Raw genomic sequence first — 50,419 nt, 5'->3', positions numbered from 1 at the left:
ACCCCACCACCCCGACATTCAAAACCAAGGAAATCCTGCCAACTACTTGACGCGGGACACTGCGGGAGAGGCCCACTCGTCTCATCTCAGCCCGGCACCCATGTCAAGAACCTCATGACCCACAACAGCTAGTCGTCGACGTCGCGCCCCCAATCCCGTCAAGCTGACGACTGTCCGGGCTGCCGAAGAGTCGAGGAAGAAGTGCGTCTGACGGTATGCCAGTACTCCTGAGGTCACGCGCATCGAACAGCCAACACTTACTCGTGCCCCCTCGCATCAATTGAGCTCGAAGCTTCATAGTGGTCCCTTCTCATCTGGCGGATTTGCCGCCAATTCCATTGTGACCCTTCTCTCATGTAACTTCAATGTATACTTCTTGCATTAACGTTAAGTGTCGGTTAATGTTGGATTTGACGGACTCCCGGGCTTACAGGACTTCTGCCCCCTCAGCTTCACTGGAGCCACTCTGATGGCTTAGGCTGACTCAACGATGTGTAGCACTACTTAAAGGAGTTTGCTTGCTTGACGTGAGGCGATTGGCCGTGCTGGTCCAGGTGGTCGAGAGCGGTTCAGTATCTGCAGCCGCTGATGAGTTGAAGCTGACCCCGTCGGCGGTGTCCCAGCAGCTGAAGAGACTCGAAGCGGAAGTCCGCCAACCGCTCTTGCGGAGAAGACCAAGAGGTGTGTCACCAACCGATGCAGGACAAGTGCTCGTGCAACATGCGAAGAAGATCATGCAGCAACTTGAGGCGGCCGCGGCAGATCTGGATGCACTTGCAGAGGGACAACGCGGACAGCTCGTCATCGGAGCCTTCCCCACTCTCGCGGCGTCCTTCCTTCCCGTTGCATTGGAACGCTTCATGGCCGACTATCCGCACATCCAGGTAGTCGTCCACAGTGCTCGCTTCGACGAACTACTGGATGAGCTTCTTCGTGGACGAGTTGATTTGTGCTTCCTCTGGGACAGCACGGATCGACCGTTCGAAACTGACGGGGTACGGATTCAAGAACTCTTCACGGAGCCCTTCGTCCTCTTGGTATCGAATTCACATCCGCTTGCGCTTACCTGCGAAGTTTCTATGCAGGACCTAAAGGACGATCAGTGGATTGTGCGAGCAGATGCTCACCCGGCTGTCGAACAGCTGGATCGTGCAGCCACCAAAGCAGGTTTTCGTCCATCTATCGCGTTCTTTGCCAATGACTATCAGGAGGCACAGGCGATGGTTAGTGTTGGCATGGGAGTTGCGCTGGTGCCGAAGAGCGGAGTCGCTCTCAAGCATCCTGGAGTGACCGAATTGTCGCTGGGCACCCAAGCGCCACAGCGTCGTATTCTGCTCGCACAGCGAGAGGAACGAAGTTATTCATCAGCCGAGACTGCGTTCGTCTCCTCTATATGGGCGGCACTAGCTACATCGAGGGGCAGAGCAAGTTAATCGAGCTGATTCTCGGAACAAGGGTCTTGGTACGATGACGGGCCCTCACCTTCCGTGCGGAAGGTGAGGGCCCGTCATCGTGGCCCTCCCCCGGCTCACCGCCGGGGGCGACCGATCACGCCGAGGCGATCGCGGTCAGGCGATCACTTCGAGGCGATCTGGCGCAGCACGTACTGCAGGATGCCGCCGTTGCGGTAGTAGTCGGCCTCACCGGGGGTGTCGATGCGGACGACCGCGTCGAACTCGGTGACCTTGCCGTCCTCGCCCTCGGCGGTGACCTTCACGGTCTTCGGGGTCTTGCCCTCGTTCAGCTCGGTGACGCCGGTGATCGAGAAGACCTCGGTGCCCGTCAGGCCCAGCGAGTCGGCGTTCTCGCCCTCCGGAAACTGCAGCGGCAGCACACCCATGCCGATGAGGTTCGAACGGTGGATGCGCTCGAAGGACTCGGTGATCACGGCCTTGACGCCCAGGAGCGCGGTGCCCTTGGCCGCCCAGTCACGGGACGAGCCCGAGCCGTACTCCTTGCCGCCCAGCACCACCAGAGGGGTGCCCTGCTCGGCGTAGTTCTGCGCGGCGTCGTACACGTAGGCCTGCGGGGCGCCGTCCTGGGTGAAGTCGCGGGTGAAGCCGCCCTCCACGCCGTCCAGCAGCTGGTTCTTGATGCGGATGTTCGCGAAGGTGCCGCGGATCATCACCTCGTGGTTGCCACGACGCGAACCGTAGGAGTTGAAGTCCTTGCGCTCCACACCGTTCTCCAGCAGGTACTTGCCGGCCGGGGTGTCGGACTTGAAGGAGCCCGCCGGGGAGATGTGGTCGGTGGTGACCGAGTCGCCGAGCTTGAGCAGGACGCGGGCGCCCTCGATGTCCGTGACCGGATCCGGCTCCATGCCCATGCCCTCGAAGTACGGGGGCTTGCGCACATAGGTGGAGTCGGCGTCCCACTCGAAGGTGTTGCCGGACGGGGTCTCCAGGGACTGCCAGCGCTCGTCGCCGTCGAAGATCGTGGAGTACTTGTCCACGAACATCTGGGTGTCGATGGACTCGTCGATGATCTTCTCGACCTCGGCCGGGTCCGGCCAGATGTCCTTCAGGTAGACGTCGTTGCCCTCCGAGTCCTGGCCCAACGCCTCGTTCTCGAAGTCGAAGTCCATGGAGCCTGCCAGCGCGTAGGCGACCACCAGCGGCGGGGAGGCCAGGTAGTTCATCTTCACGTCCGGGTTGATGCGGCCCTCGAAGTTGCGGTTGCCGGAGAGCACCGCGGTCACGGAGAGGTCGTTGTCCTGGATCGCCTGGGAGATCTCGGACTCCAGCGGACCGGAGTTGCCGATGCAGGTGGTGCAGCCGTAGCCGACGATGTTGAAGCCCAGCTGGTCCAGGGACTCGTTGAGGCCGGACTTCTCGTAGTAGTCGGTGACGACCTTGGAGCCCGGGGCCACGGAGGTCTTCACCCACGGCTTGGAGGTCAGGCCCTTGGCGACCGCGTTGCGCGCCAGCACGCCCGCGGCCATCATGACCGACGGGTTGGAGGTGTTGGTGCAGGAGGTGATCGAGGCGATGGTCACGGCGCCGTGGTCCAGCCCGAACTCGCGGCCGTCCTCCATCGTCACGTTCACGGCCTTGGAGGGACGGCCGAGGCCCTCCTCGTCGCCCGAGGCGTAGTTCGCCAGGTCCTTGCGGAACTGGTCCTTGGAGGAGGTCAGCTCGATGCGGTCCTGCGGACGCTTCGGGCCGGAGATGGACGGGACCACGGTCGACAGGTCCAGCTCCAGGTACTCGGAGTACTCGACCTCCTTCGACGGGTCGTGCCACATGCCCTGCTCCTTGGCATACGCCTCCACGAGGGCGATGGACTCCTCAGAGCGGCCGGTGAGGCGCAGGTAGTCCAGGGTGACGTCGTCGATCGGGAAGATCGCGGCGGTGGAGCCGAACTCCGGGGACATGTTGCCGATGGTGGCGCGGTTGGCCAGCGGCACGGAGCCGACGCCCTCGCCGTAGAACTCGACGAACTTGCCCACCGCACCGTGCTCGCGGAGCATCTCGGTGATGGTCAGGACCACGTCGGTCGCCGTGGCGCCGGCCGGGATCTCACCGGTCAGCTTGAAGCCGACGACGCGCGGGATCAGCATGGAGACCGGCTGGCCGAGCATGGCGGCCTCGGCCTCGATGCCGCCGACGCCCCAGCCCAGCACGCCCAGGCCGTTGACCATGGTGGTGTGGGAGTCGGTGCCGACGCAGGTGTCCGGGTAGGCGCGCAGCACGCCGTCGACCTCACGGGTCATGACGGTGCGGGCCAGGTTCTCGATGTTGACCTGGTGGACGATGCCCATGCCCGGGGGGACGACCTTGAAGTCGTCGAAGGCGGTCTGGCCCCAGCGGAGGAACTTGTAGCGCTCCCCGTTGCGCTGGTACTCGACCTCCATGTTGCGCTCGATCGCCTGGTCGTTGCCGAAGAAGTCGATCTGCACGGAGTGGTCGATGACCAGCTCGGCCGGGGACAGCGGGTTCACGCGGGTCGGGTCACCGCCGAGGTCCTTGATGGCCTCGCGCATGGTGGCCAGGTCCACGACGCAGGGCACGCCGGTGAAGTCCTGCATGATCACACGGGCCGGGGTGAACTGGATCTCGGTGTCCGGCTGGGCCGAGGCGTCCCAGTTCGCCAGGGCCTGGATCTGCTCCTTGGTCACGTTCGCACCGTCCTCGGTGCGCAGCAGGTTCTCGAGGAGGACCTTGAGGGAGTAGGGCAGCTTGTCCGCGCCCTCGACCTTGTTGAGGCGGAAGATCTCGTACTCGGCGCCGTTGACGTCGAGGACGCCCTTCGAGCCGAAGCTGTCGACAGTCGTCACGGGAGGACTCCTTTTCCTGCCCGGCCTGTGCGCCGGGCGCTCGTCCAGTTGTGGGTCTCACATGAGCGGTGCGTCGCGGCGGCGATCCGTGAGCCGATCGGCGCCGAGATGTGGTGCACCGCACTCGCCTCCACCCTACCCTGAAGGCAGGGGGGAGAGAGGCTGTGTTGCCTGATCTCTCGAAGATCAGACGGCCGGCGCGGTCCGCGTCAGGACCGTCACCGACTCCAGGTGGTGGGTGTCCGGGTAGAGGTCGATCACGCGGGCCCGGGTGACCTCGTAGCCGCCGCGGGCCAGCCAGGCCAGGTCCCGGGCCAGTGAGGCCGGGTCGCAGGACACGTAGACGACGGTCTCCGGGGCGAGCGCGATGATGCGCTCGACCGCACGTCGGCCGGCCCCGGCACGCGGCGGGTCCAGCACGACGGTGTCCAGGGTGCGGCCGGCGAGGCCACCGTCCTGCTCCTCGGCGTCCGGGTCGGCGAGCAGGTTGCCGAGCACGCGGTCGGTGGGACCGTTGAGCACGGTGGCCTGCGGGAGGTCGTGGAGGTTGCGCAGGGCGTCCCGGGAGGCATGGGGGGCGACCTCGACGGACAGGATGTGGCCGCCCGGCCCCACGGCCTCGGCGAGGAAGGCGGTGAACAGGCCCACGCCGGCGTAGAGGTCGGCGACCACCTGTCCCGGCTGCGGGGCGGCATCCTCCATGACGGCGTCCACCAGCGTGGTGGCCGCGTCCTTGTGGACCTGCCAGAACCCGTCACCGGAGACGCGGAAGGTGCGGGTCACGCCGTGGGCGGCGGCGACGGTCTCCTCGACCCAGGTGCGCCCGGTGATGCGCTCGACCTTCGCGGGAGCATTGCGGCGCTTGGCCGGCAGCAGGAAGCCGGTGGACAGCTCTCCGTGGGCGTTGGCGGCCTGGCGGATCCGGGTGCGCAGCCGTCCGAGGCCGACCTCGTCGGAGCGGGTCTGGGCGGTGGGGGTGACGAGCACGAGCGGACGGCCGCCGTCAGCCGGGGTCGTCACGTCCACGCGCTCGGCGCCGGAGAAGTCCCAGTCCCAGAGGGCGAGGGCGTCCAGCGCCGGCACGCCGAGGGGCATGTTGCGGACCGCCACGAGGGTGCCGGAGCGGTGCGCGTGCATGGCGATGCGGCCGTTCGGCGTCACGGCGAAGGCGTTGCGCGTGCGCCAGCGCTGGCCGGTGGGCTCGTCCTCGCCGGCGAACATGACCTCCGGCTCGACCGTGATGCCGGCGATGCGGGCCAGGGTGTCCCGGTAGACCTGGGCCTTGAGCCGGCGCTGGTGCGGAACCACGATGTGGCCGAACTCTGCGCCGCCGACCGGAAGGCGTCCGGAGGCATGGGCGCGCAGCATGTCCGCCAGCTTCCACTGGTGGATGCGACGGAACTCCGAGGGACGGATGATCTCCACGGCGTCCCCGCGCCAGAAGCGGGCGCCCTCCTCACTCTCCGTGAGGGCCACGCGGACGCGTTCGCCCGGGATCGCATGGCGCACGAAGACGACGCGCCCCTCGTGACGGGCCACGCAGTGGCCTCCGTGGGCGACAGCGCCGACCTCGAGCTCGATGAGCCGGTCCACGTCGACGCAGTCGTGTGGGGTGTCGGTGACCGCCATGGATTCTCCTTCCGGAGCCGCACGCCGGACCTTGCGCCGACGCTGTTGTGGTCCTATCTTTGCACGCCCGGAAGGGGCCGGTGGACCCGGGGACGCGCGGCGGCGCGCACCACTGCTCCCCGTGTCACCGAACCGTCAACGGCTGTTCGCCCCCAGGTCACCGGCCCGCAGGCCGTCCTGCACCTGCCAGGGCACCAAGGCGATCATGACACCCGGCTCGCGCTGCAGGCGGCTCCGCAGCCGGGAGGCGGCCCTGTTGTGCAGGAGGGTGCGCCAGCCCGGCCGCACCACGTACTCGGGCAGGTAGACCATCGTGAGCCCGCGGCTGCGTCGGCCGGAGAGCCTGCGCAGGTGGCGCACGAGCGGGGTCACCCCGTCGCGATAGGGGGACCCGACCACGGTCAGCGGCACCGGCACGGCGGCCCTCTCCCACTCCGCCAGCAGAGCGGCGGTCTGTTCCCTCTCGATGTCCACGACGACGGCCTCCAGGCTCCCGGGGCGGCTCGCCCGGGCGTAGGCCAGGGCGCGCAGGGTCGGCCGGTTCAGCGACGTCACCACCACGGTGGCGTGGACCCGCGACGGCAGCGCCCGTGCGTCGTCGTCCTCGGCGGGGGCCAGCTCTGCGGCGACGGCCCCGTAATGGGCGTGGATCCGCCCCATGAGCAGCGCGCCCAGGAGGATCGCCGGCAGCGCGACCCAGGCGCCGCTGGCGAAACGGGTCACGAAGACGACCAGGCCGGCCAGGACGGTGACGCCGAGCGCGGCCGCCGTCAGCACCAGGCGCAGCCGGACGAGGGCGCGCCCGCGGCTGCCCGGGGTGTGCGCCAGACGGCGACGCCAGAGCCGCAGCATGCCGGCCAGCGCGAGGCTGAACGCCAGGAAGACTCCGATGACGTAGACCTGCACCAGGTAGGCCGTGTTGGCCTCGAAGACCAGCAGGAGCACCGCCGCGCCGATGCCTAGGCAGATCACCGACCAGCTCTGGACGAGACGGTCGCCGCGGGACTTGAAGTGGCGCGGCAGGTAGCCGCCCTCGGCCAGGCGCGCGGTGAGCGCGGGGAACGAGGCGAAGGCGGCGCGGGCGGCGATCAGCAGCAGCACGGCCACGGAGGCGACCACGAGCGTCGTCCACGGGGCCTGCCCGCCGAAGACCGCCGCGGCGATCTGCGCCACCACGGGAGGCGGAGTCAGCTCGTCGGGCACCGGGTTGCCGCCCGGGGTGCGGAGCAGGTCGTGGTCGAGGGCGACGACGACCCCCGTGCGCTGCGCCAGGTGCATGACGCCCAGGGTGAGGGCGGCCATCGTCCCGGCCATGCAGAGCAGGATCCAGCGCACCCCGGGCACCGACGGCCGGCGGACCTGCTCGACGGCGCCGACCGGGGCCTCCACGCCCGTCAGCAGGGCGGACCCCGCGGCGAAGGCGCGCAGGGCGAGCAGCCCGACGCCCAGGGCCGTGGCCGGTGCTGCGACCGTGTCCACCACGGTGTAGCCGGCGGACTGGGCCCGGGCGAGGCCGCCGGTCAGATCCTGGACCACACCGACGGCGATCGTCGCAGTCAGCAGCACCACGAAGACGCTCACCAGCACGGCCGTCATCCTGCGGCCGCGTCCCGCTCCACGCAGGCACACGAGGACCAGCAGGAGCAGGGCCGCCAGCGCCACGGGGAGGCGGTGCCCGCGGAACACGGGGAACAGGGCGACCGCGTACTGCGCGAACGCGGCGAGGGACACGGCCACCGTGAACACGAGGTCCACCAGCAGCGCCGAGCTCGCCACGACGCCCGAGCGCGGGCCGAGGTTGGTCCGGGCCATCTCGTAGATGCCGCCGCGCGGCACTGCGACGACCGCGGCGCGGAAGGCGAGGACGATCAGCAGCATGATCGCGACCACCGCGATGCCCACGACCGGCCCCAGCGTCAGCCCCGCCGCGCCGGCGGTCACGAGCGTGAGGATCACCTCGTCCGGCGCATAGGCCAGTGAGGAGAACGCGTTCGAGGAGTGCACGGGCAATGCCGTGGTGCGCGGCAGAACAGTGCGCTGCCCCGGCCCGGAGGCCACGGGGCGGCCGACCAGCAGTCGGCGCAGAGAGGACAGGACCGTCGTCACGTCGGACACAGTACCCGCGTCGCGGGCGTCGGTCCTCTCCGGGTGGGATGATGGCGATCGGCGGCCAGCGTGGCCGCAGGAGGAGGCACTCACCGTGGCGCATTTCGTCATCCTGGGCTGCGGGCGCGTCGGCGTCGCCCTGGCCCGCACGCTCGAGGACGCCGGCCACTCGGTGGCCGTGGTGGACCGCGACCGGCACCGCTTCGAGGCGCTCGGCGAGGACTTCTCCGGTACCACCGTCGCCGGCGTCGGCTTCGACCAGGACATCCTCTGCCGGGCCGGGATCGAGCAGGCCGTCGGCATGGCCGCGGTCTCCGCGGACGACAGCACCAACGTCATCGCCGCCCGGGTGGCCCGCGAGCACTACGGCGTGCGCCATGCCGTGGCCCGGATCTACGACCCGGAGCGGGCGACCGTGTACCAGCGCCTCGGCGTCTCCACCGTGGCCGCCGTGCAGTGGACCACCGACCGCATCCTCTCCCGCCTGCTGCCGGCCGGCACCGGGCGCTCCGAGCACCGCGACGCCTCCGGCGAGCTGCTGATCGGCGAGCTCACCTGCGCCGCGTCCTGGTACGGCCGATCCGTGGGCGAGCTCGAGGAGGTCACCGAGGCCCGGGTGGCGTACCTGACCCGCTTCGGCGAGGGCGTCGTACCCTCCGCGGAGACGCTGCTGCAGGAGGGGGACGTCGTGCACCTGGTGCACCCGGTGGACCGCCGTGACGAGGTCGAGGCCCTCGTGGCCGGGGCACCGGAGAAGGAGGAGTCATGAGGGTGGTCATCGTCGGGGCCGGCGCGGTCGGCACGTCCATCGCACGGGAGCTGTGCGCCCGCCGGCACGAGGTGTGCGTGATCGAGCACCGTCACGAGATCGCCGAGCGCGCCGACCTGTGCTCCGCCGCCGTCCTGGTCGGCGACGCCGCGGACCTGTCCGTGCTGCGCCGCGCCGAGCTGGACCGGACGGACGTGCTCGTGTGCGCCACGGGCGACGACCGGGCGAACCTCGTGGTGTCCCTGCTCGGCCGCAGCGAGTTCGGCGTCGGCCGGACCGTGGCCCGCGTCAACAACCCGCGCAACCACTGGCTGTTCGGCGAGGCATGGGGCGTGGACGTGGCGGTCTCCACCCCGTCGATCATGACGGCGCTCGTGGAGGAGGCGGTGGAGACCGGCGACCTCGTCCGGCTGCTGGACATCGGCTCCGGCGAGGCGGCGCTGTCCGAGTACACCGTGCCCCGGGATCACTGGACCGCCGGAAGGCGCATCGGCTCCATCAGCTGGCCGGACGAGGCCCCGCTCGTGGCGGTCGTGCGCGACGGCCGCCCGCGGACGCCGCAGGCTGACGAGGTGCTGCAGGCCGGGGACGAGGTGTTCTTCCTGAGCTCGACGGACTCGGAGGCGACGCTGCGTGACCTGCTCGTGGACCCGGTGGACGGACGGTCCTGACCGACGCCGTCGCGCACCGGCTCGGGGGACGGCGCCCCGCCTCAGGCCGCCGCAGTCCTCCGCGGCGCGGACACGGACCAGGCCAGCCAGAGCCCGAGGGCATAGAACGGCAGGCCCATCACCAGACGCGCCACGCCGAGCGCCGTCGTGGCCTCGGCGAGGTACAGCGGCAGCTGCACCGCCAGACGGGTGAGCATGACGGCCACCATGATCCACGTGGCCACCGCGTAGGCGCGGCGGCGGGCACGGTCGTGGCGCCAGTCCACCCCCTCCCCGCGCACCATGCCGAAGATCAGGCCCACCACGGGCCAGCCGACAAGGATCGAGACCACGAACCCCAGCGAGTAGAGACCGTTCGTCACGAAGCCCCAGACGTAGAAGTCGCGGGCCTGCCCGGTGGTGAGGGCCATGACCACACAGAGCACCACCACGGCGAGGCCAGCGACGGCCTGCACGGGAGACTGCCGCTGGACCAGGCGCACCGCGCCCATCACCACGGCCACGCCCACCGCGGCAACGCCGGAGGGCCACACCGCCTGGGTCACCATGAAGGCGACCATGAACACGAAGGTCGGCAGCGAGGCCTCCACGATGCCGCGCCAGCCGCCCACACTCGCCAACGGGTCCAGTCGGCCCTTCTCGTCCAGCCGTGCGGACCCGCCCCACGAGCGCATCAGCGCGGAGGGCGCGTCCGGGGACACGGGCGCGTCCGCCTCAGCGGCGTCGCGGCCCCGCGCCGGGGCGGGCCGGTGCTGTCCGGGTGCGCCGCCGTCGTCGGGACGCCCGGAGGGACGGGGGTGCTCGTCGGGCTGGGTCACGGACGCTCCTGTCGGCGACCCGGTGCGGGAACCAGGTCGTAGGCGGGGTTGTGGACGGTGGGGACGCCGTCGGCGGTGGTCAGCGTTCCGCGCACGCGCAGCCACTGCCCGGGCAGCACCTGGGGCACACGGCGGCGCCCATGCCACAGCAGCACGACGGTGTCCTCGGCAGACTCCTGCCCCGGCTCGGGCAGGGCCTCCGCGAGCTCGGCGCGGAAGACGGCGTCCGCGTCAGCCGCCGGGACCGTGACGGTCGCGACCACGCCGACGCGCTCGACCGTCTCGGCCATGTCAGCGGACCTCGGTGATCTCGGGACCGCGCTCGGGCAGCTGCGGGGCCTCGGCCGGGGCACGCTCGCCGGTGACGTCGGCGGACTCGCCGCCCGGGCGACGACGACGCACCGGCCGCGCGTTGACCGGCGGGCGCAGCGGGAGCAGCTCGCGCGGCGGGACGGGCTCCTCACCGCGGACGACCACGAGGTCGGCGAAGACGCCCTCGATCTCCTCGGCGTCCTCCGGGTGCAGGGCGGCCTCACCCTGGATCACGCCGCGCACGAACCAGCGGGGCCCGTCCACGCCGATGAAGCGGGCCACGTTCCAGCCCGGCGAGCCGTCCGGCATGGAGGCGGGCACACGGCTCATGACCTCGGTGCCGAAGCGGCCCTGCCGCTCGTCCGCCACGGCACCGGGGGTGGTGCCCAGAGCGTCGAGGATCTCGGCCCGCAGGTCGTCCCACAGGCCCGACCGGCGCGGGGCGGCGAAGGCCTGCAGCTGCACGGCGGACGTACCGGCGGTGACGGTCACGGCGATCACGCGCTGGGTCTTGTCCTCCAAGTCCAGGCGTAGCTTCATGCCCTGGCGGGCCTTGATGCGCAGGGAGCCGAGGTCGATGTAGCCCTTGGCGTCCGGACGGTCGGCCACGTCGAACGGGCCGGTCGTGTCGTCGCCGGCAGGCATCAGGCCGGCCGCGATGCGGTCCCGGTCCTCCATCAGCTCCTCGGGCAGGGTGACCTGCTCATGGCGTACGTTGCGGTTGCGTCCGAAGATCATGCGTTCCTCCTTGCGGGCGTCCGGCTCAGCGGTCGTTCTGCGGGGCTGCGGCGGCGTCCGGTCCGGCGGCCGGGGTGAAGCCTCCGGTCGATCCGAATCCGGCGGCGCCGCGGGCGGAGTCCTCGAGCCGCTCGACCCGCACGAAGTCGGCCTGCACCACCGGCTGGACCACCAGCTGGGCGATGCGGTCACCGCGCTGCAGGCGGACCGGCGAGGACGGGTCCATGTTGACCAGCGGCACCTTGATCTCGCCACGGTAGCCGGCGTCGATGGTGCCGGGGGCGTTCACGACGCTCAGGCCCTGGCGCACGGCCAGGCCCGAGCGCGGATGCACGAAGGCGGCGTAACCGGCGGGCAGGGCGATCGCCACGCCTGTCGGGACCAGCGCGCGCTCCCCGGGGGCGAGCTCCACGTCCACGGAGGTGCGGAGGTCGGCGCCGGCGTCGCCCTCGACGGCGTAGGCGGGCGGCTCGAGCCCATCGTCCAGCAGCTGCAGCGGCACAGGGATGCGGTGGATGTCACTCACAGCGGCCCACTCTACCCGAGCGACCGCGCGCCGGGCCGGGCGGAGGAGGGTGCGTGTGGGAAGCTGGAGCACATGCGTGAGAACCAGCAGACCGCCCCCGCCGCCGAGGCCGAGACCGTCCTGTTCGAGGAGCGCCTGACGCCGTCCGTGGGCGTGTGGGTCGTGGCCGTCATGCTGGCCGCGCTCTCGGTGCTGGTGTTCGCGCCGATCAACCTGACCACCGGCATCGTGGCGGCAGTCCTGTTCTTCATCGTGGAGGCGATCGTCCTGGTCACGTCCACTCCGCGGATCGTGGTGACGGGCACGGACCTGCAGGTCGGCAAGGCCCGCATCGAGCGCTCCTACCTCGGCGAGGTCACCGGCTTCCTGGGCGACGACGCCCGTCAGCAGCGCGGCGCCCGTCTGCACGGCCTCGCCTACACGGTCATCCGCGGGTGGATCTCCCCCGTGGTCCGCATCCAGCTCACCGACGAACGCGACCGCACCCCGTACTGGCTGACCAGCACCCGCCGTCCGCAGGAGCTCGTCGCGGCCCTCGGCGGCACCATGCACACCGCCGCGGCGGAGGACCTGGAGCACGACGGGCACCGCTGAGTCGCAGCGCCGCGCATGGGACCAAGGGTCTGCGCACGACCCGCCCCTGACACGCCAGAACGCCCCGGACATCCGACCGGATGCCCGGGGCGTTCTGCGTGGTCTGCTGCCGGCGGGTGCGCCCGGCGGATCAGCCTTCGCAGTCGGTGCAGAAGATGAGGCCGCCTTTCTCGCGCGCGGCCTGCGAGCGGTGGCGGACCAGGAAGCAGGAGGCGCAGGTGAACTCGTCGGACTGCGCGGGCAGCACCCGGACCATCAGCTCTTCGCCGGAGAGGTCGGCGCCGGGCAGCTCGAAGCCCTCCGCGGCCTCGGTCTCATCCTCGTCGACGACGGCGGACTGGGTGTCCGTGCGACGGGACTTCAGCTCCTCGATGGAGTCCTCGGTGCCGTCGTCGTCGTTCTTCCGGGGGGCGTCGTAGTCGGTGGCCATGGGGGATCTCACGCTCCGCTCAGGTCTGGACCGGCGGGACGGGCCGCACCGCCGGTGAAGAAAGGGGGACGGACCGCTGGTCACTGTGGGGCTTCGTCACCCCGACGAGGGGCTGACCACACGGCGCCGTTGCGCGTAGATTGTGCACGATCGTTGCCTCGGTGCCAAATGAGAGCCGGCCGCATCCGTGTTCCGTTCGTCACAGCGTGGACGTGTTCTAGGATCGGACGACGGACGCGCGCAGGCGCGCCCGGTCCTGACGGCACCCGTCCGGGCCCGGGCCGACGCCGCCGCACCGGTGAGCACGGAGACGACCCGAAGGAAGGCACTGGCGCCCATGGCCGAGATGCGACCGGCTGGACTGACCGAGGACGGCACCGCCCTGCGGCTGACCGACCAGGACGGCGGCGAGCACACCCTCCCCCTGACCGACGAGGTGCGCTCTCTGGTGACCGCCGACTCCGGCGGCGGCACCGCCGACTCCCCCGCCGCCACGGCGTCCCGGGAGAAGGACGACGACGACCACCCCACCTCCGCCGGGGACGTCGCCTCCGCCTCCGACGGTCGGCAGGACGACGCCGGCGCCGTCGGCCGGCCCCGCCCGGGCTCCTCGACCCGCCCCGGCGCCGACGCCGCAGACGAGGTCCCGGCCGCCCAGGTGTCCCCCCGCGAGATCCAGGCCCGCATCCGCGCCGGCGCCACCGCCGAGGAGGTCGCCGAGGCCACCGGCGCCTCCCTGGCCCGTGTCCGCGTCTTCGAGTACCCGGTCCTGGCCGAGCGCGCGTGGATCGCACAGCAGGTCCAGCAGCTCGAGGTGTGGGTCGGCGGCCCGGACCTCTACTCCTCCACGGTCGAGGACGGCGGCCCGAGCACCCTGGGCGAGCTCGTCTCCCATCGGCTGCAGGAGCTCGGCCTGGACGCGGACGCCGTGACCTGGGACGCCTGGCGCGAGGGCCCGGGCCCATGGACCGTGGTCGCGGACTTCAGCCTGGAAGGGCTGCGCTCCAAGCCGACGCAGGAGCAGCCGCCGGCCCGGTTCGCGTTCCGTCAGGGCGCCAAGCAGGTGGACCACGTGAACCGCTGGGCCCAGCTGCTGGCCGACGCCGAGACCTGGAACATCCCCTCCGGCCGGTCGAAGGACGACGAGACCCCGTTCGACGTCGAGGCGGGGGACGTCCCCGAGCGCCCGGCCGCCGAGCCGACCGCCCTGCACCCGGACACCGCCCCGGACCCGGACGAGGAGCTGCTCGACATCCTCCGGGCCCGCCGCGGCCAGCGCCTCGGCGCAGACGAGGAGTCCGACGACGCCCTCGCCCTGATGCTCACGCGGGAGGAGACTCCGAACCCGCAGCCGCCGGCGAAGCCGACCCTGGCGGCCGCAGACGACACCGGCGCCGGCTCCGCCGTCTCGGCCGACCGGACCGAGTACCTGTGGGACGACGAGGACGCCGGCGACGACAGCCCGCTGGCCTCCGTGCACGCCTTCCGCTCCGCGGACCCCGCACGTGACGAGGACGCGGGCGACGCCGACGCCCGTGACGAGGATGCCGCGGCTGAGGAGACCACGGACCCGCAGGACGAGGACAAGGCCGCCGAGGACGAGGCCGCCAACGAGGACGCCGCGCAGAAGCCTCGCCCCGGCCGGTCGACCTCCGGCCGCGGGACCTCGCGCGGACGCATCGCGGACGTGCTGATCAAGGACACCTCGGAGCCGAAGCCCGGCGCGCAGAAGGAGCCGACCCGCTCGAAGTCCTCGACCCGCCGCGCCTCCGTGCCGAGCTGGGACGAGATCGTCTTCGGCCGCAAGAACGACTGACCCCTCCCGGGCCCTCCGCCCCCCAGGAGCCCGGGAGACGGCGCACGGGAGACGGCGCACGGGAGACGGCACACGGCAGGGCACCGTCAGGACGCACGGCAGGCCACCGTCAGGAGGGGCTCTCCCCGCTCAGGTGCTGAGCAGCAGCAGGGGCACCTCACGCTCCGCGCGGGTGGGCGAGCCGTGCTGTCCGACCATCTCGAAGGCGTGGGCACCGACCCGGCGGCCGTCGTAGAGGGCCAGGTCGTCGTGGGCGGCGATGAGCAGGTCGCCGATGCGCGGGCGCACCCGGTCCGCGACCTCGGCGCCGAACCAGCCGGCGGCCACCGCCTCGTCCCGGGTCAGGACCCATGCGTGGGCGCCGTGGGCGGCACGCCAGGCCTCGGCCACGGCGGCGCGGCGCTCGGCGGAGACGTCCGCCCCGAAGTGCAGCTGCACCAGGCGCGGCTCCCCCGCCGTGTGCTCCACGCCGTCGAGCAGCTCCGGGAAGCGCAGACTCCCGTCCTCGAGCACCTCCGCGTAGTCGAGCCGACGGGAGTCGGGCACGTCCACCATCCCGTGGTCCCCGGTGATGCCGAGGGTGGAGCCGGGCGGCATCCGCTCGTGCAGCCGCTTCAGCGTGGTGTCGACCTCCTCGAGGGCATGGAGCCAGGAGTCGGAGCCCAGGCCGTCGCGGTGGCCGGCCTTGTCCAGCTCGTTGAAGTACAGGTAGACCAGGGCTGGCTGCCGGGCGCTGTCCAGCACGCCGAGGGCCAGCTGCATGCGGGCGGCCATCGTGGAGCCGGCCCGGTACTCGCCGCCGCGCAGGGCGGCGCGGGTCAGGGCGGAGCCGGCGAACAGAGGCAGGGAGACCGTGACCACCGCACAGCCGGCCGCCTCGGCCCGCTCCAGGACGGTGGGCAGCGGCTGCCACTGCTCCGGGACGGTGGCCGGGTCCCAGCCGCCGAGCATGTTCACCACCACGCCCCGCTCCGGATCGAGCACGTCATAGCCGACCACGCCGTGCACGCCCGGCTCCTCGCCGGTGCCCAGGCTGGTCAGGGAGGCCGCGGTGGTGGTCGGCACGGGCGCCTGCAGGACGCGGCCGTGGGACTCCATGGCGGACTTGAGGAACGGGGCGTGACCCCCGAAGCGGCGCAGCACGTTGCGGCCGAGCCCGTCCACCAGTGCGACCACGGCACGGCGCGTCTGCGGCCAGGCCAGCGCGTTGTCCAGCCCCTCCACCCCGAGCGCCGCGGCCGCCGAGGCCATGACGGAGCGCAGATGCCGCTCGGCCGGAACGACTCCGGCGGGGACGGGTGCACTCATGCGACCGCCGCCAGGTGGACGCGGCGCAGGGTGCGGGCGAACGCCAGGGCGTCCTCGACCGCGGCACGCCCGTCGGCGTCCGCCGCCACGCGAATCACGAGGTCCTCGCGCGTGGAGGTGCCGGTATAGCCGTGGTCCGCCTCGCAGTTCGGGTCGGCGCAGCCGGCCGGCTGCAGGTCCAGGCGCTGGCCGCCGGCCCACTGCACGGCCAGCGTCATCTCGGCCACCGGGTCGGTGGGGCGGAACTGCTCGGGCTCGGCGTGGCCGGTGGTGATCACCACGGAGCCGATCGCGGACACCGGGACGAGCTCCGTAGAGATCTGGGCCAGCATGCGACGCCCCTCGGTGTCCAGCGGGTGGTCGTCCAGGTGTGCGGCCACCACCACGTCCTCACACACCACCAGCACGGTGATGTGGCGGTGGATCTCGTCGTAGTCGAAGTGGGTGTCCACGTGCACCAGGTGGGCCAGTGGCTGCCGCGCCTCCAGCTCCTGGGCCAGGTGGTGCGCCACCAGGTCCGGGTAGAACCCCGCGCGGGCGAGGGACTCGGTCAGCGACGGACCCGAGCCCACCGTCCAGCGGCGGCCCTGTTCGGCCGCGCCCAGGCGGTTCAGCGGTGAGCGATGGTCGTCGTGCTCGTGGTTCCTGCGCAGCGGGGTCATGGGCTCCATGCTATCGGCGCCCGGACACCTGACCGCCGCATCCACAGGCGACGCCCTGGCGGCGCCGAGGGGCGTCGTCCACGAGGTCAGTCCCCACGCATGGCACGGCGGGCGGAGTCGGTGCGCTGGCCGGCGTCCGCGACGTCCACCTCGGCCTGCAGCACCGTGACTCCGCCGGGGCCGGCCAGGACGGGGGCGAACCTCAGGCGGGCGACAGACGGCAGGTCGTCCTTGAGGGCGGCCACGCGGGAGACGAGGTCCTCCAGGGCCCCCATGTCCGCGGCGGGCACACCGCCGTGGGCCTGCAGCTTGGACGCGGCACGCGGGGCGCGGACCATCTGGGAGACGTCACCGGAGGTCAGCGGCGGGACGCGGTGCACCCAGTCGTCCAGCAGGTCGGTGGCGTCGCCGGTGATGCCGAAGGACACCACGGGGCCGATCAGCGGGTCCTCCAGGGCCGTGACGGTGACGGCCTGGCCGGCCGGCGCCATGGCCTGCACCTCGAGCTCGGTGACGCCGAAGGCCTTCAGCGCCTGGCGCATCTGTTCCACGTTGCGGCGCAGCGAGTCCGCGTCCGTGATGGACAGCCGCACACCGCCCAGGTCGAGACGGTGGCGCAGGTGCGGGTCGACCGCCTTCACGGCCACCGGGAACCCGAGGCGCTCGGCCGCCTCCACGGCCTCATCCGTGGTGCTGAAGCGCTCGGACGGGAGCGTGGAGATGCCATAGCAGCCCAACAGGCGCGCCGTCTCCTCCGGGGTGAGACGGGTCAGCTCGGTGCCGTTGTTGCCGCGGGCCACGGCGGCCTCCACGATCTCCTCCGCGGTGTGGCGGTCCACGCCCTCGAGCTCGATCGGCTCGCCCATGTCCTCGTCCCGCCAGGCCACGTAGGTGGCCAGGCGGCCGAGCACGCGCAGGGCCTTCTGAGGGGACGGGTAGAACGGGACGCCCGGCTGCAGGGCACCGGGCTCGGCGTCGTCGTCCAGCGGAGCCGAGCCGGCGAGCAGCGCACCGGAGTATTCCGGGTCCACCACATCGGTGAGGCAGACCAGGACCGGCACCTCGGCGCCGCGGGCGGCGTCCGAGAGTTCGCGGGCCAGATCGGCGGGGACCTCGGCCGACTGGTGCAGGCCGGCGCGGGCGATGACCACCACGGCGTCGGCGCGGCCGTCGGCGAGCGCGGTCTCCAGATCCTTGCGGACGGCGTCTGCGTGGCGGGCGGTGCCGTCCTCGGCGGAGGCGAGGCCGACGGTGTCCACGACCTCGAGGCCCTCGGCGGAGGCGGCGTCCCGGGCGAGGCGGTCCAGGGCGAGGGAGTCGCCCACCAGGAGCACACGGCGGCCGCGCGGCAGCGGTTGGGAGGCCAGGGCCTGCATGAGGTCCATGAGCTCCTCGTGGGTGATGACCTCGATCGCGCCGGTCTGGTCCAGCATGGAGTCCACGGTGCCCTCGGGTGCCCGGGTGGTGCGGGTCTCGTGGCCCGGGGGCAGGTTTCGTCCGGTGACGTCCGAGCGGACCACCACGACCGGCTTGGTGCGGGAGAGGCGGCGCGCGATCCGGGAGAACTTGCGCGGGTTGCCGAAGGACTCGAGGTACACGCCCACGGCGGCGGTCTGCGGGTCGTCCTCGAAGTACTGCATCGCGTCGTTGCCGGAGACGTCGGCACGGTTGCCTGCGCTGATCACGGTGGACACGCCGATGCCGCGGCGCAGGGCGGAGGAGGCGAGCATCGCGGAGATCGAGCCGGACTGGCTGAACAGGCCGATGCGGCCGCGAGCCGGCATGCCGGGCGCCGGGGAGGCGTTCAGGCGGATCTTCGGGTCGGTGCAGATCACGCCGAGCGAGGCGGGACCGATGATGCGCATGCCCTCCGCGCGGGCACGGGAGACGAGCGCGCGCTGGGCGGCCACGCCCTCGGCGCCGGCGTCCGCGTAGCCGGAGGTGAGCACAAGGATCCCCTTGACGCCGTGCTCGGCGCACTGCTCGACGACGCCCGGCATCTCGTCCACGGGGACGGCGGCCACCACGAGGTCGACCGGGCCCGGGATGTCCTTCACATGGGCGTGGGCGGGCACACCGCAGACCTCGAAGGCCTCGCGGTTGACGGCATGGACGTCCCCGGTGAAGCCGCCGGCGAGGATGTGCTCGAGGACCACGTGGCCGACCGACTCGGGGTGACGGGAGGCGCCGACGACCGCCACGGAGAACGGGTTGACGATCTCGGAGACGGACCGGGCCTCGGCGCGGTGCTCGCGCGATTCCATGACGGCACGCCAGCGGGCGGTGGGGTCGATGGGGAACTCGACGGCCACGACGCCGTCCTCGAAGCGACGGGCGATCTCGAAGCCGGACTCCTGGAACACGGAGAGCATCTTGCGGTTCTCCGGGAGGACCTCGGCGGTGAAGCGGCGGATGCCGTTCTCGCGGGCGGCGACGGCCAGGTGCTCCATGAAGATGGAGCCGAGGCCGCGGCCCTGCGCGTCGTCGGCGATGTTGAACGCCACCTCGGCGACGTCCTGGTTCGGGTAGCGGTCGTAGCGGCCGACGCCGAGGATGCGGCCGCGGCGCTGGACCACGAAGGCCACGCGGTCCTTGTAGTCGACGACGGTGAAGCGCTTGAGGTCCTTCTTGGACAGCTGCGACTTGTACGTGAAGTAGCGCAGGTAGATCGACGACTCCGACTGGCCGCGGTGCATGGCCTGCAGGCCGTCCGCGTCGTCCGGAGTGATCGGCCGCAGGCGGGCGGTGGTGCCGTCCCTGAGCACGACGTCCGCCTCCCAGTGGCGGGGATATACAGGCTTCTGACGCTTCTCACCCATAGGATTCAGCCTAGACAATCTCCGAACCGTTGAGGACTCCCGAAGCACCATGACAGCCCGATCGACCCGTTCCCGCTCGGCCGGTGGCGACGCCCCGCAGCCCGTTCCCGTGGAGCAGGAGAACATCGTCGACGTCGACGTCGCGCAGGAGATGGAGGGCTCGTTCCTCGAGTACGCGTACTCGGTGATCTACTCCCGCGCCCTGCCGGACGCCCGCGACGGACTGAAGCCGGTCCAGCGGCGCATCCTGTTCATGATGTCCCAGATGGGGCTGCGCCCGGACAAGGGGCATGTGAAGTCGGCGCGCGTGGTCGGCGAGGTGATGGGCAAGCTGCACCCCCACGGCGACGGCGCGATCTACGACGCCATGGTGCGCATGGCCCAGCCGTTCTCCCTGCGCCTGCCGGTGGTGGACGGCCACGGCAACTTCGGCTCGCTCGACGACGGTCCGGCGGCCCCGCGCTACACCGAGGCCCGCATGGCTCCGGCGGCGCTGGCGATGACCGCCGACCTGGACGAGGACACGGTCGACTTCGTCCCGAACTACGACAACCAGTTCACCCAGCCCGGCGTCCTGCCGTCGGCCTACCCGAACCTGCTGGTCAACGGGGCCTCCGGCATCGCGGTGGGCATGGCCACCAACATGGCCCCGCACAACCTGCGTGAGGTCGTCGCCGCGGCCCGCCACCTGCTCGAGCACCCGGACGCGGAGCTCGCGGACCTGATGGAGCACGTCCCCGGCCCGGACCTGCCGTCGGGCGGACGGATCGTGGGCCTGGACGGGGTGAAGGACGCCTACGCCACCGGCCGCGGCTCCTTCCGCATGCGCGCCACCGTCGCCGTGGAGCAGGTCACCGCCCGCAAGACCGGACTCGTGGTCACCGAGCTGCCGTACGGCGTCGGCCCGGAGAAGGTGATCGAGCGGATCAAGGACGGCGTCAACGCCAAGAAGATCACCGGCATCTCCGACGTCGTCGACCTGACGGACCGCAAGAACGGCCTCAAGCTCGTCATCGAGCTCAAGTCCGGGTTCAACCCGCAGGCGGTGCTCGCCGCGCTCTACAAGCACACGCCGCTGGAGGAGACCTTCGGCATCAACAACGTGGCCCTCGTGGACGGCCAGCCGCAGACCCTGGGGCTGAAGGAGCTGCTCCAGGTCTACGTGGACCACCGCCTGTCCGTGGTGCGCCGCCGGACCGAGTACCGCCTCGGCAAGAAGAGGGACCGGCTCCACCTGGTGGAGGGCCTGCTGCTGGCCCTGGTCGACATCGACGAGGTCATCGAGATCATCCGCACCTCGGACGACGCCGCCGCGGCCCGCACCCGCCTCATGCAGGTCTTCGACCTCACCGAGGTCCAGTCCAACCACATCCTCGAGCTGCGCCTGCGCCAGCTGACCAGGTTCTCCCGCATCGAGCTCGAAGCAGAGCGGGACGAGCTGGCCGCCGCGATCGCCGAGCTGGAGGCCATCCTCGCCTCGGACGCCCGCCTGCGCGAGGTCGTCTCCGGCGAGCTGGTGGACGTGGCGGCCGAGTACGGCGACGACCGCCGCACCCGGCTGCTCGACGCCGAGAACCTCGCCTCCCCCACCGCCTCCGCCCCGGCGGCGAAGGAGGCCGGGGCCGTCGCGTCCCCGATGATGGTCGCGGACACCCCCTGCTGGGTGCTGCTGTCCACCGCGGGCCGCCTGCTGCGCACCGCGGACCGGACCCCGATCGCCCCTGTCGGCCGCCGCCACAAGCACGACTCCTACACCTCCGTGGTCCCGACGACGGCCCGCGGCGAGATCGGTGCCCTCACCTCCGCAGGCCGCCTCCACCGCCTCCAGGTCGTGGACATCCCCGCCGCCGCGGAGGCCTCCGCCTCCCCGGCCATGGCCGAGTCCGTGCCCGCCAAGGAGTTCGTCCCGCTCGAGCGCGGCGAGTCCCTCGTCGCCCTCGTCCCCCTGGACGCCGTCCTGGCGATCGGCACCGCCCGCGGTGTGGTCAAGCGCGTCCGCCCACAGTGGCCGCTGAACCGGGACGTGTTCGAGGCCATCACCCTCAAGGACAGGGACGCCGTGGTGGGCGCCGCACCCGCAGTGCAGGACGAGGACCACCTCGTGTTCGTCACCGCCGCCGGCCAGCTGCTGCACTATGAGGCCTCGCTGGTCCGTCCGCAGGGCCCGTCCGCCGGCGGCATGGCCGGCATGCGTGTGGCGGACAAGGACACCGTCCTCGCGTTCGCCGTCGCCCCGGCCGGCACCGTGGTGCCCGAGGCCGAGCTGTCCTCCTCCGAGCGTCCGGCCGTGGTGGTCACCGTGGCCGACGGCCAGTCCGACCTGCTCGGCTCCGCGCCCGGGTCCGTGAAGGTCACCCCGCTCGGCGAGTACCCGACCAAGGGCCGCGGCACCGCCGGCGTCCGCGCCCACCGGATGCTCAAGGGCGAGAACGCCGTGGTGCTGGCCTGGGCCGGCGCCTCCCCCGCCCTCGCCGCGTCGAAGGCCGGCGTCGCCCGCGCCCTGCCCACCGAGTTCGGCCGCCGCGACGGCTCGGGCGTCCCGGTGGACCAGAGGATCGAGGCGATCGGCTCCGGCGCCTCGCCGATCCTGGTGGCCGCCGCCCCGGAGGCCGACGACGCGGTGGAGGTCTCGGCCGAGTGAGCGTCGCGGTGCAGGTCACCGCTCCGGCACCCGGGGCTGACCTGCCGAGCGCGTGGACGACGACTCACTGCGCGCCGTGACGGCCCCTGACGCGGCGTCGGGTCACCGCCGGCGGTGGCCGTGCTCGGCCCCGAGCCGCAGGACCACGTCGGCGTCCGCCACCAGCGCCTCGTCATGGGTGACCGTCACCGTGATCCTCTCCCCCAGGCCCGCCACCAGATCCTGCATGAGCGCGTGGCCCTCGTCGCGGCCGAGGTGCGCCGTCGGCTCGTCCAACAGGACCACATCCGCCCCGGCCAGCAGGGCCCGGGCCACCGCGAGACGCTGACGTTGCCCGCCGGACAGTCGCCGGCCGCCCGGTCCGACCCGGGTGTCCAGCCCGTCCGGCTGTGCCGCGAGCCAGCCGTCCAGCCCGACCCGGCGCAGGGCGTCTGTCAGCTCCTCCTCGTCCGGGGCCTGCTGCGGGTCTCGGGACAGCGCCAGGTTGCCGCGCACGGTGGAGTCGAACACGAGCGCGTCCTGCGGCGTCCACGCCACCCGGCGCAGGCGGTCCGCCGAGGGCCTGCGCCCGGCCTCGGCTCGGCGCCCCGTGCCGGCCGCGTCGGCGCCCGGCCGGCACACCGGGGCCGTCCCGGGCCCGAGCTCCGGCCCCGCCTCCTTTGACTCCACCTCTTCCGACTCCGCCGCGGTGAGCAGCGCATAGCGGCCCTGGGCAGGCGGGAGCAGGCCGAGCAGCACGGACAGCAGCGTGGACTTGCCGGAGCCGGACGGCCCCACCACCCCGATCCGCTCGCCCCGCCGAGCACGAAGGTCCAGGCCGGTCCAGACCGGCTCCTGTGCCCCCGGATGCCACGCGGCGGCGTCCTCGAGCAGCAGGGTCTCGACGACGGTGTCGGCCTCGACGACGGTGTCGGCCTCGGCGGCGGCGGACGTCGGACGCCCCGATCCGGTCGGCTCCGGCCCGGCCAGCAGTGGCGCGACGGCGCGGCCCCGATCCCGCAGCACGGGCAGCTGCGCCGCCGCGGTCCCCAGGGCGGCCAGCGGCTCGGCCCAGCTCAGGGCGATAAGGACGGCCAACGCCGCGGCCGGAGCGGCGGTGCCGGTGTCCAGGGCGGCCTGGGCCGCGGCCAGGGCGGACGCCGAGGACGCGGCCACGGCCAGGGCGGCCCCGAGCCCGGCCGCGCGGGAGGCGCGGCGTGCCGGGGCGTCCAGCTGCTCGGCGGTCCGGTCAAGCCTCTGCAGGGCGCACTCTGCCAGGCCGTTGGCGTGCAGGTCTGCCGCTGCCTGAAGCAGGCGGGTGACGTGTCCGAGCAGCGCCGAGCGTCGCGTGGCGGCGGCTCCGGAGGCGGCCCGGTCGACGAGCAGCACCGCCGCGGGGACCAGCACCAGCCCAGCAGCCGCGACGGGCAGGGCCGCCGCGGCCGGACCGGGGGCCAGCACGGAGACGATCGCGGCCATGACAGCCCAGGCCAGCAGCGCCGCCGGGACCGGGACGAGGACGCGGGGCACGGCGTCGCGCAGTGCGTCGACGTCCGCGACGAGCGCGGACAGGGCCCCGTCGGCCCGGCTGAGCCGGCGGAAGGCCGCGGGGTCCGCGCCGAGGCGGTCCCAGATCCGCAGACGCAGCCGGCCCGCCCACGCCAGCACCGCGTCGTGGGCGGACAGCCGCTCCAGGTAGCGGCAGACGCCGCGGGACACGCCGAACGCCCGCACCAGGACGATCACGGCCAGCAGGTACAGGATCGGCGGCTGATAGGCGGCCATGACGATCAGCCAGCCGGACAGACCGGCCAGCAGCGCCGCGGACAGGTGGGTGCCCACGGCCCAGCCGACCGACGCCCACAGCCTGCGGGCGCCCCAGGGCAGCAGCCGGAGGACGTGGCGCCCGCGCGGGACACGCTGTGCGGTGGAGGCGACCGGCGGCCCGGTGACGGCCGCATCGATGCCGGCATCGGCCACGGCGGCCGTCGGCGGCCGCCCTGATCCGGCAAGGGCGGGGTCGTGGGATGCGATGAGCAGGGCGACCGGCGGCAGGGACAGTCCGGGCACCCGATCCGTCCTGATCGTCAGCAGCAGTCGGCGCACCCGGTCCGCCGCCGTCTCATCCAGGTGGGCGGTGGGCTCGTCGAGCAGCACCAGCCGAGGCGCGCCGTCCGCGTCGTCGTCCGTCTGCGCGAGCCGGGCCAGCAGCCGGGCCAGGGCAAGACGACGCCGCTCCCCGGGGCTGAGGTCGTCGACCGGGCGCTCCGCCAGGTCCGCGCGAAGGCCCACCGCCTCCAGAGCGGACCGGGCCTGCACCGGGTCCGCCCCCGCCAACGCCAGCTCCTCGGCGCCTGTGGGAGCGGCGAACTCCGGATGCTGCCCCAGCCACAGGACGCGTCCGGGCTCGGGCGCGCGCACCGTGCCGGCCACACGGACGTCGTCGTCGCGGAGCAGCCCGGCCAGCAGGTGCAGGACGGTGGACTTGCCGGTGCCGGACCCGGTCGAGAGCACCCGGGCCTCGCCGGCGGGCACGGACAGGTCGAGGCCGTCCACCACACATGGCCCGGCCCCGTAGGCGATCCGCAGCCCGTCCAGGGACAGCACCGGCTGCGCGGGGTCCTCACCTGCGTCGTCTGCGCCCCGCAGCCTGTCCAGGGCGGGGACACGCAGCGGCTCGTGCAGGCGGGCGTCGATGCGGTCCCGGGCCGCCTCGGCATCCTCGGTGGCATGGAAGGCGGCACCCAGGTCCCGCAGCGGCAGGTAGACCTCGGCGGCCATGACCAGGACCACCATCCCCTCCGCGAGCCCCAGGCTCCCGGAGACCAGACGCACGCCGATCACCACGGCCACGACCGCGACGGACAGGGAGGCGATCAGCTCCAGCGCAAGGCCGGAGACGAACGCGGTGCGCAGGGTGCCCATCGTGGCGGCCCGGTGCCGTTCGGAGACCCTTTCCAGAGAGCGCCGCTGGACCCCGGCCCGGTGCAGGCCCACGAGCACCGGCAGCCCACGGGCGAGCTCGGCCAGCTGGGAGGAGAGCCGGGCCAGTCCCGCGGCGGAGTCGGCGATGCGCTCGGCGGTGTGCCGGCCGATCAGGACCATGAACAACGGCACCAGCGGCAGGGTGAGCAGCAGCAGCAGCGCGGACAGCGGATCTCGCAGCAGCGCCCACCCGATCAGCGCGGGTGGGACCACCGCGGCCGCGGCCAGGGCGGGCAGCACCCGCGCGTGGTAGTCGTCCAGTCCCTCCAGGCCGCGGGTCGCCACCACCGCGTCCGGGCCCACGTCCTCGCCCAGGGCGTCGGCCTCGTCCAGGCGGCGCCGCAGCAGCGCACGGCGCAGGTCCGCCTGCACCTGCAGGGAGGTCCGGCGCCCCAGCGCCGGAGCGATCGCCTCCGCGGCCGCACGCAGCAGGGTGCCCGCCGCGCCCAGCAGCAGGGCGAGGCCGACCTGGTCCGCCTCCACCGGTCCGGCGGGGGCCGGCGGGCGCAGGAGCAGGTCGAGCAGGTCGGAGGCATCGGGGACGGGCAGGGCCGCAGCCAGCCCGGTCAGCAGCCGGGTCAGCGCCTCGGCGAGCAGGATCCATCCGCCCGCACGCAGCACGGCGCAGCCCAGCAGGGGGACCAGCAGCCGCCGGGAGGCGGAGTCTCGGGGAAGGGGGCCGGAAGACCGGGGTGCCCGGCCATCGTCGGGACGACTCACACCGGGCGGACCGCGTGGGCCGTGGGGATGTGGGTGACGGCGATGCGGCGGCGGAAGGTCCAGTAGGACCAGGCGGTGTAGGCCAGGACGATCGGCACGAAGACGACCGTCACCCACGCCATGACGGTGAGCGTGTAGGCACCCGACGAGGCGTTCTCCACGGTGAGGCTGTACGCGGGGTCGATGGTGGAGGGCAGCACCACCGGGTAGACGGCGGTGAACAGCGCGGCCACGCCGGCGGCCAGGAAGCCCGCCATGGCGGCGAACGTCAGGCCCTCACGGCCGGCACGCGCCCACATCCAGGCCGCCGCCAGGGCCACCACGGCGAGCACGGTGAGCACCCACGGCAGGACGGCGCCGCGGCGGGCGACCACGAGCACGACCCACAGGGCCAACGGCGCCACGAGCACCGGGAGCCAGCGGCCCAGCACCCGACGGGCCGCCTCACGCGCGGCGCCGTCGGTCTTCAGGCCGAGGAATGCCCATGCCTGGGCGATCGCGTAGAGGACCACCGCCACGCCGCCGAGCAGCGCGTACGGGGTGATCCAGACGAAGGGGCCGCCCACGCGGTCGCCGTTGGCGTCCAGCGGCAGGCCTGTGGTGGTCAGGGCGAGCATGGCGCCCACGGTGAAGGCGGCCAGCAGCGAGCCGCCGGCCAGGCAGGCGTCCCATACGGCGCGCCCGGCGTCGGTGATCGCCTTGCCGCGGTACTCGATGGCCACGGCGCGCAGGATCAGTCCCACCAGCGTCAGCGTCAGCGGCAGGTAGAGGGCAGAGAACAGCGAGGCGTACCAGTGCGGGAACGCCGCGAAGGTCGCGCCGCCGGCGGTGAGCAGCCACACCTCGTTGCCGTCCCACACGGGACCGATGGTGTTGAGCAGCTGGCGCCGGGAGCGCTCGTCCCGCGCCCACAGGCGCATGAGCATCCCGACGCCGAGGTCGAAGCCCTCGAGCAGCAGGTAGCCGAGCCAGAGGACTCCGATGAGGGCGAACCAGATGGTGGGCAGGGTCTCTGCCATGGTGACGTTCTCCTTGGGTCCCGATCGCGGGTCAGTAGGCGAAGGCGAGGACGTCGTCCTCGTCGTGGTCGTGGTCGGCGGGGTCCGCGTGCTCGTGTGCGGTGAGCTCCGGCATGCCGGCGGGCACACCGCCGCGCACATAGCGGGCCAGCAGGACGACCTCGACCACGAGCAGCGTGCCGTAGAGCAGGGCGAAGACGATCAGGGACACGAGGATCTCGAACCCGTCGACGCCCGGGGACACCGCCGCGGCGGTGAACATGAACACCTGGTCGCCGGCGGGCAGGGCGGGGTTCGGGGCCACGACGAACGGTTGGCGGCCCATCTCGGTGAACACCCAGCCGGCCATGTTCGCTCCGAAGGAGCCTCCGATGGACAGCACGGCCACGCGCATCCAGTTCCGGCTGGCTGGCACCGTCCCCTTGCGCGTCATCCACAGGGCGCAGGCGGCCGCGAGCGCTGCGAGGCCGCCGAAGGTGATCATCAGACGGAAGCCCCAGTAGGTGACCTCCATGAGCGGCTGGTAGTCGATCTGCATGCCGGCGCGCTCGCCGTACATGGGGTCGTCCGGCAGGTGGGTGCCGTACTTCTGCTCGTACTCGGGGATGAGGGTGGTGACCCCCTTCACCGGGGTCGTGAAGTCCTCATAGGCGAGGTAGGACAGCAGGCCCGGGATCTCGACCACTCCGACGACGTCGTCGCAGGTGGTGGCGCCCGAGCGGTTGGAGAGGTCGGCGAAGGAGAAGACGGAGAATGCGGTGCCGTCGTGGCAGGCCGCCTCCGCGGAGGCCATCTTCAGCGGCTGGTTCTCGATCATCTGCTGAGCCTGCGCGTGGCCGGTGAAGGCGGTGCCGACGAACCCGATGATCGCGACCACGGCGCCGATCCGCAGGGAGCGGAGCCAGACGGTGTGGTCCTGGCGGTCACGGGCGGCCGAGCCGGTCTCTCCCACCACCACACGGCCGTCCGCGTCCACGGTGTCGATGCCGTCGGCACGTCGTCGCCACAGGTGGTACCAGGAGATGCCGAGCAGAAAGCCCCCGCCGACGGCGTAGGCGCCCATGAGGGTGTGCGGGAAGTGGGTCAGCAGGATCGGGTTGGTCAGCACCGCGCCGATGTCGTCCAGCACCGGGCGTCCGTCCACGACCCGGTATCCCACCGGATGCTGCATGAAGGCGTTGGCCGCCATGATGAAGAACGCGGAGAAGTGGGCGCCGATCACGGCCAGCCAGAGTGCGGCGAGGTGGACGGCCTTCGGCAGCGTCTTCCAGCCGAAGATCCAGGCGCCCAGGAACACGGACTCCAGGAAGAACGCGATGAGCGCCTCCATGGCCAGCGGGGCGCCGAACACGTCGCCCACGAAGCGGGAGTACTCGGACCAGGCCATCCCGAACTGGAACTCCTGCACGATGCCCGTGGCCACACCCATGATGAAGTTGATGAGGAAGAGCTTTCCCCAGAACTTCGTCATGCGCAGATACGCCTCCTTTCCGGTGGCGAACCAGGCGGTCTGCAGGACCGCCACGAGCAGGCCGAGGCCGATCGTGAGCGGGACCATGAGGAAGTGGTAGACGGTCGTGATGCCGAACTGCCAGCGGGCGAGTTCCAGGGGATCCATACTGTGAGACTCCAGCGCAGAGACGTGATTCCACGGTGTGGGACGTTCTCAGGATACCCCTGGGCCATCACCGGTCAGGCATGTGTCGAGTGGCTCCGATCACCCTCCTGAGGTCCTCGGTCCCCCCGGGGGATAGACTCGTTCTCCGGCCTGCCCGCTCGGCGGGCCGAGCAGACGTGCCCCGAGCAGATTGGCCCAGGTAACCGAACGTGTCCGGCAACGCCAGCTTCGAGTACTCCCGCGCCGCCCTCCTGGCGGTGACCGAGGTCGAGGCCCCGAACGAGCTCACCTCCGATGAGCTGGACGTCCGTCTGGACGACGTCCTCAAGCGCCTCAAGCTGCCCAAGGGGCTGCTGCAGCGCGTGGCCGGCGTCCGCGCCCGCCGCAACTGGGACAGGCCGGGCGACTTCCAGGAGGCCGCCGCCCGCGCCGGCACCGCCGCCCTCGAGGCCGCGGGGGTGCGCCCGGACCAGGTCGGCCTGATCGTCAACACCTCGGTCACCCGCGCCACCCTCGAGCCGTCCGTGGCCGTCGGCGTCCACCACATGATGGGCCTGCCGACCTCCGCGGTGAACTTCGACATCACCAACGCCTGCCTCGGCTTCGTCAACGGCATCATGCTGGCCTCCTCCCTCGTGGACGCCGGCCAGGTCGACTACGCCGTGGTCGTGGCCGGAGAGGACGCCCTCAAGGTCCAGGACGCCACCGTGGAGAACCTGCACTCCCCGCAGACCAACCGCGGCAACTTCATGGAGCAGTTCGCCTCCCTCACCCTCGGTTCGGGCGCCGCCGGCGCGGTGATCGGCTCCGCCGAGGAGCACCCGGAGAGCCATCGCATCGTCCGCGGCGTCACCCGCGCCGGTTCCGAGCACCACCTGCTCTGCGTGGGCGACCACAACGGCATGTACACCGATTCCACCGGCCTGCTCGACGGCGGCCTCGAGCTCGTCATGGACGCCTGGAACGACGCGCCCGCCGACTGGGGCTGGAAGGACGCGGACCGGTTCATCACCCACCAGGTCTCCCAGCTGCACACCAACGCGATCGCGGAGGCCGCCGGCCTGGACCTCGACCGCGTCCCCACCACCTTCCCGACGCTCGGCAACATCGGCCCGGCGTCCCTGCCCATCACCCTCGTCCGCGAGCAGGACACCCTCGAGCGCGGGGACAAGGTCCTCTGCCTCGGCGTCGGCTCCGGACTGAACACCGCCATGCTCGAGATCCAGTGGTGAGAAGGAGGACCACGCCGTGAGCATCCCCGCAGCCGCAGCGACCATCCCCCCGATCGACAGGATGCCCGGGTGGGACCCGCAGTGGTCCCGCCTGCTCACGGTCCAGTCCCCCGCGGACCCGGCCGGCACCGTCCGCACCTTCCACATCGCAGACACCGGCCCGGCCCTGGCCGCGATGGGCGTGGAGGTGCACGGCACCATCCTCGCCGTCCACGGCAACCCGACCTGGTCCTACCTGTGGCGCTCGCTCATGCGCGCCACCGTGGACCAGGCCCGCGCCGGCGGCACCGCCTGGCGCGTGATCGCCCCGGACCAGCTGGACATGGGCTTCTCCGAGCGCCTTCCCCACGCGCAGATGCCCCGCCCGGAGACGATGGGCACCGCCGGCTCGGACTACCGCGGCCTCGCCGCCCGCCTGGACGACCTCACCGCGATCACCGACGCCCTGGAGCTGCCCGGCCTCGTGGCCGCCGGCCACCGCCTCGTGACGATCGGCCACGACTGGGGCGGCGTCGTCTCCCTGGGCTGGGCCGGCCGCCACGCCGAGCTGCTGTCCGGTGTGATGACGCTGAACACCGCCGTCCACCAGCCGGAGGGCGCCCCCATCCCGGTGCCGCTGCAGGCCGCCCTCGCCGGCCCCCTGCTGGCCAACTCGACCGTGGCCACGGACGCGTTCGTCTCCGTCACCACGTCCCTGGCCAGCCCGCAGCTGTCCCGCGCGGTGCGCGCCGCCTATCACCTGCCGTACACCTCTGCGGACCGCCGCGGCGGCGTGGGCGGCTTCGTGGCGGACATCCCCGCCACCGCCGAGCACGGCTCCCACCCCGCGCTGCAGGAGGTCTCCGCAGGCGTGTCCGCCCTGGGCGCCGCCGACGTTCCCGCCCTGATCCTGTGGGGCGCAGACGACCCCGTCTTCCTCGACCGCTACCTCGACGACCTGCGCGACCGCCTTCCGGCCGCCCGTGTGCACCGCTACGAGGAGGCCGGCCACCTGCTCATCGAGGACCGGGACCTGACCGGACCCGTCCTCACGTGGCTGGAGCTGCTGGACACCGGCATGCTCTCCTCCCCGGGATCGGGCCTGCCCGTGTCCCTGCCGGAGCCCGAGCTGCGCTACGAGGCGCACCCGTCCACCACGTCCCTGCACCTGGAGGACCTCGAGTCCCACGTCTCAGCCGGTGAGGAGGACGACGACGGCACCGCGCCCTCCGGCCAGGACGTCCCCGCCGCCCCGGTGCAGCCCACCTCCCCGTCCTCCGGACGCCGTCGCCTGTGGGACCAGCTGGAGGAATGGGGCGCCCCGGAGGCCTACAACCGCGACGCCACCGCCCTGGTGGACATGACCGGCGCCGCCAGCTCCCGAGCGATCGTGCGCCGGAAGCGCCGCCCCGTGGCCGTGAGCTGGGGCGAGCTGCAGGAGATGGTCTCGGCGATCGCCACCGGCCTGTGGGCCGCGGGGGTCCGTCCGGGGGACCGCGTCTCCATGCTCGTGCCGCCGGGCCGGGACCTCACCGCCGCCCTCTACGCCGTGCTGCGCCTGGGCGCCGTGGCCGTCGTCGCGGACCAGGGCCTGGGCATCAAGGGCATGACCCGGGCCATGAAGTCCGCCCGCCCGAAGTGGATCATCGGTCAGACCCCCGGCCTCACCCTCGCCCGGGCGCAGTCCTGGCCGGGCACCCGCTTCTCCGTGGCCACGCTGGGGGCCGCCCAGCGCTCCCTGCTCAACGTGGAGGACAGCCTCTACGCCATGGTGGAGCGCCACCGCGACCCGCACCGCGTCGGCCCCGTGGACGAGCAGGGCCAGATCCTGCCGGTCCCCGAGGAGCACCAGGAGGCCGCCGTCCTGTTCACCTCCGGCTCCACCGGTCCGGCCAAGGGCGTCGTCTACACCCACGGCCGCCTGGGCCACCTGGTGCGGCGCATTCGCCGCACGCTCGGCATCGAGCCGGGCTCGTCCCTGCTCGCCGGGTTCGCGCCGTTCGCGCTGCTGGGCCCTGCCCTGGGCGCCACCTCCGTGTCCCCGGACATGGACGTCACCAAGCCGGCCACGCTGACGGCCCGCGGCCTCGCCGAAGCCGCAGAGGCAGGCCAGTCCACCGTGCTGTTCGCCTCCCCCGCCGCACTGCGCAACGTCGTGGCCACGGCCGACGAGCTGGACGAGGCCGGGCACGCCGTCCTCGACCGGATCCGTCTGGTCCTCTCCGCCGGGGCCCCCGTCCCGCCGTCCCTGATGCGCCAGGTGACCGCGCTCGTTCCGAACGCGCAGGTCCACTCCCCCTACGGCATGACCGAGGGCCTGCTGCTCACGGACATCGACGCGGACACCGTCCAGGAGCTCGTGCACGCCAAGGACGCCGGCGTGTGCGTCGGCACCCCCATCGAGACCGTGGAGGTCGCGATCGCCCCGCTGCTGGAGGACGGTTCCGCGGAGGAGGTCATCCTGGACCGCGAGTCCGGCTGGGGCGTGCTGGGCGAGGTCGTCGTCTCGGCGCCGCATCTGAAGGAGCGCTACGACGCCCTCTGGTACACGGACCAGCAGTCCAAGCGGGACAGCCTGTTCGGCGGCGGCGGGCGCGTGTGGCACCGCACCAACGACGTCGGCCACGTCGACGCCGAGGGGCGCCTCTGGATCGAGGGCCGTCTGCAGCACGTCATGTCCACCCCTCACGGCCCGGTCGCACCGGTGGGCCCGGAGGCCGCCATCGACGCCCTCGGCCCGGTCGACCGCTGCGCGGTCGTCGGCGTGGGCCCCGCCGGCACCCAGGCGCTGGTGGTCTGCGTGGAGGCGGCGAAGCCTGCGACCCGTCCGGAGAAGCGTGCCGGTCACCTGCGGGACGGCCGCCCGAAGCCGGGTCTGGCCCCCGCCGAGCTTGCGACCCAGGTCCGTGCGGCCGTGGCGCCGTTGGCCGTCTCCGCCGTCCTCGTCACGGAGGCCATCCCCACGGACATCCGACACAACTCCAAGATCGACCGTGCCCGCATGGCCCGGTGGGCCGAGCACGTGCTGGCCGGCGGAAAGGTGGGCCGTCCCTGATGTCACGCATGGGATTCGAGGTCGAGCTCGACGCGCTGGGCACTCCTCAGGTCTTCGAGCAGCCCGAGGCGCACCGCGTCCTCGTCACCGGCGCCTCCGGCATCCTGGGCCAGGGCGTGGCGCGGGCGCTGCTCGCCTCCGGCTCCGAGGTCGTCACCCTCCAGCGCCGCCCCTCCGGCGTCGAGGGCGCCGAGGACGTCCGCGGCTCCGTGGCGGACCCCGAGGCGGTCGCCCGCGCCATGGACGGTGTGGACACGGTCGTGCACGTGGCCGCCAAGGTCTCGGTGTCCGGCCGCGAGGAGGAGTTCGAGCTCGTCAACGTCGCCGGCACCCAGTACGTGGTGGAGGCCGCCAGGGACGCCGGCGTCAGCCGCATGGTGCACATCTCCTCACCGTCCGTGGCGCACGCCGGCAGCTCGATCGTCGGTGAGGGGGCCGGCCCGGCCGACCCGGCCGCCGCGCGGGGACCCTATGCCCGCACCAAGGCCGCCGGCGAGCTGATCGCGCTGTCCGCCGACTCGCCGTCCTTCCACGTGCTCGCCCTGCGCCCGCACCTGATGTGGGGTCCCGGAGACATGCAGCTGACCGACCGCATCGTGCAGCGGGCCCGCGCCGGCCGCATGCCGGTGCTCGGCTCCGGCGCCGCCCTCGTCGACACCCTCTACACCTGGAACGCCGTCGAGGCCGTCCTGGCCGCCGTAACCGCCGCGGACCACACGCACGGCGAGTCCCTCGTGGTCACCAACGGGGAGCCGCGCCCGGTGGGCGAGCTCATCACCCGCATCGCCATGGCCGGCGGTGCCGCCCCGCCCCGCCTGCGCCTGCCCGCGGGCGTGGCCCGCCGCGCCGGCGCCCTCGTCGAGCGCGCGTGGGAGCGGAACCTCTTCGGCATGCGCCGTGCCACCGCCGACGGCGAACCGCCGCTCACCGAGTTCCTCGCCGAGCAGCTGTCCACCTCCCACTGGTTCGACCAGCGCCGGACCCGCGAGGTCCTGGACTGGCGTCCCCGGGTGAGCATCGACGAGGGCCTCGAACGCGTCGCCGAGCACTACGCCGAGCGCTGAGTCTCCGCGCCGGGCCGTCCCGGCCGCGTCCTACCGCCGGCGCTGGGCCGCGGGTCGGTCACGCCGCCGGCGTGTGCCTGCACGATCTGCGCGGCGATCTCACGGAAGCGCTCGATCGCCCCGGGAGGACTGAGGAGGCGGATGTGGTCGCCGAACTGGAGCAGCTGACGCACCGATTCCACATCCGAATAGTGGACGGTGATCGGGGTCCAGCCTTCCTCCGGGACACCCGCGGCGACCAGCCGGGTTCCGAGGATCCGCCGCGCCAGGTCCAGACGGGTCGAGCGCAGCATCGCCTGCACCTCGACGCCGGGGGTCGGTGAGAGTCCGGTGACCAGCTCGTGCCAGACCGATCGCAGATCGCTGCCGGGGCGCAGCACCGCGTCGTCCGTGAGGGCCTCGTACCGGTCGATGCGGCCGGCATGGAACATGCGGGGCGCGCCGCCGACGTCGGCCACGAGGTACCACGCGCCAGCCTTGTTCGCGAGGCCGTACGGATCCGCGGTGAGCCAGGTCCCGTCGGCCTGACCGCTGCGGCGGTAACGCAGGCGGATGCGTCGTCGCCGGCGCGCGGCGGTGAGAAGATCGCTCAGGTCTTGCTCCTGCCCCACGGTGAACCACCCGGTGGGGTCGATGAGCAGGACCTCGGACAGCGGTGTCGTCTCGGGCGCCCGTCCCCGGAGGGCCACGGCCGTCAGTTTCTCCTGGGCACTCACCTGGTGCGCCTTGAGTCCGATCTGGTTCAGCAGCTCGGCATCCGGGCCGGCCGCGGTCAGCACCTGCAGTTCGCCCGGATCGAGGCGTGCCACGTCCAGCCGTGCCCGGCGGTCCAGCACGATCGCTCCGCCGCGGCCCTGTTCCGTGTGGATGGGCACACCCGCGGCCGACAGTGCCACAACGTCCCGGAGGATGGTGCGCGAGGACACCTCGAGGCGACGGGCCAGTTCGGCGCTCGTCATCCGCTCATGTGTCTGCAGGAGCAACAGGATCGACAGCAGCCGGGAGGACCTCATAGGCCGATCCTGCCAGAAGCATGACAGCAGATGTCATGTTTCCCTGCTCGAATGGTGGCTCCTGAACCACCGATCCGAGGAGCCACCATGACGGCACCCAACCTGTTCCTGAACTACGTGAGCGACGCCGAGCGGTCCACCGCCTTCTACAGCGACCTGTTCGAGATCGAACCGACCTTCACCAGCCCCCGCTATGTCGCCTTCGAGGTGGCCCCGGGAGTGCTGTTCGCCATCTGGACCGGCCGCAGCGAGAACGCGGTCGCCGGCACGCCTCGGACGAGCGAGGTCGGACTCATGGTCCCCGGCCCGGCGTCGGCCGTCGACGAGGTGTACCGGCGGTGGGCCGCCAAGGGCGTGCGGGTGGTCGAAGGGCCCTACGACGAGGTGTTCGGCCGCACCTTCGTGATCGCCGACCCCGACGGCAACCTCATCCGGGTCAGCCCCGTCGACTGACCGGCGGCCGGAGGCTGAGGCGCCGCGTTCCCGTCACGGGGCGGCGCCCGGCCTCACCGGTCGGCGGGCGAGTCGAGCAGCACTGCACGGTAGCTCCGGTGGAAGAGGACGCCGACGACGGTGCCCAGCGCCACGGCCGCCGCGACCTGTAACGTCCCGCCCGGCAGTCCCGCGATCAGAGCCGGTCCGATGGCCGCCCCGAACGCCAGGGCGAGCGCGGCCGCGGCGGGCACCGTGTCCTGGGACGCCGAACCGCCGGCCGCCCGGAGCTCGCTGAACCGCCGCTGCACGGGGAGCAGGGCCACGACGGCGACGACCATCGCCACCACCATGCCCGCCAGGGCGGGCCAGTCCCCCACCAGCGCGCGGAGGCCGGCGCTCGTCAACGCGACGCCGACGCACACGGAGGCGACCGTCAATCGTCTGAGCACGGAAGGCTCTGTCACGGCGGCGAAGCTCATGTCCCCCACCCGAGGGGCCCCACCGGCCGCCGGGTCCACCGCACCGCGTCCTCAGGCATCGATGCGCTCGGCGTCCAGCTCGTCCGCGTTGGAGACGATGAACTCCTTGCGCGGTGCCACGGAGGAGCCCATGAGCAGGTCGAAGACCTTCTCCGCGGCCTCGAACTCGCTGATGCGCACGCGGCGCAGCATGCGGTGGCGCGGGTCCATGGTGGTCTCCGCCAGCTGGTCCGCGTCCATCTCGCCCAGGCCCTTGTAGCGCTGGATCGGCTCCTTGTAGCTGCGGCCCTCCGACTCGAGGCGGGCCAGCAGCTGCGCCAGCTCCTTCTCGGAGTACGTGTAGACGACCTCGCGCTCCTTCGTGCCGCGGGCCACGACCTCCACGCGATGCAGCGGCGGGACGGCGGCGTAGACGCGGCCTGCCTCCACCAGCGGCCGCATGTAGCGGAAGAACAGGGTGAGCAGCAGGGTACGGATGTGGGCGCCGTCCACGTCCGCATCGGTCATGAGGATGACCTTGCCGTAGCGGGCGGCGTCCAGGTCGAAGGAGCGGCCGGCGCCGCCGCCGACCACCTGGATCAGCGCGGAGCATTCGGCGTTGGAGAGCATGTCCCCCACCGAGGCCTTCTGGACGTTGAGGATCTTGCCGCGGATCGGCAGCAGCGCCTGGAAGTCCGAGGAGCGGGCCAGCTTCGCGGTGCCCAGCGCCGAGTCGCCCTCCACGATGAACAGCTCGGAGGAGGTGACGTCGTTGGTGCGGCAGTCGGCCAGCTTCGACGGCATGGAGGAGGACTCGAGCGCGTTCTTGCGGCGCTGGTTCTCCTTGTGGGTGCGGGCCGCGATGCGGGACTTCATCTCCGCCACGACCTTCTCCAGCACCGCGGCGGACTGCTGCCTCTGGGTTCGGGCGCCGGACTTCAGCAGGGCTGCGAGCTCCTTGGAGACCACGTTGCTGACGATGCGGCGCACGGCCGGGGTGCCGAGCACCTCCTTCGTCTGGCCCTCGAACTGCGGCTCGGCCAGGCGCACGGTGAGCACCGCGGTGAGGCCGGCGAGGACGTCGTCCTTCTCCAGCTTGTCGGTGCCGGCCTTGAGCTTGCGGGCGTTCGCGGCGACCTGGTCGCGGAAGGTCTTCAGAAGCGCTGCCTCGAAGCCGGACTGGTGGGTGCCGCCCTTGGGGGTGGCGATGATGTTCACGAAGGAGCGGAACGTGGTCTCGTAGCCCACGTCCCAGCGCAGGGCCACGTCCACCTCGCAGGTGCGATCCACGTCCTTCATCTGGGTGCGGCCGTCCGCGCCCAGCACGGGGACGCGCTCGGAGAACGTGCCGGAGCCCTGCAGGCGCCACACATCTGTGACGGGCGAGGCCGGGGTGAGGTGCTCGGCGAACTCGGCGATGCCGCCGTCGTACTGGAAGACCTCCTCATGCGGGCCCTGTTCCCCCGGCGTGCCCTTGAGCCGGCGCAGGTCCCGCACCGTGATGCGCAGGCCCGGGATCAGGTAGGCGGTCTGGCGGGCGCGGGCCTGCAGCTCCTCCACGGAGAAGCGGGCGTCCGGAGTGAACACCTGTTCGTCCGCCCAGTAGCGGACCCGGGTGCCGGTGACACCGCGCTTGGCCCTGCCGACGACCTCGAGCGGGGTGACCTCGGTGCTCTCGGCGAACGGCGCCTCCGGGCTCGGGCGGGAGCCGTCCTGGAAGGTGCCCGGCACTCCGCGGCGGAAGGACATGCGATGCACCTTGCCGCCGCGCGAGACGTGGACGTCCAGGCGGGAGGACAGCGCGTTCACCACCGAGGCGCCCACGCCGTGCAGGCCGCCGGAGGCCGCGTAGGAGCCGCCGCCGAACTTGCCGCCGGCGTGCAGCTTGGTGAAGACGACCTCCACGCCGGACAGGCCGGTGCGGGGCTCGACGTCCACGGGGATGCCGCGGCCGGAATCCTCGACCTCCACCGAACCGTCCGGGTGCAGCGTGATCTCGATCGAGGAGCCGTAGCCGGCCAGGGCTTCGTCCACCGAGTTGTCGATGATCTCCCACAGGCAGTGCATCAGGCCGCGGGAGTCGGTGGAGCCGATGTACATGCCGGGGCGCTTGCGCACGGCCTCGAGCCCCTCCAACACGGAGAGGTGGCGGGCGTTGTACTCGGATCTGGCGGGCACGGGGCGGGCCTTTCGGTGGGCAACGAAGCCTGTCCAGCCTACTGTGCGCCCCGGACGGTGCAGGCGAGGCTGGGGCGCGTCCACCCGACAGGCGCGTACGCGGGTGGCGAAACCGGCCGCGGCACCGGGACCGAACGGGAAGGTCCCTGCCATCCTTGCTGTTCCATGGGATGACACGCAGGGTGAGGCCTCACTGGCCCGCCCCGCATCCGACAGACCCGAGGAGGAACCCATGTCCGTCAGCGCCCTGGCCGAGCCGGCCGCCCTGTCCCGTTCCGACCGTTGCGACCGCTGCGGCGCCCAGGCCTATGTGCGCGCCGTCCTGACCGGCGGCGGTGAGCTGCTCTTCTGCGGCCACCACGCCCGCGCCGTCGAGGAGGCCCTCCGCCCGCAGACCAGCCTGTGGCAGGACGAGACTCAGCGGCTGCACGACTGACCACCGCCGTCGACTCGATCATGAGAAGGCCCGGGCCGCATGGCCGGGGCCTTCTCATCTCGAGCGAGAGCTACCTCAGGTGCTCCCGCCGGGCTTCGGGTCACCGAATCGCCACCGCACAGAATGGTGGGGGCTATCAGCGTTTGGAACCGCCCAGCGCCGCGAGCCAGCTGACCCGCGTTCCCGTCTGCATAACGCTTCTCCGATACATCCGGTCACCCAGCACCAACGTGATGGCGCAGAACAGGATGCCGAGGCCCAGGGCGAGGAGTCCCTCCCAGAGTTCGGCCGAGCCGGTGAACATGCGGCCAGGCATCAGCACAGAGCTGAACAGGGGAACGAAGGACATGATCTCCGTCCACTCCTTGTCGAGGATCATGGGAGCGAAAAGCACCAACGCCAAGCCTAGCGTCAGCGGCAACGAGGTCGCCTGGAGATCTTCCGTGCGCGATGCGACCGCTCCGACAGCTGCCCAGATGCACGCAAGGCCCAGGAATCCGACGATGAAGAACGGCACGAACCAAAGGAGCGCGGTGGTGAGATCCGTTCCTTCGATACTGATGTCCATCAGGCGCATGCCCAGGACTGTCGCCCCGGCGAAGAGCGTGATCTGAAGGAAAGCAAGCAGGGACGTCGCCAGGATCTTGCCGAGGAGCAATGACCGCAAAGACATGCTGGCTGCGAGGATCTCCACGATGCGCGACTCCTTCTCCGCCACGACGCTCTGCGCGATCGACGTGCCGAACAGGATGACGGCCATGTAGAACACCAGACCGAAGATCAGCGGGAGAGCGGATGCCCAGACGCCGTTCTCACCCTGGGCCCCCACCTCGACGATCTCCGGGTCAGCGTCCGCGGTCAGTGCCGCGAGGTCCACACCGGCCGCTTCCGCATTCTGGGCGACCACCGAGTCCGAGACCCCTGCCCGGAGAGCGTTCAACGCGTTGGTGTTTTCCCCTGCTGACCGTGTGATGATCTCCCACGCGTCCCCGGTCCGGACCAAGCCGAAGTCGAGTTCCTCGGCCTCGACTCCCCCTCGTACGCCTGCTGCATCGCCGATGTCAACGGTCTCGAACGACGGGTCACCGCCAGCATCGGCAGCCTCGACGATCTGCACGGCGGAGGACTCTGTTACACCGACGCGCAGCATCTCGCTCTCTCGGTTGCCGTTGAAGGCCATCAGGCCCAAGAACGCTCCGATCAGCAGAAGCATGGTGGCGGTGGAGAGGAGGAAGGTCTTATCCGTGATGCGTACGAAGAACTCCCGCCGCATCACGGTCCACCACGCAGGGACAGACGGACGTCGCGGTGCTGCGGTCATGACACGACCTCCTGGTAGATCTCGGACAGCGTCGGGACGACGCGGGAGAACTCGACAATCACGTCCTTCTGAACCCCGTCCCGCATGAGTCGGTGCGCGGCGCCGGGGTCATGCGTTTCGAAGATGGCGATGTCGTGGTCGCCACTCTGCACATGTTCGATCACCTGGACGCCGTCGATCCGACCCGGCCAATCAGTCGGCCGAAGCACCGCGCGATACCGGAGCGGTCGTCCCCGGGTGAGGGATTCGAGATCACCAGCAGCCTTCACTTCTCCTCCGGACAGCGCGACCATCTCATCACAGAGTCGGTCGACCATGTCGAGCTGATGGGAACTAAACAGCACGGGGACCCCTTGCCGCGTCACATCTCGGAGAACCTCCGACATGTCATCGATCGCCTTCGGGTCGAGGCCGGAGAACGGCTCGTCCAGCACGAGGCAATTGGGCTGGGACATGATCGAAGCAATGATCTGCACCCGTTGCTGATTTCCGAGAGACAGCGACTCCAAAAGGTCCTTGCGCCGATCACCCAGCCCGAATCGGTCGAGGTAGTCGCGGGCGTCTTTCACGGCTCGACGGCGGGGTACGCCTTTCAGCTCGGCAAGGTATGCGAGCTGGCCTTCCAGATTCTGTTTGGGGTACAGACCACGCTCTTCCGGCATATAACCGATCTGAGCGCGCTGGTCACGGGTGATCGGTTCGCCGTCAAAGAGGACTTCGCCTCGATCAGGCTCCATGATCCCCATGATCATCCGCATAGTTGTGGTCTTTCCAGCTCCGTTTGAACCAAGGAAACCCACCATGGCGCCGGATGGCACATCAAACGTGACATCGCGGATCGCGACGTAGTCACCGAAGGTTTTTCGCAATCCTCGTACCGCTAACATCTGGCGCTCATCTCCCTGCCTCCTGTTCCATTCGGCCGAATTCCACCCGTGTGTTTACGAGAAACGGCCCGCGAGGCCAACGCGGAGCCCCATTTTTACACAGAAGACGCCCGCCCGGCTCACCGGGCGGGCGGCTTCTGAACACCACCGTCAGGTGATGGTCACGCCCACCGACACAGCGGTCGCGGAAACGATAGCCGAGACGGTGCCGTCATCGATCGGCGCGTCCATCTCCTCGAGCTCCTGGGCGTCCACCTCAGTGGCCTCCAGGTTCTCCTTGATCTCGCGGTTCTCCATTCTCGTTCACCTCCTCTGCAAAGAATCGCACGTCCGGCCCTCACTCAGCGGTGATAAGCCTCTATCAAACAAGACCGTTCGCCAGAGTCAAGAGAGAGCAACGCGCCCCATCGAGATTCCGTCAACGCCGGGATCTTTTTGACACCGTCAGGGTATCGATCCCCAAGATCGAAGGTCAAGCGCAGCGTGTCCCTCATTCGGGTTACGAACTGGTGAACATTTGTGTTAAGACCGAGAGAGAGCGCGATCCCACACCAGCGTTCCCGCATCAGCTCCTCACCTGAAGCCTCGATCACGTGGGCCCATCGGAGCCATGCGTCGTAGATCGCTTCGACCTTGGCGACCTCCGGGTACAGTTCCTGGACTGTCCTGCCCAAGTACCAGGGTCGTCCGATGAAACGAGAGCCACCTGCAAAGACTCCCGGCGAATGCAACCACGCACCCACGGAAGCCACGCCGGCCAGCGCGTGAGGTCTGCTGTCCGGTGACTCCCACTCTCGCCGTCGGATCGCGTCCAGAAGCAGCCGTGCCATGGCGAGCAATTGCCGATCAGAGTCGGTTAGTCGGGACTCGATCATCGGACCGAGAAGCCGGAAGAGCACCTCGCCGAGACCGAGTTCCACGGCTCGGACGTCGAGGTGACGAACCAAGTCGAGATCGACGCGCCCCCACACGGGTTTCAGGAGCCGAGACTGGACCAGCGTCAACCGTCCCCCCGGCAGGCGTGCGGACACCTTGTCCGAGGCCTCTGCCCCGGTACCCAGAGTCGTCGCGTTGGCGAAGACAGGAATCATAGGCCTGCCCCGGGGTGATGGCTCGACGAGGAGGTACGGTGGCGCATCAGCGTCCCACAGGCGGCGAAGATCCAGATGAGAGCTGGCCACAAGCGCAGCCAGCTTCACCGTGTCGATGACGGCACCTCCGCCGACGGCATGGAAGGAGGCCGGGTCACGCCGCGCCAGGCCCGCCACCTCATCGATGTCGTTTCCTCGCGCGGTGACCACCTCGGCTGCTGAGCCAGCAAACCGTCGGCGAACCTGATCCGTCGTGACGACGCCGGATTCGACGAGGCCTGCGTCAACGACGACGAGGGGGGCGTCAGCCATCTGCACACACTCGATGGAGTTCTTCCTTCAGTGTCTCCGCCGCGTCGGCCCATTGTTGATGGGAGAGAACGAACGGGGGTGCAAGTTGAATCGAATGCAGTCCTGCGTGCACCACCAAACCGGCCGAGCGTAAACGCTCTCCCACTGCGAGACCGTCGAAATCCTCGGTACCGGTGATCGTGTAGAACATGCCTTCGCCCCGAACCTGAAGGCCCATCGAGGGCGCGCTCACCTTGTCGAGAAACTGCTCCATGGATCGCGTCTCGGGCAGCTGAGCATCAGCGGTGACCATCCCGAACCGCTCCTCGAATTCGTCCAGAACCGCGTTCATCGCCGCGCAGGCCCACAGCGACCCAGCCTGCGTCTCGCCGTGCGGAAAGATCGCCCCCTGCGCGGCAAAGACATCCGCTACCTCAGAGCCGACCAGGATGGCAGACGCAGCTTGAGTTCCGTTGGTCAGGGCTTTGGAGAGCACGACCAGGTCTGCGGACTCCCGCCACCGAGCACTTCGGAACATCACCCCTGTCCGGCCGAATCCCGTTGCCACCTCGTCAGCTATTACCAGGAACCCATGACGTCGGCGGGCCTCGAAGATCTCCTGCAGAACAGCATCGTCCATCGGCCGAGTGCCGGTGCCCTGGAGTGGCTCGATGAACACGGCGCTGATCCGGGTCCCATGACTGTCCAGGATCTGTCGGACACGATCCGAGTCATCCACGGGGACCTTCACGAACTCGTGCGGGGCAGTGAGCATCTCGCCCTGGAGCAGATCCTCTCCGGAGAGACCCATAGCGCCGAGGGTCTGACCGTGATAGCTACCTTCGAACGAGACCACGACTGGCCTATCGGAGCGGCCCAGACGTCGACGATGCAGCCGGGAGAGCTTGATCACCGCATCATTGGCGGCACTGCCCGAAGTGGCGAACAGCACCTTCCCGTAGGTCCCACGTGGCCACAGGTGCACAAGGCGTTCGGCCACCTCTTCTGCCGCCACAGAGGATCGACGAAAGACGCCACCGTAGGATCCCACAGTCATCGCGGCCATGACCGCCTCGCCGACGCGTGCATTACGGTAGCCCAGCGGCACATTCCATAGGCCGGAGTTCAGGTCCAGGGCCGAAACCCCGTCCGCGAACCGCACCGTGCACCCTGACTCAGATTCAACGGTCCACCGCGGTTGCACTGGAGAGGAACCCCGAACGCCTGCCCACAGGAATGACGTCACCGCTTGACTCCCTTCACGAGAATGTGCTCTTCCACACCGGCCAGCGGAACGACCTGATCGATCACGAAACCGGCACCAGCAATCTCCGCGAGGATCGTATCGACGCTCGCGTCGTAGACGAGCGAGCGACACGTCGACGAACGGTCCTCACTCTGCAGGATCGAGACGGTGGTTCCGGGCGTATCGCCCCGTTCTGCCGAGAACCAGTAACGCCGGCCCGACCCTCCGGTCACCGGCACGGGGCGCGGGGGGATGGAGCGGGGTGCGTAGGTCATCACAAGACGACCCCCTCGCTCCAGCGACCGGTGTGCCCCACTCAGCACGCGCGCGCGGTCCCTAGAACTGAAGTGGCTGATCGTCGACGTCCCGAGAACGTAGGCGCTGGCATGAACATCCTCCGGCAGTGCGGTGATGTCAGCGACTCTCGAGTCCAGTTGAGGGTGCTGGGAAGCGTCGCTCAATCGGTCCTCAAGCAACTGGATCATGCGGGGGCTCACGTCAAGCGCCAAGACACGAATCGGGAGCGAGGTGAGAAGCGGAAGAGTGAGGCGTCCCGATCCGCATCCGGCATCGATGACGACGCTCGCCTCCGGGAGGTCTGTGAGGGCAGCAAGAATGGCGTCGATCTCGCTGGAGTCGTTCCGCGTGACGTCGTCGTACATGTCAGCGCATGTGCCCTGATACATCGGTGGCCCTTCAATAGGAGTACACGGGACGGGCGGTTGCAGGAGCGACGCCGAACGAGCGGTCGAGGAAGTCCGTCACCGACGCGTCATCGTAGACCTGGACCGGCGGCATCTCGATCGTACCCGTGGTGAACGCCGACAATGCATGGTCCAGATCCTCGGCGACACCGATGGCGTTCACCTCAATGCGCGCGTTGCGAACCATGGCCGGCGCAAAGACATCCGGCAGACGCGGAGCCGCGTCTCCGAAGAGTGCCTGGCCCGCAAACCCACAGGTCACGTAGGTGCCGTATTCCTTCATGCACCCCATGCTGGTCGGCGCGTAGGTGTCGATGAACGGGTCGATCACAGCGTCGAACGACGGTGCGGACCCACTGGCCGCTTGCTCAGCGAGTTCGTTCAGGGTCGTCCACTGCATCCGTTCGTTCAGCTTGCCCCACCGATCCTCCCCACGTGACGTCACGACGACGGAGGCGCCAGACAACGCAGCGAACTGCGCGGCGAATCGCGAAGTGTGGGAGTTGCCTCCCGTCACCAGGATCCTGCGTCCTGGCCCCGCGGCTGCTCTGCGGGCCAGGGAGGCACCCGTCTGTGCCCCCAGGGTGAACGCGGCCGCCTGGTCGCGATCCATACCGACCGGTATCTCGACGACCCGGTGGGACTTCATCACGAGGTACCGTCGAGACGCGGTGTTCGTCGAGACTCCCTGGGGCATGGGAGCGTCGGCGATGTAGTCGTTGCGTCCCATCACGTCCATGCCATCGAACGCGGGGTCAACGTCGTCCCCCACTCGCACGACAGTGCCGGCGAACTCGCTCCCGAGAGGCCACCAGGTCACCTTCTGCCGCTGCGTGAGCTGGGCGGTCGTGTTGAGGGATATCGCGCGATCGCGATAGCTGATGGAGAAATGGCTGACTGCGACGACCACCTCATCCTCGGCGGGCATCGGAGGTTCGTCACTGACGGACACGACGCCGCAACGAATCGTGCTGCCATCGATGTCGATGTCGTGAACCTTGCGTGCGCCAGTCACGGGCCGGTCCGGGGGCAGAAGGACGATCTGCGATCGGCTCATACAGTCCTCTATACCAGTAGATGGGGCGGCGAGAAAGTGACCCGCTCATCGTCTTGCTCGATTCCGAATCGGGCGAGACGACGGGGAGACCACGACGACGGCGGAGACTCGTTCCACCGGAAGGACTGGACCGCGGTACTGGACACACGGACGGCCGTCCACCCGAGATCGCGGATTCGGTGAGGCAACAAATGAGTCAGATCCGCGACTGACGGCGAAACTCCAGAAAGGTCGAGTCGAGGATCCATCAGGGGACCGGGGTCGATGTCATCCAGGTCGTCAACGGGAGGACCGGGCAATGGGATGAAGCGATCCGTGAACTCCTTTGCAGCTCGTAGCCCCTCTACGCTGGCGAGAAGACGGAGGCGTTCACGGTCCGGGTCTGCGCTGGAGCCTTCCGCATTGCCGTGCAGTGATACGGCGCGGGAGACCTGTACAGCTTCGCGGATCGAGTCTGCAACGGCGCGGGATGCCCGGTCGGACTCACCTAGCCCACATCCGAGGGTCAACGGGGTCTCATTCATCACGAGCGTCACCGATGCCCAGCGGCCGTCCGTGACCGGCACCAACCCGACGCGGATGAGCCGGCCCGAGTCATTCCAGGCAGCGTGGTCGCGGACTGCCTCCGGCAGCGTCTGCAACCACAACCGCCGCGGGACGAAGTAGGCGGGCGTCAACCCGAGGAGAACCATGAAGTACGCGTCTCGCTCGATCAGTTCCCGCCAGCCCCGCTCCACAGCCGCATCACGGTCCAGCCCGCTGGCACACCCGCTGGGATCGACTGCCGTCAGATCGGGAGCGCCAGCGCTACCCGCCGTCTCATTTCCGGAGGTTTCTGACTGAGCCCAGGCGTACCGCTCGACGGTCTCACCTGCCGCCCGCATCAGGGCTTCCCCTCGCGTGAACCCCGTACCGCCCACGGTGCTCGGAAGGTCGTCATTGGCCAACTCGAGCGACACTTCCCACAGTGGGTAGGCATCGTCAGGTGCCCAGATCCGTCCGAGGCGAACGAGACCCTCCGCGGGATCCAACGGCGGACCGTAAGGTGTCTCACGCCCCAATGCTGAACCACTCCTTCCAAAAGCTGCCCCCGAGCGACAAGCCCGCCACCAGTCCTGCGAGACCGGAGTAGAGACTGTATGAGGCTCGTGTGTCAGCGCTCCGACTGAACGGCGCGTCACCGCTGTAAAGACAGGCACATCGTTGCCACGACTCGGTCTCCGCAGAGAGCCGAGCCCAAGACGCGTTGCCGACGAGCGTGTCGGCGGCGATGAAAGTTCCCCCCGTCCCGGCAAGGCCGATGGCATGATGCCGCAGTGTTCCCCACGCGCTCGGCTCCGGAAGTCGCCCGCCCAGCTGCGCGAACTCGTCGTCGTCGCGCGCGACCGCACGAAGCAGGGCCATTGTGCCGACGAAACCGGTCAGCCCCCCACGGTGAGCAGACTTCGGGTCCGCGACGATCCGCTCGGCGCTCGAACGCAGCAAAGCAAGGCCCTCCTGCCGTGTCCCCGTCTCGAAAATGTCGTCAGCAGCGATCAATGAGATCGCCGCGCCGGCCCGTCCTCCGAGGAGCGAGGCATCCCGGTCCCCGTGTTCCAGACGAAGCATGGTCTCGACGAGCTGTTCGACGAGGTTCTCGACCGGAGCTCCACCCTGACGTCCCACCTTGTTGCAGACCACCAAAGGGCCGGCGAGCCCGGATCGCAACGAGCGGTTGAACTCCTCTTTGCTCAGCCGCTGCGTGACTGCCGTTGCCCAACCGTCGACATCGAACGGGGCACCCATCAGAGCAGCCGCAAACGCGCTGCTCGTCGCCAAGCCGTTGAGCATCCGGCTGTCATCGCCTGCGGCGAGGTACTCTTCCCAGCCTGCGCTCTCCCACGGCCGCTCTCTCTCGGAGAACAACGCCGGGGATTCACCGATAACGTCCCCTTCCGAGGCCCCCAGCACGGCTCTGGCTCCAGTCACACCGTCCCAGAACGTCAGTTCCGGATCCTCGCCGTTGAATGCCTCCGGGATGCCCGCGGCCAAAGTGCGCGAGGCGAAGCCCTGCAACTCTTCTTCTTCTGACTCTGCACGAGCTGCCTCGGCAGTCCGGAGCACCTCATCAGCGTTCGCGACGGAAACGAGCCCGGCGCGGTCGTCCGACCCACCGTCGCGCCGATCACGACGATCGCCGATCTCCTGGAGAAGGTCGAAGGATCTCTGCAGACCCTCGGAGACACTGATGACGTCCCCCGCGACATCCCCCAGGAAACGCATAGCTGGTCCGGTGACCGGGGGCACGAACCCGAGGGCAAGCCACAACCGCATCGCCGCGAGCCCACCAAGATCCTTGTCCTTACCGGTAGCCTCCGGATCCGGAGTGAAGGTCCGAGTGGCAATCAGAGCGTTTGAGTTGCCGTCGTCGAGTCGCCGAACGCATTCCAGATCGATCAACGAGAGACCCGCGTCGTCGGAGAAGATGAAGTTCGCGGGTTGGACATCGTTCACTGCCCAGCCCTCATCCCAGATCCTTTCGAGAATCGCGTGGGCGGACTTCTCAACTTCATCGCACCAGAGCTGGAACGTGGTCTCGTCGAGGGCCACCCGCATGTCGTCCCGGGCCCGGAGCACCGTTGACCCGGGGACATACTCACGCACGAGGAAAAGGTGCCGCCTACCCCGGAAGAGGCCGTGAGCGCGCGGAACACCCTCGAGATGCTGAAGCGCTCGGTGGGCGGCGTACTCGTCACGCAAACGATCAACCGCGTCACGCAGCATCACGTCGAGACCGATCAGCGGACGTCCCTCTTTGACAACCACCGTGGCCCCGTCGTGGACACCGAGGTAGACGCCACCGCCGGTCGAGTACTGGAGGACCTTGTCCACGGTCAGGCCAGCTGCACCGATTTCTGTACCGCGGTCCTTCCGCGACTGCAACGCCGCGGTGTAAAACTCAGCGGGCTTCACGCCGTCCGGCAATGAGGGCCTCACACTGCGATGGTCGGGAACACGGCGACCATCCATGAGTTCGAAGGCGTGGATCTGGAATCCGTGCTCATCGGCTGTGTACATCTCAAGGAAGGCACCGTACCGAGCGAACAACGGGACAGTTTCGCTGACCCGGAGACTTGTGAGGATCTCCGGCCCGTCAAGACCTGCCAAACGATCCTCGAGCTCGTCGATGAGCTCCCGGCAAGTGTCTTCAGAGCCGGCATAGATGGCGCACGATTTGCCGGCAGTAAGTCGACTTTCCCCCTTGGCAATCTTCTGGAAAGCCAGTTCCCGATCCGCAACGATCTTGAAAGGGATGGTTCGTGCGACACACGCCTGCGTGACCTCCCGGAGCACCCACTCGTAGTCGCGCGGGAGAAAGCTGATGTGCAGTTTCCAACCTTGTCGATGACGGATGCCCTCGAGTGGCTCGTAGTAGACGTACTTGCCGATCCGGCGGCTCTTCCATGAGTTGATCATTGCTAGTTCCTTCCCAGAACCGAGTCCACCAGGAAGCGCCACAACGGCACGTCGTCACGGTGGTAAGAGAGCAGTCCGTCATCGACGCCCACGGGCGCACTCAATGTACTCAACTCAGCGCAGACGGCGTCTTCTGTTGCGTCGAATCCAGAGATATAGAAAAAGGTGTAGTCCAGTCTTGCCACTGAACAGTCCCGAACACTACTCGGATCGACCGAGCCTGTTGCGACCGTCTGCCGCAAGATGCCTCGGTTCTCCAGATTGACCGTTTCCGGAAGGCCATGCTCCTTAATGGATGGATGGAAAGCCACTGTCGCCGTCTCATTATTCTCCACGTCCGACCGAAACATACCGCTTCCCGTCCGGGGGACTGGGACCATCAAGAGGCCCACAACAGCCATGACCACGCACACAACGAAGATCGTCTTCTGGATAACCGTGGCCCTATAGTGCACCATAATCGCGTAGGTGCGCGCAAGCGCGTTCCACACCATTACCGCGACCAGCAGGAGCAGAAGAGCCAGCAGAATACCGCCGACTATACCCAAGGCGGCGAAGATCCCGAAGAAGCGGACGACAGCGACCGCGATGATGAGAGGAGGTGTGATGAGGGATGCAACGCCGAAGAGGAACTTCGACGACTGAGCATCCGGCAGCGATTCTCCGGTGACAATGGCGCGAGCGAGGCCCTGTGTCGCCAGTGTCGTCGAGGACTGGTGGAGGAAGGGCTTGTCCAGGATCGATATAAGGACGAGGTATCCGTCAAATTTAACGAACGGGATCAAGTTGATCAGGCCAGTGAGGACAACCAAGAGTCCATACAGATCGAAAACCTGTCGCGCTGCACCGTCCATGATTAACGCCACGAGCAACGCCGCACCGCCCAAACCAAGATGGCAGATGACCCCAGCAGCACAAACTGCCACCCTCTCTCGTCGGGGCAGAAGCCACACCGGGCTGACATCGCAGAATCCCGCGGGTGCCAGGAGGAAAAGCATGATGCCAGCCCGGCGTGGCCCTCGTCCGTACCTCCGAAGCGTGAGAGCGTGGGCGAACTCGTGGATAAAGGTGGTGAGGAAGATGCCGGGGATGAGCAGGACGAAGAAGACGTAGCTGACGGGTGTCTGCAACGACTCCCACGGGTTGTCACGGAACGCAAATGAGCACAAACCCGCGATGAAAAGACCCAGCGCCACGGGAAACACGACCCGTGGATCGAAGAGGCGACTCAGTCGGCGGAACCATTCAGGGTTATCCGCGCTGCGCACGAGATCGTACTGGATCTTGGCCAGGCTGATGACGCGTAGACGAGGACCGAGGTCCGGCGAGAGCTCTTCGACTCGCCCCTCGGGCTTCACCCCGATTCGCTCTGCAACGGAGAGCATCTCGTCCGTGGCGCCTCGATCACCCAACAGATACTCGCCCATACGAGGACTCAAGCGGATGAATGACCCCGAATCGAGTTCAGCAATGTAACCATCGGCTACGGGATTGCCATGGATAACGAATGCGAGGCTTTCTTCTCGCTGTGGCGCCGTCATGACACCTGCTCTATCAACGGGTGGTCCGGGCGTCAGCGGAGAGAGTCATCCCCACGATCAGGGCGGCGGCGGAAAGCGGTGATGAGGAGCACGGCACCACCCGCACCCGCAGCACCAGCGAGAGCCTTCCAACCGATTTCGTCGAAAGTGACGAAGAGGTAGACCGCAGCCGCGATCAGAGCCAGACCAAGAACAGCGCGAATGACGGACATGAGTGACCTTTCCTGTACCTCTCCAGAAGGGAAGTACTGACTAGAACGGGGTGCTGATGACGTGCCACACCCTAGACCGTCACGTTGACGGTTTCATGATGATAGACCCATGCGGCCTGCGCGTGGTGCAACTTCTGATGAAGTCGACGTGAATACGTGAACCCCGCGACGCACCGGCATTGAAGTGTCTGACTTCACTGTTGTGGGTCACGAGGTGCTGGACAGTGTGAGCAGCCCGCGCAGCCGGTTCGAGGTCGCGGTGATCTGCGTGGCGAGGTCGTCGTCGAAACCGGCGAGCATGGCCAGCTCGGCGATCTGTTCCTCATC

At 70.0% G+C, this 50,419-nt stretch carries 39 protein-coding genes and 1 pseudogene; 11 read left to right on the top strand and 29 right to left on the bottom strand.

The annotated features are described in order from the left end of the window. Positions 1-127: 127 nt before the first annotated feature. Positions 128-298: pseudogene (locus FM125_RS05665) on the bottom strand (PrpF domain-containing protein); the annotation flags it as partial. A 244-nt stretch (positions 299-542) separates the two neighbouring features. Between FM125_RS05665 and FM125_RS05660 the strand changes: the two are divergent. Further along, complete coding sequence (locus tag FM125_RS05660; RefSeq protein WP_245829838.1) at positions 543-1,433, top strand: LysR family transcriptional regulator; 891 nt, start codon at positions 543-545, stop codon at positions 1,431-1,433. A 143-nt stretch (positions 1,434-1,576) separates the two neighbouring features. On the opposite strand, the gene acnA is transcribed toward FM125_RS05660, so the two are convergent. The 3 genes from acnA to FM125_RS05645 all read right to left on the bottom strand — a co-directional run bounded on the left by acnA (position 1,577) and on the right by FM125_RS05645 (position 8,011). Continuing rightward, positions 1,577-4,276, bottom strand: coding sequence for an aconitate hydratase AcnA (gene acnA, locus FM125_RS05655; RefSeq protein ID WP_087133918.1), 2,700 nt, complete (start codon positions 4,274-4,276; stop codon positions 1,577-1,579). A 186-nt stretch (positions 4,277-4,462) separates the two neighbouring features. Continuing rightward, on the bottom strand, positions 4,463-5,905 hold the full coding sequence (locus tag FM125_RS05650; RefSeq protein ID WP_087133917.1) for a class I SAM-dependent RNA methyltransferase: 1,443 nt from the start codon (positions 5,903-5,905) through the stop codon (positions 4,463-4,465). Positions 5,906-6,040: 135 nt separating this feature from the next. Beyond that, positions 6,041-8,011: an APC family permease gene (locus FM125_RS05645; RefSeq protein WP_087133926.1), complete on the bottom strand. Its 1,971-nt coding sequence runs from the start codon at positions 8,009-8,011 to the stop codon at positions 6,041-6,043. Between the two features lie 94 nt (positions 8,012-8,105). Between FM125_RS05645 and FM125_RS05640 the strand changes: the two genes are divergently transcribed. Together FM125_RS05640 and FM125_RS05635 are read left to right on the top strand one after the other, a co-directional pair. Then, positions 8,106-8,780, top strand: coding sequence for a potassium channel family protein (locus tag FM125_RS05640; protein ID WP_067191159.1), 675 nt, complete (start codon positions 8,106-8,108; stop codon positions 8,778-8,780). Further along, positions 8,777-9,451 (top strand): potassium channel family protein, encoded by a 675-nt coding sequence (locus tag FM125_RS05635; protein ID WP_087133916.1) that lies wholly within the window; start codon positions 8,777-8,779, stop codon positions 9,449-9,451. Before FM125_RS05640 ends, FM125_RS05635 begins: the two co-directional genes overlap by 4 nt. A gap of 41 nt (positions 9,452-9,492) precedes the next feature. On the opposite strand, the gene FM125_RS05630 is transcribed toward FM125_RS05635, so the two are convergent. From FM125_RS05630 to dut, 4 genes are read right to left on the bottom strand one after another with little or no spacing between them, the layout of a single operon-like run. Next, positions 9,493-10,269: a DUF3159 domain-containing protein gene (locus FM125_RS05630; RefSeq protein WP_245829836.1), complete on the bottom strand. Its 777-nt coding sequence runs from the start codon at positions 10,267-10,269 to the stop codon at positions 9,493-9,495. Further along, positions 10,266-10,559 (bottom strand): hypothetical protein, encoded by a 294-nt coding sequence (locus FM125_RS05625; RefSeq protein WP_067191155.1) that lies wholly within the window; start codon positions 10,557-10,559, stop codon positions 10,266-10,268. The genes FM125_RS05630 and FM125_RS05625 overlap by 4 nt, the downstream gene beginning before the upstream one ends. A gap of 1 nt (position 10,560) precedes the next feature. Next, on the bottom strand, positions 10,561-11,319 hold the full coding sequence (locus tag FM125_RS05620) for a DUF3710 domain-containing protein (RefSeq protein ID WP_070639285.1): 759 nt from the start codon (positions 11,317-11,319) through the stop codon (positions 10,561-10,563). Positions 11,320-11,344: 25 nt separating this feature from the next. Continuing rightward, positions 11,345-11,845 (bottom strand): dUTP diphosphatase, encoded by a 501-nt coding sequence (dut, locus tag FM125_RS05615; RefSeq protein ID WP_087133915.1) that lies wholly within the window; start codon positions 11,843-11,845, stop codon positions 11,345-11,347. A gap of 72 nt (positions 11,846-11,917) precedes the next feature. On the opposite strand from dut, the gene FM125_RS05610 reads away from it, so the two are divergent. After that, positions 11,918-12,439, top strand: a complete 522-nt coding sequence (locus tag FM125_RS05610; RefSeq protein WP_067191149.1) for a DUF3093 domain-containing protein — start codon at positions 11,918-11,920, stop codon at positions 12,437-12,439. A 130-nt stretch (positions 12,440-12,569) separates the two neighbouring features. Here FM125_RS05610 and FM125_RS05605 read toward each other — a convergent pair whose 3' ends face one another. Then, positions 12,570-12,869: a DUF4193 domain-containing protein gene (locus FM125_RS05605; protein ID WP_067191147.1), complete on the bottom strand. Its 300-nt coding sequence runs from the start codon at positions 12,867-12,869 to the stop codon at positions 12,570-12,572. 337 nt (positions 12,870-13,206) lie between these two features. Here FM125_RS05605 and sepH point away from each other — a divergent pair, with 337 nt between their 5' ends. Continuing rightward, positions 13,207-14,685 (top strand): septation protein SepH, encoded by a 1,479-nt coding sequence (sepH, locus tag FM125_RS05600; RefSeq protein WP_143745238.1) that lies wholly within the window; start codon positions 13,207-13,209, stop codon positions 14,683-14,685. A gap of 129 nt (positions 14,686-14,814) precedes the next feature. Here the strand turns inward: sepH and FM125_RS05595 are convergent, their stop codons facing one another. The 3 genes from FM125_RS05595 to FM125_RS05585 form a co-directional block, all read right to left on the bottom strand. Continuing rightward, the gene (locus FM125_RS05595; protein WP_087133914.1) at positions 14,815-15,993 is read right to left on the bottom strand and encodes an alkaline phosphatase family protein; all 1,179 of its coding nucleotides are present in this window, start codon (positions 15,991-15,993) and stop codon (positions 14,815-14,817) included. Further along, the gene (locus FM125_RS05590) at positions 15,990-16,655 is read right to left on the bottom strand and encodes a DUF5998 family protein (protein ID WP_245829834.1); all 666 of its coding nucleotides are present in this window, start codon (positions 16,653-16,655) and stop codon (positions 15,990-15,992) included. Before FM125_RS05590 ends, FM125_RS05595 begins: the two co-directional genes overlap by 4 nt. Before the next feature lie 86 nt (positions 16,656-16,741). Further along, positions 16,742-19,474, bottom strand: coding sequence for a bifunctional acetate--CoA ligase family protein/GNAT family N-acetyltransferase (locus FM125_RS05585; RefSeq protein ID WP_087133913.1), 2,733 nt, complete (start codon positions 19,472-19,474; stop codon positions 16,742-16,744). A 49-nt stretch (positions 19,475-19,523) separates the two neighbouring features. Between FM125_RS05585 and FM125_RS05580 the strand changes: the two genes are divergently transcribed. Beyond that, on the top strand, positions 19,524-22,115 hold the full coding sequence (locus tag FM125_RS05580) for a DNA gyrase/topoisomerase IV subunit A (protein ID WP_087133912.1): 2,592 nt from the start codon (positions 19,524-19,526) through the stop codon (positions 22,113-22,115). A 102-nt stretch (positions 22,116-22,217) separates the two neighbouring features. Here FM125_RS05580 and FM125_RS05575 read toward each other — a convergent pair whose 3' ends face one another. From FM125_RS05575 to FM125_RS05565, 3 genes are read right to left on the bottom strand one after another with little or no spacing between them, the layout of a single operon-like run. After that, a complete protein-coding gene (locus FM125_RS05575; protein ID WP_219337028.1) occupies positions 22,218-25,799 on the bottom strand; it encodes an ABC transporter ATP-binding protein/permease in 3,582 nt (1,193 codons plus the stop codon). Then, positions 25,796-26,818, bottom strand: coding sequence for a cytochrome d ubiquinol oxidase subunit II (gene cydB, locus FM125_RS05570; RefSeq protein WP_087133910.1), 1,023 nt, complete (start codon positions 26,816-26,818; stop codon positions 25,796-25,798). Before cydB ends, FM125_RS05575 begins: the two co-directional genes overlap by 4 nt. Positions 26,819-26,849: 31 nt before the next feature. Further along, positions 26,850-28,436: a cytochrome ubiquinol oxidase subunit I gene (locus FM125_RS05565; RefSeq protein ID WP_087133909.1), complete on the bottom strand. Its 1,587-nt coding sequence runs from the start codon at positions 28,434-28,436 to the stop codon at positions 26,850-26,852. Between the two features lie 209 nt (positions 28,437-28,645). Between FM125_RS05565 and FM125_RS05560 the strand changes: the two genes are divergently transcribed. From FM125_RS05560 to FM125_RS05550, 3 genes are all read left to right on the top strand, one after another. Beyond that, the gene (locus tag FM125_RS05560) at positions 28,646-29,668 is read left to right on the top strand and encodes a 3-oxoacyl-ACP synthase III (protein ID WP_087133908.1); all 1,023 of its coding nucleotides are present in this window, start codon (positions 28,646-28,648) and stop codon (positions 29,666-29,668) included. A gap of 61 nt (positions 29,669-29,729) precedes the next feature. Continuing rightward, positions 29,730-32,702 carry an alpha/beta fold hydrolase gene (locus FM125_RS05555; protein WP_087133923.1) on the top strand — a complete coding sequence of 991 codons (2,973 nt, stop codon included), beginning with the start codon at positions 29,730-29,732 and terminating at the stop codon, positions 32,700-32,702. Further along, positions 32,702-33,766 (top strand): NAD-dependent epimerase/dehydratase family protein, encoded by a 1,065-nt coding sequence (locus FM125_RS05550; protein ID WP_067188610.1) that lies wholly within the window; start codon positions 32,702-32,704, stop codon positions 33,764-33,766. The genes FM125_RS05555 and FM125_RS05550 overlap by 1 nt, the downstream gene beginning before the upstream one ends. Here FM125_RS05550 and FM125_RS05545 read toward each other — a convergent pair. Then, positions 33,751-34,779, bottom strand: a complete 1,029-nt coding sequence (locus tag FM125_RS05545; protein WP_087133907.1) for a helix-turn-helix transcriptional regulator — start codon at positions 34,777-34,779, stop codon at positions 33,751-33,753. The genes FM125_RS05550 and FM125_RS05545 overlap by 16 nt on opposite strands. An 87-nt stretch (positions 34,780-34,866) precedes the next feature. Between FM125_RS05545 and FM125_RS05540 the strand changes: the two genes are divergently transcribed. Continuing rightward, positions 34,867-35,232, top strand: coding sequence for a VOC family protein (locus FM125_RS05540; protein ID WP_067188612.1), 366 nt, complete (start codon positions 34,867-34,869; stop codon positions 35,230-35,232). A 53-nt stretch (positions 35,233-35,285) separates the two neighbouring features. Here FM125_RS05540 and FM125_RS05535 read toward each other — a convergent pair whose 3' ends face one another. Then, positions 35,286-35,693 (bottom strand): hypothetical protein, encoded by a 408-nt coding sequence (locus FM125_RS05535; protein ID WP_143745234.1) that lies wholly within the window; start codon positions 35,691-35,693, stop codon positions 35,286-35,288. 51 nt (positions 35,694-35,744) lie between these two features. Next, positions 35,745-37,850, bottom strand: a complete 2,106-nt coding sequence (locus FM125_RS05530) for a DNA gyrase/topoisomerase IV subunit B (RefSeq protein WP_087133906.1) — start codon at positions 37,848-37,850, stop codon at positions 35,745-35,747. A 232-nt stretch (positions 37,851-38,082) separates the two neighbouring features. Between FM125_RS05530 and FM125_RS05525 the strand changes: the two genes are divergently transcribed. Beyond that, positions 38,083-38,286, top strand: a complete 204-nt coding sequence (locus tag FM125_RS05525; RefSeq protein ID WP_087133905.1) for a DUF7455 domain-containing protein — start codon at positions 38,083-38,085, stop codon at positions 38,284-38,286. A gap of 136 nt (positions 38,287-38,422) precedes the next feature. Here FM125_RS05525 and FM125_RS05520 read toward each other — a convergent pair whose 3' ends face one another. From FM125_RS05520 to FM125_RS05480, 11 genes are all read right to left on the bottom strand, one after another. Beyond that, entirely contained in the window at positions 38,423-39,607 is a 1,185-nt protein-coding gene (locus FM125_RS05520) for an ABC transporter permease (protein WP_087133904.1), read from the bottom strand. Next, complete coding sequence (locus FM125_RS05515) at positions 39,604-40,494, bottom strand: ABC transporter ATP-binding protein (RefSeq protein WP_087133903.1); 891 nt, start codon at positions 40,492-40,494, stop codon at positions 39,604-39,606. The genes FM125_RS05520 and FM125_RS05515 overlap by 4 nt, the downstream gene beginning before the upstream one ends. Positions 40,495-40,644: 150 nt before the next feature. Beyond that, positions 40,645-40,791, bottom strand: a complete 147-nt coding sequence (locus tag FM125_RS11965; protein WP_180525391.1) for a daptide-type RiPP — start codon at positions 40,789-40,791, stop codon at positions 40,645-40,647. Positions 40,792-40,835: 44 nt separating this feature from the next. Continuing rightward, positions 40,836-41,897, bottom strand: coding sequence for an iron-containing alcohol dehydrogenase (locus tag FM125_RS05510; protein ID WP_087133902.1), 1,062 nt, complete (start codon positions 41,895-41,897; stop codon positions 40,836-40,838). Further along, positions 41,890-43,080 (bottom strand): aminotransferase class III-fold pyridoxal phosphate-dependent enzyme, encoded by a 1,191-nt coding sequence (locus FM125_RS05505; protein ID WP_281251969.1) that lies wholly within the window; start codon positions 43,078-43,080, stop codon positions 41,890-41,892. The genes FM125_RS05510 and FM125_RS05505 overlap by 8 nt, the downstream gene beginning before the upstream one ends. Before the next feature lie 38 nt (positions 43,081-43,118). Further along, positions 43,119-43,784, bottom strand: coding sequence for a class I SAM-dependent methyltransferase (locus tag FM125_RS05500; protein WP_180525385.1), 666 nt, complete (start codon positions 43,782-43,784; stop codon positions 43,119-43,121). Between the two features lie 34 nt (positions 43,785-43,818). Then, on the bottom strand, positions 43,819-44,883 hold the full coding sequence (locus FM125_RS05495; RefSeq protein ID WP_087133900.1) for a quinone oxidoreductase family protein: 1,065 nt from the start codon (positions 44,881-44,883) through the stop codon (positions 43,819-43,821). A gap of 8 nt (positions 44,884-44,891) precedes the next feature. After that, positions 44,892-45,767 carry a YcaO-like family protein gene (locus FM125_RS12460; RefSeq protein WP_425435791.1) on the bottom strand — a complete coding sequence of 292 codons (876 nt, stop codon included), beginning with the start codon at positions 45,765-45,767 and terminating at the stop codon, positions 44,892-44,894. Between the two features lie 166 nt (positions 45,768-45,933). After that, positions 45,934-48,339 (bottom strand): class III lanthionine synthetase LanKC N-terminal domain-containing protein, encoded by a 2,406-nt coding sequence (locus tag FM125_RS11960; protein ID WP_180525380.1) that lies wholly within the window; start codon positions 48,337-48,339, stop codon positions 45,934-45,936. 2 nt (positions 48,340-48,341) lie between these two features. Then, on the bottom strand, positions 48,342-49,766 hold the full coding sequence (locus FM125_RS05485) for a zinc metalloprotease (RefSeq protein WP_087133899.1): 1,425 nt from the start codon (positions 49,764-49,766) through the stop codon (positions 48,342-48,344). A gap of 146 nt (positions 49,767-49,912) precedes the next feature. Next, on the bottom strand, positions 49,913-50,092 hold the full coding sequence (locus tag FM125_RS05480) for a hypothetical protein (RefSeq protein ID WP_087133898.1): 180 nt from the start codon (positions 50,090-50,092) through the stop codon (positions 49,913-49,915). Between the last annotated feature and the right edge of the window lie 327 nt (positions 50,093-50,419).

The sequence above is a fragment of the Micrococcus lylae genome (genome assembly GCF_900163825.1).
GTDB classification, from domain to species: Bacteria; Actinomycetota; Actinomycetes; order Actinomycetales; family Micrococcaceae; genus Micrococcus; species Micrococcus lylae.
The sequence above is the reverse complement of the archived record's forward strand: the minus strand, read 5'-3'. Positions and strand labels throughout refer to the sequence as shown.

Bases quoted from the DNA above. Each gene is read 5' to 3' on its own strand.
- FM125_RS05500 (WP_180525385.1), bottom strand. From the start codon at position 43,784: ATGTACGACGACGTCACGCGGAACGACTCCAGCGAGATCGACGCCATT.
- FM125_RS05495 (WP_087133900.1), bottom strand. From the start codon at position 44,883: ATGAGCCGATCGCAGATCGTCCTTCTGCCCCCGGACCGGCCCGTGACT.
- FM125_RS05510 (WP_087133902.1), bottom strand. From the start codon at position 41,897: ATGGCTGACGCCCCCCTCGTCGTCGTTGACGCAGGCCTCGTCGAATCC.
- FM125_RS05605 (WP_067191147.1), bottom strand. From the start codon at position 12,869: ATGGCCACCGACTACGACGCCCCCCGGAAGAACGACGACGACGGCACC.
- FM125_RS05650 (WP_087133917.1), bottom strand. From the start codon at position 5,905: ATGGCGGTCACCGACACCCCACACGACTGCGTCGACGTGGACCGGCTC.
- FM125_RS05535 (WP_143745234.1), bottom strand. From the start codon at position 35,693: ATGAGCTTCGCCGCCGTGACAGAGCCTTCCGTGCTCAGACGATTGACG.
- FM125_RS05525 (WP_087133905.1), top strand. From the start codon at position 38,083: ATGTCCGTCAGCGCCCTGGCCGAGCCGGCCGCCCTGTCCCGTTCCGAC.
- FM125_RS12460 (WP_425435791.1), bottom strand. From the start codon at position 45,767: ATGCGGGCGGCAGGTGAGACCGTCGAGCGGTACGCCTGGGCTCAGTCA.
- FM125_RS05565 (WP_087133909.1), bottom strand. From the start codon at position 28,436: ATGGATCCCCTGGAACTCGCCCGCTGGCAGTTCGGCATCACGACCGTC.
- FM125_RS05610 (WP_067191149.1), top strand. From the start codon at position 11,918: ATGCGTGAGAACCAGCAGACCGCCCCCGCCGCCGAGGCCGAGACCGTC.
- FM125_RS05625 (WP_067191155.1), bottom strand. From the start codon at position 10,559: ATGGCCGAGACGGTCGAGCGCGTCGGCGTGGTCGCGACCGTCACGGTC.
- FM125_RS05590 (WP_245829834.1), bottom strand. From the start codon at position 16,655: ATGACCCCGCTGCGCAGGAACCACGAGCACGACGACCATCGCTCACCG.
- FM125_RS05580 (WP_087133912.1), top strand. From the start codon at position 19,524: ATGACAGCCCGATCGACCCGTTCCCGCTCGGCCGGTGGCGACGCCCCG.
- FM125_RS05555 (WP_087133923.1), top strand. From the start codon at position 29,730: ATGCCCGGGTGGGACCCGCAGTGGTCCCGCCTGCTCACGGTCCAGTCC.
- FM125_RS05620 (WP_070639285.1), bottom strand. From the start codon at position 11,319: ATGATCTTCGGACGCAACCGCAACGTACGCCATGAGCAGGTCACCCTG.
- FM125_RS05545 (WP_087133907.1), bottom strand. From the start codon at position 34,779: ATGAGGTCCTCCCGGCTGCTGTCGATCCTGTTGCTCCTGCAGACACAT.
- FM125_RS05480 (WP_087133898.1), bottom strand. From the start codon at position 50,092: ATGTCCGTCATTCGCGCTGTTCTTGGTCTGGCTCTGATCGCGGCTGCG.
- FM125_RS05515 (WP_087133903.1), bottom strand. From the start codon at position 40,494: ATGTTAGCGGTACGAGGATTGCGAAAAACCTTCGGTGACTACGTCGCG.
- FM125_RS05485 (WP_087133899.1), bottom strand. From the start codon at position 49,766: ATGGGCGAGTATCTGTTGGGTGATCGAGGCGCCACGGACGAGATGCTC.
- FM125_RS05520 (WP_087133904.1), bottom strand. From the start codon at position 39,607: ATGACCGCAGCACCGCGACGTCCGTCTGTCCCTGCGTGGTGGACCGTG.
- sepH (WP_143745238.1), top strand. From the start codon at position 13,207: ATGGCCGAGATGCGACCGGCTGGACTGACCGAGGACGGCACCGCCCTG.
- FM125_RS05550 (WP_067188610.1), top strand. From the start codon at position 32,702: ATGTCACGCATGGGATTCGAGGTCGAGCTCGACGCGCTGGGCACTCCT.
- cydB (WP_087133910.1), bottom strand. From the start codon at position 26,818: ATGGCAGAGACCCTGCCCACCATCTGGTTCGCCCTCATCGGAGTCCTC.
- FM125_RS05585 (WP_087133913.1), bottom strand. From the start codon at position 19,474: ATGGGTGAGAAGCGTCAGAAGCCTGTATATCCCCGCCACTGGGAGGCG.
- FM125_RS11965 (WP_180525391.1), bottom strand. From the start codon at position 40,791: ATGGAGAACCGCGAGATCAAGGAGAACCTGGAGGCCACTGAGGTGGAC.
- FM125_RS05540 (WP_067188612.1), top strand. From the start codon at position 34,867: ATGACGGCACCCAACCTGTTCCTGAACTACGTGAGCGACGCCGAGCGG.
- FM125_RS05635 (WP_087133916.1), top strand. From the start codon at position 8,777: ATGAGGGTGGTCATCGTCGGGGCCGGCGCGGTCGGCACGTCCATCGCA.
- FM125_RS11960 (WP_180525380.1), bottom strand. From the start codon at position 48,339: ATGATCAACTCATGGAAGAGCCGCCGGATCGGCAAGTACGTCTACTAC.
- FM125_RS05595 (WP_087133914.1), bottom strand. From the start codon at position 15,993: ATGAGTGCACCCGTCCCCGCCGGAGTCGTTCCGGCCGAGCGGCATCTG.